This is a genomic window from Pseudomonas allokribbensis (assembly GCF_014863605.1).
GTDB lineage: Bacteria > Pseudomonadota > Gammaproteobacteria > Pseudomonadales > Pseudomonadaceae > Aquipseudomonas > Aquipseudomonas allokribbensis.
Window position 1 is genome coordinate 111371 of record NZ_CP062252.1, and the last position, 57671, is coordinate 169041.

At 60.4% G+C, this 57671-nt stretch carries 30 protein-coding genes, 2 tRNA genes and 4 rRNA genes (2 of these 36 running past the window's edge); 21 read left to right on the top strand and 15 right to left on the bottom strand.

Translation table 11 applies throughout. The features are described from left to right. The 4 genes from IF199_RS00550 to IF199_RS00565 all read right to left on the bottom strand — a co-directional run. Window positions 1-239 carry the start of an NAD(P)(+) transhydrogenase (Re/Si-specific) subunit beta gene (locus IF199_RS00550; protein WP_192559424.1) on the bottom strand. Its footprint begins 1195 nt before the window's first position, so only the first 239 of its 1434 coding nucleotides appear in the window; its start codon is at window positions 237-239; the stop codon falls past the left edge of the window. After that, window positions 239-559 carry an NAD(P) transhydrogenase subunit alpha part 2 gene (locus IF199_RS00555; RefSeq protein ID WP_003187417.1) on the bottom strand — a complete coding sequence of 107 codons (321 nt, stop codon included), beginning with the start codon at window positions 557-559 and terminating at the stop codon, window positions 239-241. The genes IF199_RS00550 and IF199_RS00555 overlap by 1 nt, the downstream gene beginning before the upstream one ends. Window positions 560-574: 15 nt before the next feature. Further along, window positions 575-1696 (bottom strand): Re/Si-specific NAD(P)(+) transhydrogenase subunit alpha, encoded by a 1122-nt coding sequence (locus tag IF199_RS00560; protein WP_192559425.1) that lies wholly within the window; start codon window positions 1694-1696, stop codon window positions 575-577. 434 nt (window positions 1697-2130) lie between these two features. Next, on the bottom strand, window positions 2131-3030 hold the full coding sequence (locus tag IF199_RS00565) for a LysR family transcriptional regulator (protein WP_192559426.1): 900 nt from the start codon (window positions 3028-3030) through the stop codon (window positions 2131-2133). Between the two features lie 158 nt (window positions 3031-3188). Here IF199_RS00565 and IF199_RS00570 point away from each other — a divergent pair, with 158 nt between their 5' ends. From IF199_RS00570 to rrf (IF199_RS00610), 9 genes are all read left to right on the top strand, one after another. Next, entirely contained in the window at window positions 3189-4370 is a 1182-nt protein-coding gene (locus IF199_RS00570; RefSeq protein ID WP_007953903.1) for an acyl-CoA dehydrogenase, read from the top strand. A gap of 13 nt (window positions 4371-4383) precedes the next feature. Next, window positions 4384-5604 carry a CaiB/BaiF CoA transferase family protein gene (locus IF199_RS00575; protein ID WP_192559427.1) on the top strand — a complete coding sequence of 407 codons (1221 nt, stop codon included), beginning with the start codon at window positions 4384-4386 and terminating at the stop codon, window positions 5602-5604. A 172-nt stretch (window positions 5605-5776) separates the two neighbouring features. Further along, on the top strand, window positions 5777-5956 hold the full coding sequence (locus IF199_RS00580) for a hypothetical protein (protein ID WP_192558591.1): 180 nt from the start codon (window positions 5777-5779) through the stop codon (window positions 5954-5956). Window positions 5957-6249: 293 nt separating this feature from the next. Beyond that, window positions 6250-7786 (top strand): 16S ribosomal RNA (locus tag IF199_RS00585). Between the two features lie 81 nt (window positions 7787-7867). Further along, window positions 7868-7944: transfer RNA gene (locus IF199_RS00590), tRNA-Ile, on the top strand. Between the two features lie 30 nt (window positions 7945-7974). Continuing rightward, window positions 7975-8050, top strand: a tRNA-Ala gene (locus IF199_RS00595). Window positions 8051-8295: 245 nt separating this feature from the next. After that, window positions 8296-11186: ribosomal RNA gene (locus tag IF199_RS00600) — 23S ribosomal RNA — on the top strand. Window positions 11187-11342: 156 nt separating this feature from the next. Then, a 5S ribosomal RNA gene (rrf, locus tag IF199_RS00605) occupies window positions 11343-11458 on the top strand. 105 nt (window positions 11459-11563) lie between these two features. Beyond that, window positions 11564-11679 (top strand): 5S ribosomal RNA (gene rrf / locus IF199_RS00610). Together the 16S, 23S and 5S rRNA genes with 2 tRNA genes alongside form the textbook arrangement of a ribosomal RNA operon. A gap of 73 nt (window positions 11680-11752) precedes the next feature. On the opposite strand, the gene IF199_RS00615 is transcribed toward rrf (IF199_RS00610), so the two are convergent. The 4 genes from IF199_RS00615 to IF199_RS00630 form a co-directional block, all read right to left on the bottom strand. Continuing rightward, window positions 11753-12931 carry a PepSY-associated TM helix domain-containing protein gene (locus tag IF199_RS00615; RefSeq protein ID WP_192559428.1) on the bottom strand — a complete coding sequence of 393 codons (1179 nt, stop codon included), beginning with the start codon at window positions 12929-12931 and terminating at the stop codon, window positions 11753-11755. A gap of 76 nt (window positions 12932-13007) precedes the next feature. Continuing rightward, window positions 13008-15509 (bottom strand): TonB-dependent siderophore receptor, encoded by a 2502-nt coding sequence (locus IF199_RS00620; protein WP_192559429.1) that lies wholly within the window; start codon window positions 15507-15509, stop codon window positions 13008-13010. Between the two features lie 86 nt (window positions 15510-15595). Then, window positions 15596-16609 carry a FecR domain-containing protein gene (locus IF199_RS00625; RefSeq protein WP_192559430.1) on the bottom strand — a complete coding sequence of 338 codons (1014 nt, stop codon included), beginning with the start codon at window positions 16607-16609 and terminating at the stop codon, window positions 15596-15598. After that, window positions 16609-17109 (bottom strand): sigma-70 family RNA polymerase sigma factor, encoded by a 501-nt coding sequence (locus IF199_RS00630; RefSeq protein ID WP_192559431.1) that lies wholly within the window; start codon window positions 17107-17109, stop codon window positions 16609-16611. Before IF199_RS00630 ends, IF199_RS00625 begins: the two co-directional genes overlap by 1 nt. A 311-nt stretch (window positions 17110-17420) precedes the next feature. Here IF199_RS00630 and IF199_RS00635 point away from each other — a divergent pair, with 311 nt between their 5' ends. Continuing rightward, on the top strand, window positions 17421-19301 hold the full coding sequence (locus IF199_RS00635) for a methyl-accepting chemotaxis protein (RefSeq protein ID WP_085712595.1): 1881 nt from the start codon (window positions 17421-17423) through the stop codon (window positions 19299-19301). A 59-nt stretch (window positions 19302-19360) separates the two neighbouring features. Here IF199_RS00635 and IF199_RS00640 read toward each other — a convergent pair whose 3' ends face one another. The 5 genes from IF199_RS00640 to IF199_RS00660 all read right to left on the bottom strand — a co-directional run bounded on the left by IF199_RS00640 (window position 19361) and on the right by IF199_RS00660 (window position 26419). Further along, window positions 19361-19828 (bottom strand): SRPBCC family protein, encoded by a 468-nt coding sequence (locus IF199_RS00640; protein ID WP_192559432.1) that lies wholly within the window; start codon window positions 19826-19828, stop codon window positions 19361-19363. 23 nt (window positions 19829-19851) lie between these two features. Continuing rightward, window positions 19852-23241: an amino acid adenylation domain-containing protein gene (locus IF199_RS00645; RefSeq protein WP_192559433.1), complete on the bottom strand. Its 3390-nt coding sequence runs from the start codon at window positions 23239-23241 to the stop codon at window positions 19852-19854. Between the two features lie 13 nt (window positions 23242-23254). Beyond that, entirely contained in the window at window positions 23255-24184 is a 930-nt protein-coding gene (locus IF199_RS00650; protein WP_192559434.1) for a diiron oxygenase, read from the bottom strand. After that, entirely contained in the window at window positions 24181-24954 is a 774-nt protein-coding gene (locus IF199_RS00655; RefSeq protein WP_096823044.1) for a DUF3050 domain-containing protein, read from the bottom strand. The genes IF199_RS00650 and IF199_RS00655 overlap by 4 nt, the downstream gene beginning before the upstream one ends. 754 nt (window positions 24955-25708) lie before the next feature. Then, window positions 25709-26419, bottom strand: a complete 711-nt coding sequence (locus tag IF199_RS00660; protein ID WP_096823043.1) for a GntR family transcriptional regulator — start codon at window positions 26417-26419, stop codon at window positions 25709-25711. A 196-nt stretch (window positions 26420-26615) separates the two neighbouring features. Between IF199_RS00660 and lapG the strand changes: the two genes are divergently transcribed. Next, window positions 26616-27308, top strand: coding sequence for a cysteine protease LapG (lapG, locus tag IF199_RS00665; protein WP_096823042.1), 693 nt, complete (start codon window positions 26616-26618; stop codon window positions 27306-27308). A gap of 14 nt (window positions 27309-27322) precedes the next feature. Continuing rightward, window positions 27323-29266: a cyclic di-GMP receptor LapD gene (lapD, locus tag IF199_RS00670; protein WP_192559435.1), complete on the top strand. Its 1944-nt coding sequence runs from the start codon at window positions 27323-27325 to the stop codon at window positions 29264-29266. Window positions 29267-29315: 49 nt separating this feature from the next. Here lapD and IF199_RS00675 read toward each other — a convergent pair whose 3' ends face one another. Further along, window positions 29316-29654 carry a tryptophan synthase subunit beta gene (locus IF199_RS00675; protein WP_096823040.1) on the bottom strand — a complete coding sequence of 113 codons (339 nt, stop codon included), beginning with the start codon at window positions 29652-29654 and terminating at the stop codon, window positions 29316-29318. A gap of 148 nt (window positions 29655-29802) precedes the next feature. Then, window positions 29803-46035, bottom strand: coding sequence for a LapA family giant adhesin (locus IF199_RS00680; protein ID WP_192559436.1), 16233 nt, complete (start codon window positions 46033-46035; stop codon window positions 29803-29805). A 358-nt stretch (window positions 46036-46393) separates the two neighbouring features. On the opposite strand from IF199_RS00680, the gene IF199_RS00685 reads away from it, so the two are divergent. The 9 genes from IF199_RS00685 to IF199_RS00725 all read left to right on the top strand — a co-directional run. Then, window positions 46394-47746 carry a TolC family outer membrane protein gene (locus IF199_RS00685; RefSeq protein WP_096823038.1) on the top strand — a complete coding sequence of 451 codons (1353 nt, stop codon included), beginning with the start codon at window positions 46394-46396 and terminating at the stop codon, window positions 47744-47746. 34 nt (window positions 47747-47780) lie between these two features. Next, the gene (locus IF199_RS00690) at window positions 47781-49937 is read left to right on the top strand and encodes a type I secretion system permease/ATPase (RefSeq protein WP_096823037.1); all 2157 of its coding nucleotides are present in this window, start codon (window positions 47781-47783) and stop codon (window positions 49935-49937) included. Beyond that, window positions 49927-51294: an HlyD family type I secretion periplasmic adaptor subunit gene (locus tag IF199_RS00695; protein WP_096823036.1), complete on the top strand. Its 1368-nt coding sequence runs from the start codon at window positions 49927-49929 to the stop codon at window positions 51292-51294. The genes IF199_RS00690 and IF199_RS00695 overlap by 11 nt, the downstream gene beginning before the upstream one ends. A gap of 287 nt (window positions 51295-51581) precedes the next feature. Beyond that, entirely contained in the window at window positions 51582-52478 is an 897-nt protein-coding gene (locus IF199_RS00700) for a TauD/TfdA dioxygenase family protein (RefSeq protein WP_192559437.1), read from the top strand. An 18-nt stretch (window positions 52479-52496) separates the two neighbouring features. After that, a complete protein-coding gene (locus IF199_RS00705; RefSeq protein WP_096823034.1) occupies window positions 52497-53522 on the top strand; it encodes an ABC transporter substrate-binding protein in 1026 nt (341 codons plus the stop codon). Between the two features lie 5 nt (window positions 53523-53527). After that, window positions 53528-54388, top strand: coding sequence for an ABC transporter ATP-binding protein (locus tag IF199_RS00710; RefSeq protein ID WP_085712610.1), 861 nt, complete (start codon window positions 53528-53530; stop codon window positions 54386-54388). A 20-nt stretch (window positions 54389-54408) separates the two neighbouring features. Then, window positions 54409-55275 (top strand): ABC transporter permease, encoded by an 867-nt coding sequence (locus IF199_RS00715; RefSeq protein ID WP_096823033.1) that lies wholly within the window; start codon window positions 54409-54411, stop codon window positions 55273-55275. Window positions 55276-55333: 58 nt separating this feature from the next. Then, window positions 55334-56251 carry a LysR family transcriptional regulator gene (locus IF199_RS00720; protein ID WP_192559438.1) on the top strand — a complete coding sequence of 306 codons (918 nt, stop codon included), beginning with the start codon at window positions 55334-55336 and terminating at the stop codon, window positions 56249-56251. A gap of 102 nt (window positions 56252-56353) precedes the next feature. Then, window positions 56354-57671, top strand: the 5' portion of a protein-coding gene (locus tag IF199_RS00725; protein WP_096823032.1) for an MFS transporter. Its footprint extends 218 nt past the window's final position; the window shows 1318 of its 1536 coding nt (coding positions 1-1318); its start codon is at window positions 56354-56356; its stop codon lies beyond the right edge, outside the window.

A 57671-nucleotide genomic window follows, 5' to 3' on the forward strand; every position in this document is an offset into this window, starting at 1 on the left:
ATCGAACCGGCGGTGCCGCCGATCAGCAGGCCGACGATCACATAGCCAATGCCAGCAGTCGCCAGCTCAGCGCCCAGCTTATAGATAAGGCCGACGGTAGTAAGGATCGCCAACGCCATGCCGAGCATGCCGAACAGGTTGCCGCGGCGCGACGTGGTCGGGTGCGACAGGCCTTTGAGGGCCTGGATGAAGCAGATCGACGCGATCAGGTAGAGCGTCGTGACGAGATTCATGCTCATTACTTCGGCGCCTCTTCTTTTACTTTCGGGGCTTTCTTCTTGAACATCTCAAGCATGCGGCGGGTGACCAGGAAGCCACCGAACACGTTGACCGCGGCCAGTGCCACGGCGAGGGTGCCCATGGTCTTGCCCAGCGGAGTGACGGTCAGGGCGGCGGCGAGCATGGCGCCGACGATCACGATCGCCGAAATGGCGTTGGTCACCGCCATCAGCGGCGTGTGCAGCGCGGGTGTAACGTTCCAGACCACGTGGTAACCGACATAAATCGCCAGCACGAAGATGATCAGGTTGTAGATACCGGGGGAGATAAGCTCTTCCATCGTCTGAATCCCTGCTTAGGCGTTTTTGCGGATGACTTGGCCGTCGCGGCACATCAGGCACGCGGCGACGATGTCGTCTTCGAGGTTCACTTCGAACTGGCCTTCTTTGGTGAAGACCAGCTTCAGGAAGTCCAGCAGGTTGCGTGCATACAGCGCCGAAGCGTCTGCGGCGACTTCACCGGCGAGGTTGGTCGGGCCGACGATGGTCACCCCGTTCTCGATCACGACCTGATCGGCCACGGTCAGCGGGCAGTTGCCACCCTGGGCTGCAGCGAGGTCGATGACCACCGAACCGGGTTTCATCTGCGCCACGGTGTCCGCGCTCAGCAGTGTCGGAGCCTTGCGACCCGGGATCAGAGCGGTGGTGATGACGATGTCCGCCTGCTTGGCGCGTTCGTGCACGGCCTGGGCCTGACGCTGCATCCAGCTCGCCGGCATCGGGCGGGCGTAACCGCCGACGCCGACCGCGCATTCGCGTTCTTCATCGGTCTCGTAAGGCACGTCGACGAATTTGGCGCCGAGGGATTCGATCTGTTCCTTCACGGCCGGACGTACGTCGGACGCTTCGATGACGGCACCCAGACGTTTCGCCGTGGCAATCGCCTGCAAACCGGCCACGCCCGCGCCAAGAATCAGCACGCGCGCCGCTTTCACGGTACCCGCAGCGGTCATCAGCATCGGCATGAAGCGCGGATAGTAGTGGGCGGCCAGCAGAACCGATTTATAGCCGGCAATGTTTGCCTGGGACGACAGCACGTCGAGGCTCTGGGCCCGGGAGGTACGTGGTGCTGCTTCCAGGGCGAACGCGGTGATCCCGCACTCGGCCATTTTGGCGATGGTTTCATTGCTGAACGGATTGAGCATGCCCACCAGCACCGTGCCGCGCTTGATCAGCGCCAGTTCGGTGTCGCTGGGGGCGACCACTTTGAGAATCAGCTCTGCACCAAACGCATCGCTGGCACTGCCAATGGTCGCGCCTGCCGCTTCATAGGCACTGTCGACAACGCTGGCCTTGATGCCGGCGCCGCTTTGTACAGTGACCTTATGACCCTGGCCGATCAGCTTTTTGATGGTTTCCGGGGTTGCAGCAACCCGTGTTTCACCCGTCTGGGTTTCGAGAGGAACACCAATGTGCACGTCAAATCTCCTGCGTGATCTTATTGAGTAAACCCATGCACTACGGATGGTGCGACTGGGGCGGCCGATCAGCACGATCCCGCCAAATCAGGGCGGGGCGCGGCATTTTGCAGGCGAAGTTTATGCCCTTCAAGGGATTATGACGGGTGACGGAAAATTAACTACAAGTCATCCCGTGACCGAATGTCGCAGATGGCTGGCTGAATCCCTTGCAGGCCGTGCCTTGCAAGGAGTGTGGATGAATTTGAAGAATTTTCTCATCGGTGACGTGAATAGGTCGTAATGAGTCGCGAATGAAGGCTCAAAGCCACGTCGCCAGCCGCTTGTGGGACGTCTGTACGACTTTCGGATACAGTCTGTCGATTTGCGACAAATAGTTATATCTGTAGGGCTTTGAATATCCTGACTACGGGGTTAGTAATCGCTGAAGGCCTTTATCCTTCTAGGTTGTAGCTATGTGCCTGATTCACCAGCCAATCGCGAAATGCCTTGAGTGACGCGGATTCGACCTTTCGCTCCGGAATCATCAGGTAATACGCCTTGATGCTGGAGAGTGCGTTCGGGTTGGCAATCACCAAGCGTTTCTCGGCCAGTTCACGTTGAATCAGGAACGGTGGGATCAGCGCGATACCCATGTCGTGCATGGCCGCTTGGGCCAGCATGGAGAATAGCTCGTAGCGTGGGCCTGTCATGTCGCGGGGAATGTTCAGGTGCTGCGAGTTGAACCACTGCCGCCAGGCGTAGGGGCGGGTGGTTTGCTGGAGCAGAGGCAGATCGGCGATCTCTTCAGGTGTAAGACTGTTCTTGTTACCGAGCAAGACAGGGCTGCACACCGGCATCGGATTTTCACCCATTAATCGGTGGGATTCAGTACCCGACCAATCGGCATCGCCGAAATAGATGGCGGCATCGAAATCGGTGTCGGCAAACAGGAACGGGCGGGTGCGGTTGGTCAGGTTGACCGTTACTTCGGGGTGCTTGAGCTGGAAGTCCTTCAGTCTTGGCAGCAGCCATTGCGTGCCGAAGGTGGGCACCACAGCGAGCTCGATCACATTGGTACCTTGCTGACCCATCACCGAGAGGGTGTCGCGCTCCACGGCGTCGAGTTGAGTGGCAACCCGGCGGCTGTAGGAAAGACCTGCTTCCGTCAGCTTCACCCCGCGACGGGAGCGTCGGAACAGTTCGACGCTGAGGAAGTCCTCGAGGCTGGCGATCTGTCGGCAAATGGCGCCCTGGGTGAGAGAAAGTTCTTCGGCGGCCTTGGTAAAGCTCTCGTGACGGGCGGCGGCTTCAAAGCTGATCAGGGCGGTGGTGCTGGGTATCTTGCGGCGCATGTACGTCAACCTCACTAATACATCGCTCAATCGGCATTTCGCGACGTTTCGGAGTGAGAAATTAGCACAACAGGATGCGAAATCCTCGTTTGCCGGGATGACGAAGCGGGCCTAGGATCAATGCCACGTTAATTCACCCGATTTGCGAGGACTCACTCATGGGCGGTAAAGCTAGCTTCAACTGGATCGATCCCCTGCTGCTGGATCAACAGCTGACTGAAGAAGAACGCATGATCCGCGACACTGCCGAGCAATTCGCCCAGCAGAGCCTCGCGCCGCGCGTGCTCGAAGCCTTCCGCCATGAGAAGACTGACCCGGCGATCTTCCGTGAGATGGGTGAGGTCGGCCTGTTGGGCGCGACCATCCCCGAGCAGTACGGTGGCAGCGGTCTCAACTATGTCAGCTACGGCCTGATTGCTCGTGAAGTCGAGCGCGTCGACTCCGGCTACCGTTCGATGATGAGCGTGCAGTCTTCGCTGGTCATGGTGCCGATCAACGAGTTCGGTACCGAAGCACAGAAGCAGAAGTACCTGCCGAAACTGGCTTCCGGCGAATGGATCGGCTGCTTCGGTCTGACCGAGCCGAACCACGGTTCCGATCCGGGCGCGATGATTACTCGTGCACGCAAAGTGGATGGTGGCTACAGCCTGACCGGCGCCAAGATGTGGATCACCAACAGCCCGATCGCTGATGTGTTCGTGGTCTGGGCCAAGGACGACGCTGGGGACATCCGCGGCTTCGTGCTGGAGAAGGGCTGGAAAGGCCTGAGCGCTCCGGCGATTCACGGCAAGGTCGGCCTGCGAGCCTCGATCACCGGCGAAATCGTCATGGATAACGTGTTCGTGCCGGAAGAGAACATCTTCCCGGACGTGCGTGGCCTGAAAGGTCCGTTCACCTGCCTCAACTCTGCACGTTATGGCATCTCCTGGGGCGCGCTGGGTGCGGCGGAGTTCTGCTGGCACACCGCTCGCCAGTACACCCTGGACCGTCAACAGTTCGGCCGCCCGTTGGCTGCGACTCAGTTGATCCAGAAGAAGCTCGCGGACATGCAAACCGAGATCACTCTGGCGCTGCAAGGCTGCCTGCGTCTGGGTCGCATGAAAGATGAAGGCACCGCTGCGGTTGAAATCACTTCGATCATGAAGCGCAACTCTTGCGGCAAGTCCCTGGATATCGCTCGTATGGCGCGTGACATGTTGGGCGGTAACGGGATCTCCGATGAGTTCGGGGTGGCCCGTCACTTGGTCAACCTGGAAGTGGTGAATACCTATGAAGGTACTCACGACGTTCATGCGCTGATCCTCGGTCGTGCACAGACCGGCCTGCAGGCGTTCTATTAATAGGAGAGCGACCATGGGCGCGCTGTCGCATCTGCGGGTACTGGATTTGTCGCGAGTGCTGGCCGGCCCATGGGCCGGGCAGATTCTTGCCGACCTTGGGGCGGAAGTGATCAAGGTCGAGCGCCCGGGCAATGGTGATGACACTCGTGCCTGGGGGCCGCCCTTTCTGAAAGACGCTTACGGCGAGAATACGTCGGAGGCGGCGTATTACCTGTCGGCCAACCGCAACAAACAATCGGTGACGATCGACTTCACGCGTCCCGAAGGTCAGAAACTTGTACGGGAGCTGGCAGCCAAGTCGGACATCCTGATCGAGAACTTCAAGGTCGGTGGGTTGGCGGCTTATGGTCTGGATTACGAGTCGCTGAAGGCGATCAATCCGGATCTGATCTATTGCTCGATCACTGGTTTTGGCCAGACCGGGCCGTATGCCAAGCGCGCGGGTTATGACTTCATGATTCAGGGGCTCGGCGGGCTGATGAGCCTCACCGGGCGACCTGAAGGTGATGAAGGTGCCGGGCCGGTGAAAGTGGGCGTGGCGCTCACGGATATCCTCACGGGGCTGTATTCGACCGTGGCGATCCTGGCGGCACTGGCTCACCGTGATCACGATGGCGGCGGCCAACACATCGATATGGCGTTGCTGGATGTGCAGGTGGCATGTCTGGCTAACCAGGCGATGAATTACCTGACGACGGGCAATGCACCGAAGCGGTTGGGGAATGCACATCCGAATATCGTGCCGTACCAGGATTTTCCTACGGCCGATGGCGACTTCATTCTTACCGTGGGCAATGACGGGCAGTTCCGCAAATTTGCCGAAGTGGCAGGGCAGCCGCAGTGGGCGGATGACCCGCGTTTCGCGACTAATAAGCTGCGGGTGGCGAACCGGGCGGTGCTGATTCCGCTGATCCGCCAGGCGACGGTCTTCAAGACGACCGCCGAGTGGGTGGCTCAACTGGAGCAGGCGGGTGTGCCGTGCGGGCCGATCAATGATCTGTCGCAGGTGTTTGAGGACCCGCAGGTGAAATCCCGTGGGCTGGCGATTGAGCTGCCACATGCTCTGGCGGGGATGGTGCCGCAGGTGGCCAGTCCGATTCGGTTGTCTCGGACTCCTGTTGAGTACCGTCGTGCGCCTCCTTTGCTGGGCGAACATACGCTGGAGGTTTTGCAGCGAGTGCTGGGCCTGGGGGCTGGGGCGGTGGCTGCGATGAAAGAGGATGGGGTGCTTTGATGGCTTCCTCTATATAGAAGGGGTGGTATCTCTTTCTTCTATATAGAGGGAATCGGGTGCTTTTTTGACCTGTCGGCAAGTTATTGAAAGAAAAGCGAAATTAAGGGTTGACGGCAGATTCTGGAGGCCTATAATTCGCCCCACTTCCGGCGCAGTCGAAACGGAAAACTCCTTGGAACTCAATGAGTTACGCAGTTTTCGACAGCGGCTTGCTTCAGATCATCGAAGCCTGGAAGGAGTTGAAAGAGTGGTGATGTTTGGCTCTTTTGACGTTTCGATCTTCTCGATCGAAAGCGGAGAAAAAGAGGTGTTGACAGCAGCGTGTAACGCTGTAGAATTCGCCTCCCGCTAACGAGAGATCGGAAGCGCAAGTGGTTGAAGTTGTTGAAGAATTCTTCAAAAACTTCTGAAAATAATCACTTGACAGCAAATGAGGCTGCTGTAGAATGCGCGCCTCGGTTGAGACGAAAGATCTTAACCAACCGCTCTTTAACAACTGAATCAAGCAATTCGTGTGGGTGCTTGTGGAGTCAGACTGATAGTCAGAAAGATTATCAGCATCACAAGTTACTCCGCGAGAAATCAAAGATGTAACCAACGATTGCTGAGCCAAGTTTAGGGTTTTCTCAAAACCCAAAGATGTTTGAACTGAAGAGTTTGATCATGGCTCAGATTGAACGCTGGCGGCAGGCCTAACACATGCAAGTCGAGCGGATGAAAGGAGCTTGCTCCCGGATTCAGCGGCGGACGGGTGAGTAATGCCTAGGAATCTGCCTGGTAGTGGGGGACAACGTTTCGAAAGGAACGCTAATACCGCATACGTCCTACGGGAGAAAGCAGGGGACCTTCGGGCCTTGCGCTATCAGATGAGCCTAGGTCGGATTAGCTAGTTGGTGAGGTAATGGCTCACCAAGGCGACGATCCGTAACTGGTCTGAGAGGATGATCAGTCACACTGGAACTGAGACACGGTCCAGACTCCTACGGGAGGCAGCAGTGGGGAATATTGGACAATGGGCGAAAGCCTGATCCAGCCATGCCGCGTGTGTGAAGAAGGTCTTCGGATTGTAAAGCACTTTAAGTTGGGAGGAAGGGTTGTAGATTAATACTCTGCAATTTTGACGTTACCGACAGAATAAGCACCGGCTAACTCTGTGCCAGCAGCCGCGGTAATACAGAGGGTGCAAGCGTTAATCGGAATTACTGGGCGTAAAGCGCGCGTAGGTGGTTCGTTAAGTTGGATGTGAAATCCCCGGGCTCAACCTGGGAACTGCATCCAAAACTGGCGAGCTAGAGTATGGTAGAGGGTGGTGGAATTTCCTGTGTAGCGGTGAAATGCGTAGATATAGGAAGGAACACCAGTGGCGAAGGCGACCACCTGGACTGATACTGACACTGAGGTGCGAAAGCGTGGGGAGCAAACAGGATTAGATACCCTGGTAGTCCACGCCGTAAACGATGTCAACTAGCCGTTGGGAGCCTTGAGCTCTTAGTGGCGCAGCTAACGCATTAAGTTGACCGCCTGGGGAGTACGGCCGCAAGGTTAAAACTCAAATGAATTGACGGGGGCCCGCACAAGCGGTGGAGCATGTGGTTTAATTCGAAGCAACGCGAAGAACCTTACCAGGCCTTGACATCCAATGAACTTTCCAGAGATGGATTGGTGCCTTCGGGAACATTGAGACAGGTGCTGCATGGCTGTCGTCAGCTCGTGTCGTGAGATGTTGGGTTAAGTCCCGTAACGAGCGCAACCCTTGTCCTTAGTTACCAGCACGTAATGGTGGGCACTCTAAGGAGACTGCCGGTGACAAACCGGAGGAAGGTGGGGATGACGTCAAGTCATCATGGCCCTTACGGCCTGGGCTACACACGTGCTACAATGGTCGGTACAAAGGGTTGCCAAGCCGCGAGGTGGAGCTAATCCCATAAAACCGATCGTAGTCCGGATCGCAGTCTGCAACTCGACTGCGTGAAGTCGGAATCGCTAGTAATCGCGAATCAGAATGTCGCGGTGAATACGTTCCCGGGCCTTGTACACACCGCCCGTCACACCATGGGAGTGGGTTGCACCAGAAGTAGCTAGTCTAACCTTCGGGAGGACGGTTACCACGGTGTGATTCATGACTGGGGTGAAGTCGTAACAAGGTAGCCGTAGGGGAACCTGCGGCTGGATCACCTCCTTAATCGACGACATCAGCTGCTCCATAAGTTCCCACACGAATTGCTTGATTCATTGAAGAAGACGAAAGAAGCAGCCCGAAATTGGGTCTGTAGCTCAGTTGGTTAGAGCGCACCCCTGATAAGGGTGAGGTCGGCAGTTCGAATCTGCCCAGACCCACCAATTTTGTGTGGGAAACGCCTGTAGAAATACGGGGCCATAGCTCAGCTGGGAGAGCGCCTGCCTTGCACGCAGGAGGTCAGCGGTTCGATCCCGCTTGGCTCCACCACTACTGCTTCTGAAGTAAGAGCTTAGAAATGAGCATTCCATCGAGTGGATGGTGAATGTTGATTTCTAGTCTTTGACTAGTTCGTTCTTTAAAAATTTGGGTATGTGATAGAAAGATAGACTGAACGTTACTTTCACTGGTAACGGATCAGGCTAAGGTAAAATTTGTGAGTTCTCTTAGTTGAGAAATTCGAATTTTCGGCGAATGTCGTCTTCACAGTATAACCAGATTGCTTGGGGTTATATGGTCAAGTGAAGAAGCGCATACGGTGGATGCCTTGGCAGTCAGAGGCGATGAAAGACGTGGTAGCCTGCGAAAAGCTTCGGGGAGTCGGCAAACAGACTTTGATCCGGAGATGTCTGAATGGGGGAACCCAGCCATCATAAGATGGTTATCTTGTACTGAATACATAGGTGCAAGAGGCGAACCAGGGGAACTGAAACATCTAAGTACCCTGAGGAAAAGAAATCAACCGAGATTCCCTTAGTAGTGGCGAGCGAACGGGGACTAGCCCTTAAGTGGCTTTGAGATTAGCGGAACGCTCTGGAAAGTGCGGCCATAGTGGGTGATAGCCCTGTACGCGAAAATCTCTTAGTCATGAAATCGAGTAGGACGGAGCACGAGAAACTTTGTCTGAATATGGGGGGACCATCCTCCAAGGCTAAATACTACTGACTGACCGATAGTGAACTAGTACCGTGAGGGAAAGGCGAAAAGAACCCCGGAGAGGGGAGTGAAATAGATCCTGAAACCGTATGCGTACAAGCAGTGGGAGCAGACTTTGTTCTGTGACTGCGTACCTTTTGTATAATGGGTCAGCGACTTATTTTCAGTGGCGAGCTTAACCGAATAGGGGAGGCGTAGCGAAAGCGAGTCTTAATAGGGCGTCTAGTCGCTGGGAATAGACCCGAAACCGGGCGATCTATCCATGGGCAGGTTGAAGGTTAGGTAACACTGACTGGAGGACCGAACCGACTACCGTTGAAAAGTTAGCGGATGACCTGTGGATCGGAGTGAAAGGCTAATCAAGCTCGGAGATAGCTGGTTCTCCTCGAAAGCTATTTAGGTAGCGCCTCATGTATCACTGTAGGGGGTAGAGCACTGTTTCGGCTAGGGGGTCATCCCGACTTACCAAACCGATGCAAACTCCGAATACCTACAAGTGCCGAGCATGGGAGACACACGGCGGGTGCTAACGTCCGTCGTGAAAAGGGAAACAACCCAGACCGTCAGCTAAGGTCCCAAAGTTATGGTTAAGTGGGAAACGATGTGGGAAGGCTTAGACAGCTAGGAGGTTGGCTTAGAAGCAGCCACCCTTTAAAGAAAGCGTAATAGCTCACTAGTCGAGTCGGCCTGCGCGGAAGATGTAACGGGGCTCAAACCATACACCGAAGCTACGGGTATCACGTAAGTGATGCGGTAGAGGAGCGTTCTGTAAGCCTGTGAAGGTGAGTTGAGAAGCTTGCTGGAGGTATCAGAAGTGCGAATGCTGACATGAGTAACGACAATGGGTGTGAAAAACACCCACGCCGAAAGACCAAGGTTTCCTGCGCAACGTTAATCGACGCAGGGTTAGTCGGTCCCTAAGGCGAGGCTGAAAAGCGTAGTCGATGGAAAACAGGTTAATATTCCTGTACTTCTGGTTATTGCGATGGAGGGACGGAGAAGGCTAGGCCAGCTTGGCGTTGGTTGTCCAAGTTTAAGGTGGTAGGCTGGAATCTTAGGTAAATCCGGGATTCTAAGGCCGAGAGCTGATGACGAGTTGCCATTAGGCGACGAAGTGGTTGATGCCATGCTTCCAAGAAAAGCTTCTAAGCTTCAGGTAACCAGGAACCGTACCCCAAACCGACACAGGTGGTTGGGTAGAGAATACCAAGGCGCTTGAGAGAACTCGGGTGAAGGAACTAGGCAAAATGGCACCGTAACTTCGGGAGAAGGTGCGCCGGTGAGGGTGAAGGACTTGCTCCGTAAGCCCATGCCGGTCGAAGATACCAGGCCGCTGCGACTGTTTATTAAAAACACAGCACTCTGCAAACACGAAAGTGGACGTATAGGGTGTGACGCCTGCCCGGTGCCGGAAGGTTAATTGATGGGGTTAGCTAACGCGAAGCTCTTGATCGAAGCCCCGGTAAACGGCGGCCGTAACTATAACGGTCCTAAGGTAGCGAAATTCCTTGTCGGGTAAGTTCCGACCTGCACGAATGGCGTAACGATGGCGGCGCTGTCTCCACCCGAGACTCAGTGAAATTGAAATCGCTGTGAAGATGCAGTGTATCCGCGGCTAGACGGAAAGACCCCGTGAACCTTTACTATAGCTTTGCACTGGACTTTGAATTTGCTTGTGTAGGATAGGTGGGAGGCTTTGAAGCGTGAACGCCAGTTTGCGTGGAGCCATCCTTGAAATACCACCCTGGCAACTTTGAGGTTCTAACTCAGGTCCGTTATCCGGATCGAGGACAGTGTATGGTGGGTAGTTTGACTGGGGCGGTCTCCTCCTAAAGAGTAACGGAGGAGTACGAAGGTGCGCTCAGACCGGTCGGAAATCGGTCGTAGAGTATAAAGGCAAAAGCGCGCTTGACTGCGAGACAGACACGTCGAGCAGGTACGAAAGTAGGTCTTAGTGATCCGGTGGTTCTGTATGGAAGGGCCATCGCTCAACGGATAAAAGGTACTCCGGGGATAACAGGCTGATACCGCCCAAGAGTTCATATCGACGGCGGTGTTTGGCACCTCGATGTCGGCTCATCACATCCTGGGGCTGAAGCCGGTCCCAAGGGTATGGCTGTTCGCCATTTAAAGTGGTACGCGAGCTGGGTTTAGAACGTCGTGAGACAGTTCGGTCCCTATCTGCCGTGGACGTTTGAGATTTGAGAGGGGCTGCTCCTAGTACGAGAGGACCGGAGTGGACGAACCTCTGGTGTTCCGGTTGTCACGCCAGTGGCATTGCCGGGTAGCTATGTTCGGAAAAGATAACCGCTGAAAGCATCTAAGCGGGAAACTTGCCTCAAGATGAGATCTCACTGGAACCTTGAGTTCCCTGAAGGGCCGTCGAAGACTACGACGTTGATAGGTTGGGTGTGTAAGCGCTGTGAGGCGTTGAGCTAACCAATACTAATTGCCCGTGAGGCTTGACCATATAACACCCAAGCAATTTGCGAACTCGAAAGAGGCCAGATTGCGGTGTGTGAAGACGAAGTGAACCGAAAGTTCGACGCTCACAAAGCACCGAAAACTATCCCATACCCAATTTGCTGAAGCGAGGCCAGCTGGCCACGACTCAGTACCCGAATTTCTTGACGACCATAGAGCGTTGGAACCACCTGATCCCATCCCGAACTCAGAAGTGAAACGATGCATCGCCGATGGTAGTGTGGGGTTTCCCCATGTGAGAGTAGGTCATCGTCAAGATTAAATTCCGAAACCCCAATTGCGAAAGCAGTTGGGGTTTTGTTTTAGTAGAAGTTCCCGTTTTTGCTGGCACGTTACCGTGGTAACGGGCTGGTCACAGAATTTCTTGACGACCATAGAGCGTTGGAACCACCTGATCCCATCCCGAACTCAGAAGTGAAACGATGCATCGCCGATGGTAGTGTGGGGTTTCCCCATGTGAGAGTAGGTCATCGTCAAGATTAAATTCCGAAACCCCTGTTTGCTAACGCAGACAGGGGTTTTGTCGTTTCAGAGCCTACAAAAGTCCGATCTTCAAACCGCTCTGCGTGCCTTGCTGCTTCGACGAGCCTGCCATTTGCGCCACCAGATGTAGACGCCAGTCCCCGACAACCCCGCAATCAGAACACCCAATACCGCGATCATCACTTGCCCGGTAAAGCCTATGATCCGTCCTCCATGTATCGGCAACTGCAACCGATAAAACCGCTCTCCCAACGTCCCTTCTCCTGCGATTTCCTGCCCCAGTAATCGCCCGTCCGTACCGTGGAAAAACAACCAGGATTTACCATGGGCCTCGGTGTCATGTTGTCCAAACCCCGCACCGTAGAAGTTGTACTCAAAGCTGTAATACAACTCACCGATTGCCGCAGTCAGTCCCAACCTTTTTCCCTCCTGCTGCGCCCTTTCGTAGGCCTGTTGATAACTCAGTCGAGTGAACCCCAGTTCGTCGGCAGGCATCCGCCCTCGGGCCTCATACACGCTCGGTTCAATCGGAGAGAGCAGCGACACCACTGGTTTGAAGACCTGACTCGGCAAGTTCATGGCCACGCTGCTGACGGCTATCGGCAGTAATAACAACCACAGCCACAGGCCCCCCGCGCGATGCAGATCGAAGTTGAGCCGATAGGCATGCCCGCCCTTGATCTTCCAGGCCGTCGACCACTTCTTCCAGAACGGTTTACCCCGCGGCAAAGTCAGCCAGAGAGCGATGAAGCAATCGATCACCCAGGCAATGGCCACCAATCCCATCAACAGCAAACCCCAGTTCCCGGGCAGCGTCAGGTTGTAGTGGAACTCGAGAATGAAAGGAATGAAGTTCTCACGCTGGAAACAGCACTCACCCCAGTAACGCTGGCCTTTTCGCTCGCCACTGACCGGGTCGAGGTAGAACACCTGATTACGCTCATCGAACGGTTTGCCCGTCGCCGGATCATTACGTGTAACCGCCGCCAGCAAGGCTGTGTGACCTGCCTCATTCGGATACTCCATGTACCAGACCTGCAGCCTCGGATGTACCGATTGCACCGCATCGACCAGCTCACCTGGCGGTAGACGCTGCCCCTCGGCCGACGCCGTGTAAAACCCAGGGTTCAGCCACTCATCCAGCTCATGGTTGAACGCCAGAATGCTCCCGGTGATTCCCGCCAGCAGCAGAAACACAGCCGTGGCCAACCCGATATACCGGTGCAGTAAAACCAGAAACGAACGCATGAAATTTTCCCCACGAATACGACAAAGCCAGTCCCTGAATCTCAGGGACTGGCTTTTTTATGCACAAGACAAAGGCTTAGAACTGGTAGCTGACCGTGGCGGCGACGTTGCGCTCCTCGCCCATGTAGCAGAAGTTCAGACTGGCGCAGGAGGCCACGTAGGATTCGTTGGTCAGGTTGTTCGCATTCAGGCGTACGTCCACACCCTTCAAGCCAACTTTGCCCAGGTCATAACCGATCGACGCGTCGAACAACGTGTAGGACGGCACCTTCATGGTGTTCTCTGCATCCGCCCAGCTGTAGCCGACGTAACGCACACCGCCGCCCACTCGCACGCCATCAAGCGCCGCACTGTCGAACTTGTAGTCCGCCCACAGCGATGCCATGTGACGCGGTGCCTGGGTTGGCGAGTTGCCTTTATTCTCGATCACGTTTGTCGGGGTGCTCAGGGTGCTGACCATCGACTTCGAGTACTCGATGTCAGTGAAGGTGTAGCTACCGAGCACTTTCAGGTTATCGGTCAACTGCATGTGCGCTTCCAGTTCCAGACCCTGAGAGCGGACAGCGCCTACAGCGCGATAGAAGTTTTCCTGCGGCAGTTTGGTCGCCAGGTTTTCCTGGTCGATGCGGAACAACGAGGCCGTGAACAGATTGTCGGTGCCAGGTGGCTGGTACTTCAGACCTGCTTCCCACTGCGTGCCATCCGTTGGTGCCAGCGGATTACCGGCACTGTCGGCATAGGAGTTGGGGTTGAACGACTCCGAGTAGCTGATGTACGGCGCCAGGCCGTTATCGAACAGGTACAGCGCCCCGACACGGCCCGTCAGTTTGGTGCGCTTGTCGCTGATCTCGGTGCCGACCGGACGGCTCGCCTCGGCAATCCGGTTTTCCTCGGACGTCTCTACCCAGTCCTGCCGCAGACCGAGGGAGAAGCGCCATTTGTCCATCTCAATCAGGTCTTGCAGGTAAACCCCGGTCTGCTCCAGGCGCCGCAGGTAACTGGTTTCACCGTACGGCGTAATAGCGGAATTGCCGTACACCGGGTTGAACGCATTGATCGGCGCCAGGCCACCGCTGGTCCAGTCGACCACGGTTTTGCGTCGCTGGTAATCCGTTCCCATCAGCACCGTGTGCTTGGTCGCACCGGTGAAGAATTCGGCCTGGAGCATGTTGTCGACGATGAACGCATGCAGTCGCTCGTCACCGCCGGTGTAGTAGCGATTCAGCTCGTTGCTGGTCGGCGACGTCCAGCCATAGGCATACACCTGATCCATGTTCACTTTGGAGTCGAGGTAGCGGAAGTTCTGCCGTGCGGTGAAGACGTCGTTGAAGCGATGTTCGAACTGATAGCCGAACGACTGCTGATCGCGGGAGTAACCATCGACTCCCGGTTCGCCTTCGAAGAAGTGCGGTGAGATCCGGTTGCCGTTGCGCTGATGAATCGTGCCGTCGGCCGGCACGCCACCGTGATAGCCGCCATCCGGGTCATGTTGCAGATACGCCTGCAGGGTCAGTGAAGTGTCTTCGTTGAAATCGATGCTGACCGTCGGCGCGAGGGCGAAGCGTTTTTCCTTGTTGTGGTCGAATTGCGTGTCGGACTGATCCGTCAAACCGATCAGACGATAGGCGATGCGCTTGTCGTCATCGACCGGGCCGCTGAAGTCAAAACCAACACCGCGCTGGCCCTGAGTGCCAACGGTGGCCTGAACCTGATGATAGGACTCGTACAACGGTTTCTTGCTGGTCAACGCCACCAGCCCGCCCGGTGAACTGCGGCCGTACAACACCGACGACGGGCCTTTGAGAATGTCCACGCGCTCGAGGAAATAAGGATCGACCTGCATGGTGCTGTAGGTGCCGCTGTCGCCCATGGACTTGAGGCCGTCGAGGTAGATGTTATCCACCGAGCCATCGTTGAAGCCGCGCATCGCCACGTAGTCGTAACGGTGCGTGGCGCCATAGGGGTTGGTCAGCACACCGGGGGTGTAGCGCATGGCCTGGGACACGGTTTGCGAGCCCTGATCGTCCATTTGCTCGCGGGTGACCACGGACACGCTTTGCGAGGTTTCCAGCAGCGCGGTACTGGTTTTGGTGGCGATCTGACTGTGCGTTGCGTTGTAGCCGTCCATGCTGCCCAGCGCGTTGCCGAGGGCAAAACCTTTGATGTCAGTGGTCGGCAGGGCCAGGGCTTCGGTTTCCGTGACGGAGCGCAACACATAGCTGCTGCCGTCCTGACTGACCGCCTCCAGCCCTGAGCCACCGAGCAGATGACTCAGTGCCTGATCGGTCGAATACTCGCCCTGTACGCCGGGTGATTGCCGGCCTTGAGTCTGTTGTGGGGTCATCGACAACGTGATGCCGGCCTGGCGCGCGAACTGATTCAGCGCCTCGCCCAGTGGCCCGGCGGCGATGTTGTAGCGATGGCTGCTGACCTCACTGCCGCTCGCCGCGACGCTCAGGTTCGGCAGCAGGCCGACGCCCAGTGCCGTGGAGAACAACGCGGCCCGAACGGCGTGGCGCAGAAGGCCCGATTCGGCAGTGAAATTCAGAGGGTTCTTACAGGTAACGCGCGCAGTCATTGTAGGTTTCCGTTGCAAGTCGCGAAGGCTGAATTGAAGTGCTTACTGACTAAGCCGGCCTTGCCGCGAAAACCCGCCAAAAAATTTCAGACTGCTCGTTCCAGCGTGACCCACCAGCGGGTGCGATAGCGCAATTGCACCGGCAGCGTCTGCGGCAAAATTGCCAGCAACTTGTCGGTGTCATCGAGCCGGAACACGCCGGACAAGCGCAGATCCGCCACCTGCGGGGCGCAATTCAGGAAGCCCTGACGGTAGCGGCCAACCTCATTGAGGAAGTCACCCAGGCGCATATTGCGCGTCACGATAAGCCCGTCGATCCAGGCGCCGGCATCCATGTCCAGCGGCGGAGCGGGACGCGCTTGATGGTGATCGATCAAGTAACTCTGACCGGCAAGCACCTCGGTGGAAGCGCCATCGCTCGTCCGCGGCGAATGAATCGCGACTCGGCCACTGGTGACGCTCAGGCGCGTGCAATCACCTTCCTGACGCAGGATGAAGCGCGCGTTGAACGGCTCATAACTGCCATGACGATTTTGCACTCGCAGCGGTCGATCAATCCCCGAACCTTCGTCGGCGCCGCCGCAGGTCACGATGATCTCGCCCCGGGTCAGTTTGATCAGCCGCTGTTGCGCGGTGTAATCGAGGTCCACGGCGCTGGCCGTGTTCAGTTCGATCCGCGTACCGTCGGGCAACTGGAATCCGCGGCGCTCGCCGGTGGCGGTAGCGTAATCGGCGCTCCACTGCTGCCAGGCTGACATGTCTTTGGCCAGCCACGCGGCGGAGCCCATCAACAACGCACCGGACAGCAGCTTCAATGCCTGACGGCGACCCAGGCTCTGCGCACTGTTTTCCAGTGTGTTGAATGCCACTTGCGCACCCGGAACGGCGCGCAGATTTTGGGTCAGCTCACTTTGCAACGACTGCACCCGCTGCCAGGCCAGTTCGTGATCGTGGTGCTCGGCGCGCCATTGTTCACATTGGTGGTTCAGGCGCGGATTGCCGTGGTTATTGCGCAGGCGCAGCAGCCAGTGGATCGCCTGTTTGACCACTTGTTGCGGTGGCTCGGCGCGGCGAGCGAGTGACACGTTATCCACCGGCATCAGCTTTCGTACCGCAGCACGTAGCAGTGATACAGCGCATCGGCGACGTAGCGCTCCACCGAGCGCAAGGACAGGCCCATCTGCTCGGCGATCTGCTTGTGGGTCAATCCTTCGCACTGCGCCAGGAGAAACGCCTGACGTACTTTTGGCTTCAGTCCTTCAAGCATGCGGGCAATGCTTTCCAGCAGCTCGATCACCAGTGCGCGGGATTCGGCGCTGGGTGTTTCGGCTTCCGGCAGGTGGGCGATGGTTTCCAGATACGCGCGTTCGATTTCTTCGCGCCGCCAATGGTCGATCACCAACCCACGAGCGATGGTGCGCAGAAACGCGCGGGGCGCCTTGAGTTCGAGACGTTCGGTGCGTTGCAGCAGGCGAACGAACGTGTCCTGGGCCAGATCCGCCGCATCGGCCGCATTGCCCAGCCGCGCGCGCAACCAGCCGTTGAGCCAGCCGTGATGACGACTGTAAAGCGCCTGTACTGCAAACTCAGGTGAGGACATGAACGCGACAGCCCGAACGCCACAAATGATAATTAGTCGCATTGTCATCAAGGGTTACAGAATTTGCAACCGGCGCTGCAAAACAGTCATCAAAAAATGACAGGCGAACGCTCTGGCACGCCGTTCGGCGGGAATCTGGCAGAAATGCCGTCCATTTCCTACAAAGCGCTAAGTTTTCTCCGAAGCGTGCCGACAGACTGGTGAGACATGCGTGCACCAAAGTAGAGCGGCCATCAGAACGCTGCCTGCGCTGTACATGGAATGTTGCATCCGGAACGCATCCCCACTTTTGGCATAAGAAGTCCCATGAAATGAATCTCAAGTTCAGCCATAAAATCCTGTTGGCCGCCTCGGGCGTCGTGGTCCTGGCGTTCGCGCTGTTCACTCTGTACAACGACTATCTGCAGCGAAACACCATTCGCCAGAACCTCCAGTCCTCCGTCCAGCAGGCCGGCGACCTGACCGCCAGCAGTGTGCAGAACTGGATGAGCGGGCGGATTCTGGTGCTGGAAAACCTCGCGCAGAACGTCGCCCATCAAGGCAAGAATGCCGACTTCCCTGGGCTGGTCGATCAACCGGCCTTCACCTCGAACTTCCAGTTCACCTACGTCGGCCAGGCCAACGGTGTGTTCACCCAACGCCCTGACGCGAAGATGCCGGACGGCTACGACCCGCGTCAGCGCCCTTGGTACAAGCAGGCCGTGGCCGCTGACCAGACCATGCTGACCCCGCCATACATGGCCGCCGTCGGCGGTCTGGTGGTGACCATCGCCATGCCGGTGAAAAAGAACGGCGAGCTGCTCGGTGTGGTGGGCGGTGACCTGAGCCTGGAAACCCTGGTGAAGATCATCAACTCGGTGGACTTCGGTGGCCTGGGCCACGCGTTCCTGGTCAGCGGTGACGGTCAGGTGATCGTCAGCCCGGACAAAGACCAGGTGATGAAGAACCTCAAGGACATCTACCCGAACGCCGATGTGCGTATCCAGAAGGGCAACCAGAACGTGGTGCTCAACGGTCAGGAGCGCATCCTGTCGTTCACCCCGGTCACCGGTCTGCCGAATGCCGAGTGGTACATCGGTCTGTCGATCGACCGCGACAAGGCCTACGCCGCACTCAGCCAGTTCCGTACTTCGGCACTGATCGCGATGTTCGTCGCAGTGGGTGCGATTGCGGTCTTCCTGAGCCTGTTGATCACCGTGCTGATGCGTCCGCTGATCACCATGGGCCGTGCGATGCAGGACATCGCCCAGGGCGAAGGCGATCTGACCCGTCGTCTGGTAGTGGAAAGCAAAGACGAGTTCGGCGAGCTGGGCAGTTCGTTCAACCAGTTCGTGGAGCGGATTCACGCGTCCATTTCCGAAGTGTCTTCCGCGACTCGTCACGTACACGACCTGTCGCAACGCGTGATGGCATCGTCCAACGCCTCGATCATCGGTTCCGACGAGCAAAGCGCGCGCACCAACAGCGTGGCTGCCGCGATCAATCAGTTGGGCGCCGCCACCCAGGAAATCGCCCGCAACGCTGCCGATGCTTCGCAACACGCCAGCGGCGCGAGCGAGCAGGCCGATGATGGTCGTCAGGTGGTCGAGCAGACGATTCAGGCGATGACCGAGCTGTCGCAGAAGATCAGCCTGTCGTGCACCCAGATCGAAACCCTGAATGCGAGCACCGACAACATCGGCCACATTCTCGATGTGATCAAAGGCATCTCCCAGCAGACCAACCTGCTGGCGCTCAACGCAGCCATCGAAGCGGCCCGTGCCGGTGAAGCCGGACGCGGTTTCGCGGTGGTGGCGGACGAGGTGCGCAACCTCGCTCACCGCACCCAGGAATCGGCGGAAGAGATCCACAAGATGATCACCTCGCTGCAGGTCGGCTCCCGTGAAGCGGTGACCACCATGAACGCCAGTCAGGCGTCCAGCGAAGAGAGCGTTGAAGTGGCGAACCAGGCCGGTCTGCGTCTGGTCAGCGTGACCCAGCGCATCGGCGAAATCGACGGCATGAACCAGTCGGTGGCAGCGGCTACCGAAGAGCAGACTGCGGTGGTGGAAACCCTCAACGTCGACGTCAACCAGATCAACCTGCTGAACCAGCAGAGCGTGGCCAACCTCAATGAAACGTTGAAGGATTGCGATGCGTTGTCGCAGCAGGCCAACCGTTTGAAACAACTGGTCGACAGCTTCAAGATCTGATCGCTTGCGGTCAAAAAAAAGCCCGCTGCGGAGTGATCCGCAGCGGGCTTTTTCATGCCTTATACAAACAGCTTCAGCACATTGCCCATCGCATCATCGGCAAACCCCTGGACGAAATCCTTGAACCCCGGCAGCGCCTCGGGCCCACCGTTGGCCGGCTCGGCAATGATCGTCCAGGTCGCCCGCGACTTGCCCGCGCTCAGCGACTCCACATTCATCGCCGCCCACAGATTGGCCACGCCCAGGGTGTTGTAGATCGTGGTCCAGGTCATGCTCAGCGCCTGGTCATCCCGGGAGTTGAGTTGCTCGACCACCACGTTGCCGTCCTTGAAGAACTTCTTGCGCAGCGAAGACACGCCTTCACCGGTCATCTCGATGTGCGACAGCGCCGGAATGAAACGGTCGAAGCCGTCGAATTTGCCGACCACCGCCCACACTTGCTTGGCGTCCACCGGCACTTCCACCGAAGACACGACGTGGCAGCCGTGAGGGTTTTTGATCAGGGTGTCGGGTTGAAGATTGCTCATGGTGTTGCTCCTTGGTGGGTGATTCAGATGAAGTTGATTTCTTTCAGGTAATCGCAGCCACGACGCAGCAGCGCCGGGGATTTCTCCGGGTAGTGCGCGCCCATCTGCTGCACGCCGGCCTGGGCGTTGGCATGGCCGATCAGGGAGATGTCGCCGATGTCTTCCTCGAAGCCATTGAGGTAGAAACCGAGCACGCCGAACAGCGCGTTGTCGGCATCGACCCGGCCCAGTTGCTGCTGCCAGTCGGCGACGCTGACCAGCGAAAACTCGCTGCCGGTTTCGCGGAATGACGCGACGTAGGCATCCCAGCTCAGAGGCTCTGGGTTATGCAGGTTGAACACCGCCCGTTCGGGCGAGTAACGGCTGGCGTGGAAGGCGATGAAACGGGCGAGAAAGTCCACCGGCATCAGGTCGAAATTCAACGCGAAGGCCGGCACCTGCCCGAGCTGGATCGAGCCCTTGAGCATCAGCATCAAACGGTTCTTGTGCGGCTGGCACACGCCACTGAGGCTGTTGAAACTGATGTTGCCGGGCCGATACAGATTGACCCGCACCCCGCGTTCCCGCGCCCGTTCGAGGATGCGTTCACCGACCCATTTCGACAGGTTGTAGCCGTTGCGGATGTAGATCGGCGGCGTCGGTGCGGCGGGCAATTCCAGCACCCTGCCTGCGTCGTCGACAGTGCTGGAGGCCGACAGCGTCGAGACGAAATTGAAGACCTTCTTGCTGCGCCCTTCGCACAGCCGAAGCAGTTCGAAAATCGGCTCGACGTTGTCCGCCGCCAGCGACTCGTAGTCGAGGACGTGATTGACGTTGGCGGCGTTGTGTACCAGCGCGCCGAACTCCCGATCCAGTCGCTCGAAATCGCTATCGGCCAGGCCCAATTGCGGCCGGGTGATGTCGGCCGAATAGACCCGTACCCGGCTCAGGTCCAGATGTTCCAGCCGGTTCTCTCGCAACGAATGGGCAAAGCGCTGCGCCGCCGTTTGCCCGCCGCCGTCGCGCACCAGGCACGCCACCTCGCTGGCGCCCCAACCCAACAACGCCTCGACGATGTGCACGCCGACAAAACTGTTGGCGCCGGTGACGATCACCTTGTGCACATCGCCCATGCGGCTGATCGGCAACGGTTCGATTTCCAGCGGTCGCTCGGCATCGGCCATCGCCTGGGCACTGAGCACCGCGCTGTCATCGGTGCCGCGCACCAGTGTGGCGAGCTTGGCGATGGTCGGCAGTTCGATGAAGCGGTTGATGGAGATGCTGCGGCCGAATTCCTCCCGCAGACGCAGGAGCATGCGCGACAACAGAATCGAGTGACCGCCGAGATTGAAGAAGCTTTCGTCGGTGGAAATGTCGCTGGTCGGCAGCTCCAGCAACTCGCCCCAGATCTCCAGCAGCAGCGCTTCGTCGGAGTTGGCCGGCAGACATTTGGGGCCGCTGTCCTGCACGCTGACCGGCAGCTCCAGCAAGGCCTTGCGATCGACTTTACCGTTGGCGGCAAATGGCATGTTCGGTAGTTCCGTCCACGCTACCGGTTGCATGTAGTCGGGCAAAAACTGCTGGGCGTGTGCCTTCAGCGCATCACGGGCGGCGTCTGATTGCGGCTGGGCGAGGAACGCCAGAATCCGTCGCTGACTGTCGATCACCACGGCGATCTGCCGATACAACTGACTCTCGCGCAGGCACCGTTCGATCTCTTCCGGCTCGACCCGGAAACCCCGGATCTTCACCTGATTGTCGCGGCGTCCGCACAGCTCGATGCCATCCTCGCCCCACTTGGCCATGTCGCCGCTGCGGTAGGCGCGCAGACGCTGGCCGTCCGGCAATTCCAGGTTCAGATAGCGCTCCGCCGTCTGCTGTGGATTGTTCAGGTAACCCAGGCATACACCCGGGCCGACGATGAACAGTTCGCCTACCGTTTGCTCGGCCACCGGTTGTAGATCGTCATCGAGAATCAGCACCTGGCTGTTGGCAATCGGCCCGCCGAGGGTGCGATTGCTGTCGCCCGGTTGCAGTTGCCGCGCGGTGATCAACACCGTGGCTTCGGTGGGGCCGTAGAGGTTGTGCAGCTTGCCCTGGCGCGTCAGCTGTTCAATCACGAACGGCTCGCAGACATCGCCGCCGGTCATGATTTGCCCGACGCTTTGCAGTTGCTCCAGCGGCAGGATGCTCAACAGCGCTGGCGGCAGGAACGCATGGGTCAGCTGCCGGCGGCGAATCAGCGCCACCAGTTGCAGCGGATCGCGGCGCTGGTTGCCGTCGGGCACCACAAGTTCCGCGCCTTCAAGCAAGGTCGGGAAGATGTCGATCAATGAAGAGTCAAAACTCAGCGACGAGAACTGCAACACCCGACTCTCGGCGTGCAACTGCACGTAATCGGCGTACCACGCGGTGAAGTGCGCAAGGTTCGCCTGGCTGAGCAGCACACCCTTCGGATGCCCGGTGGTGCCAGAGGTGTAGAGCGCCATGCACGGCGCATCGAGCTCAGGCCGACGACGCATCAACGGCAACGACAGATCGGCGTCAGTGCTGTCGATGCGGCTGACATCCAGCCCCGGCATCGAAGCGCTCAGCGGATGTTCGCCGTCGTGCAGCAGCAACACCGCCCCGGCGTTTTCCAGAATGTACTGCTGGCGCTGAAGCGGATGGCTCGGCTCCAGCGGCAGGTACACCGCGCCGCTGCCGAGAACCGCCAGGATCGAAGCGAACAGCGCATCGCATTTCGGCAGGCAAATCCCCACCACCCACGGTTGCGGTTGTGTCTCCAGCATTGCCAGCAACCGTTGCTGGATCGCCCGGCTGTGATCATGCAACTGGCGATAGCTGATCGACTGCTCGGCGAGGTGCAGCGCCGGGCGCTCCGCATGCTCGATCAGACTCTGTTGCAGCCGCTCGATCACCGGAGTCTGTGCCTGTTGCAGCAACGGCGGGTTGGCCGTGGCGTTGAAGCGATGCACATAGGCCAGGCTGTCGAGAAACAGCAGGTTTTCCACCTGCTCGAAGTCCGGCGCACGGGCGGTTGCCGCGTGCTGGAAGTAATCGGCATCGCGGGAGAAACGGCTGACCAGCAGCGCCACTTCATCCACTACTAGCGCCAGTGTTCGCTGGCGCAGGGCCTGGCCGTTGCCGGAGGGCTCGTCGGCAATCGGCACGCGGCTCAGCAGTGTCGAGTTGCAGACGCAAAGGAGATCGAGCACCGGCAGTCCGCCGACGCCCGTTGCACCGATACCCAGACGCAAGGTCAGGTGCGGTGTCGCGCCGTGATCCTGTGGCGCAAGGCTGCCGTCATCAATCACCAGGTCCATCGACGGAGCCGCTTGCGTCAGCAATGAATGACCGTGTTGTTCGAGCTCCTGCGCCAGGTCGGTCAAGGCCTGGCTGCGGCCCATCAGCAAAATGTCGAGACGTCTCATGTCAGCCTCCTTGTCAAACCAGGTAGTCGCGCAGGGCGTGCTGTACGCACGGTGTATCGAGCAGTGAACTGTTGTGGAAAAACCGCACGATGTTGCCCACCAGCGGGTGGTGGCGATTGATCGGGAAGGCCAGCCCGGCCATCTCGTCTTTCAGTGCGCGGCGGGTTGCGTCGTTGACCGGCAAGGCATCGACCAGGCGCAGGTCGAATGACTTCTGTATGTCGTTGGTCAGGTAGTGGCCGATGAACACCGGCAGGATCTGCGCGATGCATTCGCGATCCGCGTCGCTCGCGGTGTGCCAGTAGATGCGCACCATCCGCGCCCAGAAACTCGAATGGCGACCCTCGTCGAGCAAGTGGTCGGCCATCAGCCCCTTGATCGACGGCTTGACCGTGTCGTCCCGGGCGAACGCCGCGACATCGCCGGTCACGGTGTTCTCGGCGATGGCGACGCAGATCAGCTCCACGGCGCTGCGCAGGTGCTCCGGGGCCAATTCGACGGCGGCCGGAATCGCCCGGCTCAGTTCGATTTCATTCGGCAACTCGATGGGCTCGATGCCGGTCATGGCCACGGTCTGCTGCATGAAATCCATCGCCACCAGCGCGTGGTAATCCTCGTCAACGACAACGGTCATGGCGTCGTAGCGACAGGCGAACGGGAAGGCCACGGCGAAGCGGTTCTTGGCGATGCTGCGGGCGGTCTTGTCGACGATCTCAGTCTCGAAAATCACCACGTCGTTGATGAATTTGTACAGCGTCTGCACCAGCGCAAAGTCCCGTTGCTCGGGGCATTCGCGCAGGAAGGTTTCACTGAGCACCAACGGCTGGCGACTGAGCGGGTAGATCAGCCGCGCGTCGTCCTCCAGCACGCGGCGCGGCCGGGTGCGGATGGTGGCGCGGCTTTCCCAGGCGTCGGCGAAGGATTGGTAGTCGGCGGCGTTCATTCAGCCACCTCCGCCAACGGCTCGCGCATGCTCAGGCGCAGGCCGTCCCACAGGGCGATGCGGCTTTCCACGGCGGCGACGGCGCTGGCGTAGACCTCGGCTTCACGCTGCGGATCGCCATCGACCAGTCGCTCCAACAGTTGCTCCGCTGCCGGGCCGTGGTCTTCGGAGTCGACTTCGATGTGTCGTTCCAGGTAGTAACGGAAGGTCGGCGCCTGTTCGACACCGATGCCCCAGGCATCGAGCATGCGCTGGAACATGGTCGGGATCACGCTCTCGCGGCCATGCAGGAAGGCGGCGGCGACGCTGTGCCCTGGCGCATGCAGCGCGGTGTGCAAGGTGTCGCGGACGAACTGCGCGGCGGCCGGGTCGACGTCGACACTTTGCAACGCAACGTCATAGCTCACGCCTTCCTGTTGCAGCGCGACGAAACGCTCCACCGCCGAGGTGCTCGCACCGACTTCGCGCATCGCATCCAGGTACAACTCGAAGTGACTGTAATGCCCGTGTGACAGCCGATCGTCCGACTCTTCGCCGAGCACGATTTCATTGATCAGTCGCGCGGCGTGCGGATCGCGCGGCGGCAGCCACGGCAGGCGGGTGCACGTCAGTTCCTGTTGCAGGCGTTTGGTCAGCGACATGAAGTCCCACACGGCAAATACGTGGGACTCCATGAAGCGTCGCAACACCGACAGCGAATCGATTTCGGAGAAGATCGGGTGAACGCTGAGTTCGGCTTTCTTTTGGGCGAGTTGTTCTTTAGTTGGCATGATGCGAGCCTCTGGCTTATAGGGATATAGGGACTTCTCAATCAATGGCTAACAACGTTGGATATAGTTTTCAGGCGAGCGATAGCCTCATTCGTTTCGATGAAAGTTAAAGTTTCATTGAAAGCCCAGGTACAACGGCATACCGCTGAAGGCGGCTGTGAACTGGGCAGTATTGCTGGGTCTCGCCGGTTTGTCGGTTCGCTACAAAACCCGGCGTAGAAAAACTAATACATCGCAAAACAACTTAACAAGTATATTTTCAATTAATTTAAGTTGGCCGTTTTTCAAGTATGAGCGAGGCTGATAAAACTTTTAAGTTGAGTTTTATTTGGGCGTAGTTGCTCCTTTCGGCGTTTAAAGGCCAAAATTGAATAACAAGAGTGAATGCCTCACTCGAAGCAACTTTCTAATGAAGTAATTGAAATGATCTGAGGGGATGAAGTTGGCCTGATACGGCGGCGAATCTTCCTTTTCCCGTGACAAGGCTCCTTCCGTAGGTTCCTGGTGCGGAGACTGCTGCCGGGGCGGCGCGTCCCCGTTCTATAGTGGGTTGGCGATTCAAGGGTGCGCGTAAATCGGCGCCGCGGCTATCGTCGAAAATGACTTCCTTGCGGTGCAAATTCCGGGCTGTTCGAAGCAGGGGGGAGGTTAGAGCGCAGGCGCCGAAGTGCCACGGCAATTGAGCGTGACCGGCGTGGGGATTTGTAAGCGGGTTATTCGCCGGGGGAGCGGGGGCTCACCCGGGAGGGGACTTTCAGAGTGCCGCCTGGCGGCTTTTGGAGGCGGAGCTGGCCAGATAGCGAGTGATCACCTCGACACCCCGATTGAGGTGCTGCTCCAGAAGCATCACCGCCTGTTGGGTGTCGCGTTCTTTAACGGCCTGCAGCAACGCCCGGTGATCGTCCTGGGACAGTTTGCCCAGGCCCATGGCCTCGAGGTTGAAACGCAGGAAGCGTTCCTCTTCATTCAAGCCATCCTCGACCAGCCGCAGCAGTCGGCCGTTCGGGGATTTGCAGTAAAGCGCCATGTGGAACAGACGGTTGAGCCGGCCGATCTCGGTGTAGTCGTGCTCGGTTTCCAGCTCTTCGATGTAGCCGGCGGCGCGATCGTGATCGGCAGGGGTCAGCAGCGGGATCGACTGGCGCAGCGCTTCGGATTCCAGCAGGATGCGCAGCTCATAGGTTTCGGTCGCGTCACCCTGAATCAGCGGCGCCACGACGGCCCCTTTGTGCGCAACCACGCTCAGCAGGCCCTGGGCTTCCAGCTGACGCAAGGCTTCGCGCACCGGCATGCGGCTGACGCCGAACAGATCCGCCAGGTCTTGCTGGCGCACGGCGGTGCCGCACGGCAGGCGACCATCGAGGATCGCCGAGCGCAGGGTTTCTTCGATGACCGAACGCGCCAGGTGCGCGGGAATCGGGCCTTCGACTTTGATGCTGTGGAGTGGCTTGGGCTTCTGGGTCACAACTGCACACCCTGTTGACGGCTGAATTTGGATCCAAAGGACACTAGTGATTGCTCTACAGGTTGTCAAACCGTGTAGAAGAACCCTGTCATATCTGAAGTTTAGCGCGCCAGCGATGATCTCAGGGTGCCATTGTTTTTTGCTGGACTAACCTTCACCATCAAACGCCTTTCTTCCCTGCCCTGGATGCCTTGCATTGGCGGTACGTTTCGCGATCCCTCGGATTGTGCGCTGGCTTGCCTGCGCGCTGCTGCTGGCCGGCGCCATGCTGGGCGGTCTGCATGCCGATTGGGATTTTTCTGCGATCAGTCGCAAGGCTACGGCGTTGTACGGCCCTCTGGGCGCCGGACAGCAACGGATTGATGCCTGGCAGAATCTGCTGGCCACGCAGAAGCAGGTCAGCGAAATGGAAAAGCTCAAAGTAGTGAACCTGTTTTTCAACAAACAGATGCGCTACGTCGAAGATATCGACCTGTGGGGTGAAGTCGATTATTGGGAAACCCCCATCGAAGCCTTGTGGAAAGGTGCCGGCGATTGCGAAGACTATGCGATCGCCAAGTATTTCAGCCTGCGCCATCTGGGGGTGGCCAGTGACAAGTTACGCATCACCTACGTCAAGGCCTTGCGCCAGAACCGCGCGCACATGGTCCTGACTTACTATTCCAGCCCTGACGCCATGCCACTGGTGCTCGACAGCCTGATCGACCCGATCAAGCCGGCGTCCGAGCGAACCGATTTGCTGCCGGTCTACTCTTTCAATGCCGAAGGTCTGTACCTGCCGGGAGCGAAGGGCAACAAGAAGGTCGGCGACACCAAACGTCTGTCACGCTGGCAGGATGTGTTGAAGAAAATGCAGGCCGAAGGATTCCCGGTCGAGACGACTAACTAGGAGCACGCGCTCAGATGTCCTTGTTCAAACAGCTGTTGATCGCTATCTGTCTGTTCCTGGTGGTCGCCTTCACCGGCAGCTTCATGGTCAGTCTGGAAAGCTCGCGCACCCAGTACGTCAATCAGTTGCGCTCCCACGCCCAGGACGCCGCCACGGCGCTGGCGCTGTCGCTGACGCCGAATATCGACGACCCGGCGATGGTCGAGCTGCTGGTCAGTTCGATCTTCGACAGCGGTTACTACTCGAGCATCCGCGTGGTCGATCTGAAGACCGATCAGACCATCGTCGAGCGCAACGGCATTCCGGCGGTCACCAACGTGCCGGACTGGTTCGTCAAACTGATCGGTCTGGAGCCGGCCGGTGGCGATGCGCTGGTCAGCCGTGGCTGGGAGCAGGCGGCGCGGGTCGAGGTGGTCAGCCACCCGATGTTCGCCCTGGCCAAACTCTGGCAGAGCGCCCTGGGCAGCCTTGGCTGGCTGCTGGTCTGCGGCGCGGTGAGTGCGGTGCTCGGTGCGCTGTTGCTGCGTCGACAACTGAGGCCGCTGGATTACATGGTCAAGCAATCCCACGCCATCGCCCGTCGCGAGTTCCTCAGCCTGCCGGACCTGCCGCGCACGCCTGAACTGCGTCGCGTAGTGCTGGCCATGAACCAGATGGTCGAGAAGCTCAAGGCGCTGTTCCAGGAGCAGGCCGAACGCAGTGAAAAACTGCGTACCGAGTCCTATCAGGACAACCTCACCGGGCTCGCCAACCGACGCTATTTCGAGATGCAACTGAACGCCCGGGTGAGCAACCCGGAGCAGGCCAGCTCCGGTTATCTGCTGCTGTTGCGGGTCAAGGATCTGGCCGGGCTGAACCAGCGCCTCGGCGGTCAACGCACCGATGAATTGCTCAAGGCAGTCGGCGAGCAGCTTTCCCGCGAGTGCGCCAAATACCCGGAAACCCAGAATCTCGTCACACGTATTCGCGGCGGTGAATTCGCCGTGCTGGCGCCGGGCCTGACGCGGGAAGAAGCGCTGCAACTGGCGCAAAGCCTCGACAGTGCGCTGAGCAGCCTGCATGCGACAGGCGCCACCGACGTGGCGGCCGTGGCCTCCATCGGCCTCGCACCGTTCGCCCACGGCGATTCGCCGCAAGCGGTGCTCAGCCTCGGCGATCAGGCACTGGCCCAGGCCGAAGGTCAGGGCGAGCAGAACTGGGCGTGTCTCGATCAGAGCCTGGTGGCGGACGTCGGTGACGATCACCACGCCTGGCATCGCCTGCTCGATCAGGCCCTGAGCCAGCGGCGTTTCGAGCTGTTCTTCCAACCGGTGGTGGCTGCGCAGGACACGCAACTGGTGCTGCATTACAAGGTGCTGTCACGCTTGCTCGACGAGCAGGGCCAGACCATTCCCGCCGGACGCTTCCTGCCGTGGCTGGAGCGCTTTGGCTGGACCGCACGGCTGGACCGACTGATGCTCGAGCGGGTGCTGGAGCAAATGGCCGGCCATGAAGAATCCCTGGCGCTGAACCTGTCGTCGGCGACCCTGGCTGATCCACAGGCGCTGAACAAAGTCTTCGAGATTCTGCGCTCGCACTCCAATCTGGGGCCGCGTCTGACCCTGGAAATCGGCGAGGAGCAATTGCCGGAACAAGCGGTGCTGGAACAGTTGACCCGCCGCCTGCGCGAACTCGGTTTCTCCCTGAGCCTGCAACGCTTCGGCGGGCGCTTCAGCATGATCGGCAACCTGGCGCGGCTGGGGCTGGCGTACTTGAAGATCGATGGCAGCTACATTCGGGCGATCGATCAGGAAAGTGACAAACGTCTGTTCATCGAGGCGATCCAGCGTGCGGCGCACAGCATCGATCTGCCGTTGATTGCCGAGCGGGTCGAGACGGAAGGGGAATTGTCGGTGATTCGCGAGATGGGCTTGTACGGGGTTCAGGGACAGCTCTTCGGTGAGCCAAAACCCTGGTGATGAACTGTCCGTTCCCACGCATAGCGTGGGCACGGACAGTACAAAAAGATCAGATCAACCCGGTCTCTTCATCATCGATCAACTGACTCAACCCGCCCAGTGCTTCCCGGGCCTGGGTACGGTCCATCAACTTGGCCTGGGCCGCCGGCGGCAGGTCGGTGACGCGGATCACGCCTTTGCTGGTCAGCACCTGAATCAGGTCGTCGAGTACCCGGATCATTTCCAGGTCGCTCTGCTTGAGCTGCTTGAGGCTGTTTTCCACCGCGGCGTTGGCAAACCAGGCCTGGATTTCATGGTGGTCGGCCGGCAGCGTTTCCGTGGCCTCGGCCCAGGCGGCAGCTTCCACGCGAACCAACTGACCCTGCGCATCGCGTTGCACGTAAAACATTGAGCATCCCTCAGAAATGAACCCGCGTCATGCTGTCAGCAGCATAGCCAACTGCGCGCGAGTATGCGGTGCGCCGACGAAATCGTCACCGGGGTGATGGGCGCAAACGTGACGGCCGCCCCATTGGGGCGGCCGTTTTGTTCACGCATCAGCTGTTGTTGTGGTCGACCTTGATGGTCGGATCGCTGCCGGCAATCAGGTTGTGAATGTTGGCAGTGGACCAGTTGTTGCCTTCCAGTTTGATCGTCACGTCCGGTGTGGCGGCTGCGGCATCACCCGAGTTGAACTTGCCGCCAGAGCTGACTTGCAGCGACGACACGCCGTCGACCGTGGTGATCTTCAGGAAGTTGTCGATGGTGCTGCCGGTCTCGCCCTGCAACAGATCACGCAGGTCGATGCGGTCGCCTTCGCTGGCCTTGAAGTCCTTGATCACGTCGTTGCCGGTGTCGCCTGCCTTCCAGACGAAGGTGTCGGCACCGGAACCACCGATCAGGATGTCGTTGCCCGGGCCACCGATCAGCGTGTCGTTGCCGGTACCGCCGAGCAGGATGTCATTGCCCTTGCCGCCGTCGAGCAGGTCGTTGCCGCCCGAGCCGAACAGGATGTCATTGCCCGCGCCGCCCAGCAGCGTGTCGTTGCCGTCATGGGCACCGGACACATCGAACGCCTGATAGTGCTCGGTGATGTACTGGTGCACGTTGCTGGTGGTGACTTTGCTGACATCGACGCCGGTCTGCTGCGCGACGAACGCCTGCATCGCCTGGTAACCCTCGCCGGCAATGCCGTTGAAGCTCACCAGATCGCCGAACAGGATGTCGTTGCCGTCGCCGCCGCTGACGGTGTCGTTGCCTGGCATCGTCGCCTCGGTGTGGCCGATGATCGAGTTCGCCAGATCCTTGGGATCGATGTTGGTCTGCGGGTTGTGATCGCTGTCGTAAGGTTTCAGATCGTTGAGGCTGACGCCGCTGTTGATACCGATGGCCTCGACGTTCGACAGCCCGCTGAGCAGCGCGAAGCCGCTGTTGGCGTTGTCGGTGGTGGCCGACGTGGTGCTGTTGCCGCTACCCGCCAGGCTCGACAGCTCATAGGTGCCGTCGCCCTGGGCGTGGATGGTGCCCAGGCTGTTCCAGCTCCAGTTGCCGTTCTTCAGCGTTTGCAATACCACGGCGCCGGCAGTGTTGATGCTCAGGTAGTGGGTGCTGTCGATGTAGGTGCTGAAGCTGTCGCCCAGTTTGTAGTTGCTGGTCTTCACCACGTCGTCGAGCTTCACGTTGCCGTACAGCGTCGGGTTGGTCTGCTCGCCGCTCTGGTAGTAGGTCGGCTGGCCGTCGGTGATGAAGTACGTGAGGTTCTTCGCCCCGGTGTTGGCCAGCGCTTCAGTGCTCTGGAAGAAGTTGGCCGTGGCTTTGAACACGTCTTCATAGTTGGTGCCGCCGCCGGAGGTCATCGAGTCCAGCACGGCTTTGAGCAAGGTCAGCGCATTCGGGTCGTTGAGGTTCACCGACACCGACTTGTTGACCTGGGTATCGAAGTCCACCAGGAAGATGTTCACCGTGCCCGAGTTGTTGCCCATGCTCTGCTTGAGGGTGTTGAACACCGACGTCAGCGAGTCCTTGGCGGCGTTGATCGACGAGGCGCTCATGCTGCCGGAGCTGTCGACCATGAACGCGATGTTGTAGTTGGTGCCCGGCACCACGGTCAGGCCGCCGATGTCGGCGACCATGATGTCGTTGCCGTCGGTACCGGTGAAGGTGTCGTCACCCGAGGTGGCGACCACCGCGTTGTAGACCGCCGGCACCACGGTGACCGGAATGGTCGCGGTGGTGCTGGCCGAGCCGCCCACGGCCTCGGTGGAGGTCGAGGTCACGGTCAGGTTGAACTGGCCGTTGTAGTAGGTCGGCGGAGTCACGGTCAGGGTGCCGAGGTTCCAGCCGGTGACGTTGGCGTCGCCGCTGGTGGCGGTCACGGTGAAGCTGTGGCCTGCGCCGTCGCTGAGGACCGATCCGACCGGTGCGCCGCTGATCTTGATGCTCAGGGTTTCCGAGCCGTCGGTGTCGGTCAGCGCGGTGCTGATCGACGACAGTTTCACGGTGGTGCCTTCGGCGCCGGTGTTGAGTTTGTAGCCGTCGTAATAGCCTTCGCCGTTGCTGCCGTGCAGGTCGGACACTGTCACGCCTGCGTTCACCAGATCCGTCACGCCGGTGTAGATCGGCACGCCGGCACTGCTCAGATCGATCGGCGTGCTGCCGTTGACCGACAGGTTGACGTCGTAGCTGCCCGGACCGCTCTGGTTGTGGTGGTAGATGTCCAGGGTGTAGTAGCCGCTGGTGGTCGGGGTGAACGAACCGTTGAGGTTGCCGCCCGCGCCCCACGTGGTGGACGCCACGCTCTTGCCGCCGATGGTCACCAGCAGGCTGTCATCGCCAGTACCGGTGAAGGTGTAGGTCTTGCCGGCTTCCAGATAGATCAGGCCCGAAGTCTTCGATGCGGTGCCGGCGGTCACGCTGCCGTCGGATTGCACGTTGGTCACGGTGCCGCTGGAGTTCGGTGTGCCGGCGCCGTCGATCACGTTTTTCAGCGTGGTCGAATTCGCGCCGCTGCCGTCGGTGCCCAGGCCCGACAGGCCGGTCCAGACTTCCTTGATCAACCCGGTGGACTTCACGCTGTTATCGGCAACCGACAGGGTCGGTGCATCCGCCACTGGCGTGATGTCGATCTTGATGGTGCCGGTGTTGCCCAGCAATTGGCCGTCGGTTGGCTGGAACTTGATCTGTGCGTAGTCAGCCTGGTTGTTGCCCAGGCCGGTGCCGCCGTAACCGTTCACGCCCGACTCGTTGGCATCCGGCATGAAGCGCAGCTTGCCGGCGTCGATGTCGGCCTTGCTGAAGGTCTGGTTGGTGGCGACGTCTTTCCAGGTCGAACCGTCCAGATACTGCAGTTTGCCTTCGCCCGGCAGCTGGGTGATTTTCACGCCCAGGCTCGAGGCCGGGCTGTCCACGTCGCTGACGCCGAAGGTCGACCAGCCGAGAATCAGCGGGGTGTCTTCGGTACCGGTGACATTGACCGGAGCGGCGACCGGCGCGTCGTTGACCGCCACCACATTGACCGTGGTGGTGGCGACGTTGGAGTAGTTGCCGCCATCGGTGACGGTCACGGTGATGATCCGTGGCACGGTGCTCGGGTCTTCACTGCTGTTGGTGAAGCTGATGTTCTTGATCTGCTGCATGTAGTCGGCCAGCGTCGCATTGCCCGACAGGGTCAGCGTGATCGTGCCGTTGGTGCTGTTGGCATTGATGGTGATGCCGTTGACGCTGTTGCCCAGATTCAGCGCATCGCCGTCCTGACGGTTGGTCAGCACGATGGTGGCGCCGGTCAGCATGGTGCTGTCCGGGTCGGTGATCTTGATATCGGTGTCGGCAATCGACACACCCGCGCCCGGGGTGTTCTCGGTGAAGGTCACCTTGTAGTCGGCCCCGGTGGCGCCGCTGGAGTTGTTGGCGTCGAGGTCGATGACCGGTGGCGCATCGTTGTCGATGATCGAGGTGCTGACGCTGCCGTTGGTGCTGCTGACGGCGAGGTTCTCGAAGTTGCCGCCGGTGGCCGAGTCGATCTTGACCACGAAGTTTTCGGTGCCTTCGGTGATCTTGTCGTCGATGGTCGCAACGTTGAAGGTCGCGGTGCTTGCACCGGCCGGGATCTTCACGGTGTACACGCCGGTGAAGTCCGAACCGTCGGCGGCGGTGCCGCTGTAGACGATTTTCAGGGTCACTTCGGTTTGCGCCGGGTGGGTCAGGCTGACGGTGTAGCTGGCGGTCTGGCCTTCGGTCACCGAGGTGCTGCCGGTGATGCTGACGGTAGTGGTGTCGATGGTGTCGGTGACGCTGGTCACCGCTGGTGTGTTGCTGGTCACCAGGTTCTCGAAGTTGCCACCGGTGGCGTTGGTGATCGAGGCCTGCACGTTGCCGGCGTCCTTGTAGACGTCATCGGCTGGCGCAGGAACGGTCACGGTGCCGGTGGTCTTGCCGGCGTCGATGGTGATCACGGCGCCGTTCGACAGGGTCACGGTCACTGGCGAGCCAGCGGCGTTGGTCAGTGTTGCGGTGTAAGTGATCGAGCCACCCTCGGCCACGGTGCCGGTCGCGGTGAGCGACAGGTTGGTGGTGTCGATGGTATCGGTGACCGTAGTCGAAACCGGCGTCTTGTCGGCCACGAGGTTTTCGTAGTTGCCGCCAGAAACGTTGGTGATCGAGTTGGTCAGCGGTGCATGCCCGGTCAACGCGTCGTTAGGCGCGGTGGTGGTCACGGTGCCGGTGGTCTTGCCGATGTCGATCGTGATCGACTGACCGTTGGACAGGGTCACGGTCACTGGCGAACCGGTTACAGGCGCACCCACGGTCGCGGTGTAGACAACGTTGCCACCCTCGGCCGCTGTTGTGGTCGCAGTCAGCTTCACGGTGGTGGTGTCGATGGTGTCGGTGACGCTGGTCACCGCTGGCGTGGTGCTGGTGACCAGGTTCTCGAAGTTGCCACCGCTGGCGTTGGTGATCGTGGCCTGCACGTTGCCGGCATCTTTGTAGACGTCATCGGCTGGCGCAGGAACGGTCACGGTGCCGGTGGTCTTGCCGGCGTCGATGGTGATCACGGCGCCGTTCGACAGGGTCACGGTCACTGGCGAGCCAGCGGCGTTGGTCAGCGTTGCGGTGTAAGTAATCGAGCCACCTTCGGCCACGGTGCCGGTCGCGCTGAGCGACAGGTTGGTGGTGTCGATGGTGTCGGTGACCGTAGTCGAAACCGGCGTTTTGTCGGCCACGAGGTTTTCGTAGTTGCCGCCAGAAACGTTGGTGATCGCGTTGGTCAGCGGTGCATGACCGGTCAGCGCATCGTTAGGCGCGGTGGTGGTCACGGTGCCAGTGGTTTTACCGATGTCGATCGTGATGGTCTGGCCGTTGGACAGGGTCACGGTCACTGGCGAACCCGTTACAGGTGCACCGACAGTCGCGGTGTAGACAACGTTGCCACCCTCGGCCGCTGCTGCGGTCGCGGTCAGCTTCACGGTGGTGGTGTCGATGGTGTCGGTGACGCTGGTCACCGCTGGTGTGTTGCTGGTCACCAGGTTTTCGAAGTTGCCGCCCGTGGCGTTGGTGATCGTGGCCTGGACAGTGCCGGCGTCTTTGTAGACGTCATCTGCCGGGGCTGGAACGGTCACGGTGCCGGTGGTTTTACCCGCCTCGATGGTGATCACGGCGCCATTGCTCAACGTTACGGTCACCGGAGTGCCGGCAGCGTTGGTCAGGGTCGCGGTGTAGATGATCGAACCACCTTCGGCAACCGAATTGGTAGCACTCAGGGACAGGTTGGTGGTGTCGACAGTGTCGGTCACGGTGGTGCTGACCGGTGTCTTGTCGGCCACCAGATTTTCGTAGTTGCCACCGGTTACGCCGGTGATCGCATTGGTCAGCGGTGCATGACCATTCAACACGTCGTTAGGCGCAGTGGTGGTGACAGTGCCGGTGGTCTTGCCGACTTCGATGGTGATCGACTGACCGTTCGACAGGGTCACAGTCACTGGCGAACCCGTCACCGGGGCGCCCACGGTCGCGGTGTAGGTGACAGTGCCACCTTCGGCTGCCGTCGTGGTCGCGGTCAGCTTCACGGTCGTGGTGTCGATGGTGTCAGTGACGCTGGTCACCGCTGGCGTGGTGCTGGTCACCAGATTTTCGAAGCTGCCACCGCTGGCGTTGGTGATCGTGGCCTGCACGTTGCCGGCGTCTTTGTAGACGTCATCGGCTGGCGCAGGAACGGTCACGGTACCCGTGGTTTTGCCGGCTTCGATAGTGATCACCGCGCCGTTGCTCAGGGTCACGGTCACTGGCGAGCCCGCGGCGTTGGTCAGGGTCGCGGTGTAGGTGATCGAGCCGCCCTCGGCCACGGTGCCGGTCGCGCTGAGCGACAGGTTGGTGGTGTCGATGGTGTCGGTGACGGTGGTCGATACCGGGGTTTTATCGGCGACCAGGTTCTCGTAGTTGCCACCGGTCACGTTGGTGATCGCGTTGGTCAGCGGCGCGTGGCCGGTCAACACATCGTTCGGTGCGGTGGTGGTCACGGTGCCGGTGGTCTTGCCGACTTCGATGGTGATGCTCTGGCCATTCGACAGGGTCACCGTGACGGGTGAACCGGTCACAGGGGCGCCGACAGTCGCGGTGTAAGTGACGGTGCCGCCTTCAGCCACGCTGGTGGTGGCGGTCAGTTTCACGTTCGTGGTGTCGATGGTGTCAGTGACGCTGGTCACCGCTGGCGTGGTGCTGGTCACCAGGTTTTCGAAGTTGCCGCCGGTGGCGTTGCTGATCGTGGCCTGGACAGTGCCGGCATCTTTGTAGACGTCGTCGGCCGGTGCAGGAACGGTCACGGTACCGGTGGTTTTGCCGGCTTCGATGGTGATCACGGCGCCGTTGCTCAAGGTCACGGTCACCGGAGTGCCCGCAGCGTTGGTCAATGTGGCGGTGTAGATAATCGAACCGCCCTCGGCGACCGAATTGGTGGCGCTCAAGGACAGATTGGTGGTGTCGACGGTGTCGGTCACAGTGGTGTTGACCGGTGTCTTGTCGGCCACCAGATTTTCGTAGTTGCCACCGGTCACGTTGGTGATCGCGTTGGTCAGCGGTGCGTGGCCGTTGAGCGCATCGTTTGGTGCGGTGGTGGTGACGGTGCCGGTGGTCTTGCCGACTTCGATGGTGATCGACTGACCGTTGGCCAGGTTCACAGTAACCGGCGAGCCAGTCACAGGCGCACCCACAGTCGCGGTGTAAGTGACTGTGCCGCCTTCAGCCGCCGACTCGGTCGCGGTGAGTTTCACCGTGGTGGTGTCGATGGTGTCGGTGACCTGGGTCACGGCCGGAACGGTGCTTGGCACCAGGTTCTCGAAGTTGCCGCCCGTGGCGTTGGTGATCGTGGCCTGGACAGTGCCGGCGTCTTTGTAGACGTCATCTGCCGGGGCTGGAACGGTCACGGTGCCGGTGGTTTTACCGGCTTCGATGGTAATCACGGCGCCGTTCGACAAGGTCACGGTGACTGGCGAGCCAGCAGCGTTGGTCAGGGTCGCGGTGTAGATGATCGAACCACCCTCGGCGACCGAATTGGTGGCGCTGAGGGTCAGGTTGGTGGTGTCGACGGTGTCGGTGACCGTGGTCGAAACCGGGGTCTTGTCGGCTACGAGGTTTTCGTAGTTGCCGCCCGTCACGCCGGTGATCGCGTTGGTCAACGGCGCGTGACCGGTCAACGCATCGTTCGGTGCGGTGGTGGTGACGGTGCCGGTGGTCTTGCCGACTTCGATGGTGATCGACTGACCGTTCGACAGAGTTACGGTCACTGGCGAACCGGTCACCGGGGCACCCACGGTTGCGGTGTAAGTAACGGTTCCGCCTTCAGCCGCCGACTCGGTCGCAGTGAGTTTCACCGTGGTGGTGTCGATGGTGTCGGTGACTTGGGTCACGGCCGGAACGGTGCTTGGCACCAGGTTCTCGAAGTTGCCGCCTGTGGCCGTCGAAATGGTCGCTTCGACTTTGCCGGCGTCCTTGTAAACGTCATCGGCTGGCGCTGCAACGGTCACGGTGCCGGTGGTTTTACCGGCTTCGATCGTGATGACAGCGCCGTTGCTCAAGGTCACGGTCACTGGTGTGCCGGCAGGATTGGTCAGGGTCGCGGTGTAGACAATCGAGCCGCCTTCGGCCACGGAGCCAGTGGCGCTCAGGGTCAGGTTGGTGGTGTCGACGGTGTCAGTCACGGTGGTGCTGACCGGCGTTTTGTCGGCCACGAGATTTTCGTAGTTGCCACCCGTCACGCCGGTGATCGCGTTGCTCAGCGGCGCGTGGCCATTGAGCGCATCGTTCGGCGCGGTGGTGGTCACTGTGCCGGTGGTTTTGCCGACTTCGATGGTGATCGACTGACCGTTCGACAGAGTTACGGTCACTGGCGAACCGGTCACCGGGGCACCCACGGTTGCGGTGTAAGTAACGGTTCCGCCTTCAGCCGCCGACTCGGTCGCAGTGAGTTTCACCGTGGTGGTGTCGATGGTGTCGGTGACTTGGGTCACGGCTGGAACGGTGCTCGGAACGAGGTTCTCGAAGTTGCCACCGGTTGCATCCTTGATGGTGACTTCGACTTTGCCGGCGTCTTTGTAGACGTCATCGGCTGGAGCGGCAACAGTCACGGTGCCCGTAGTCTTGCCGGCCTCGATGGTGATGACGGCGCCGTTCGACAGGGTCACGGTCAGCGGCGTGCCGGCCGGGTTGGTCAAGGTGGCGGTGTAAACGATCGAGCCACCCTCGGCCACGGTGCCGGTCGCGGTCAGCGACAGGTTGGTGGTGTCGACGGTGTCAGTCACGGTGGTGTTGACCGGGGTTTTGTCAGCTACGAGGTTTTCGTAGTTGCCGCCCGTTACGTCGGTGATCGCATTGGTCAGCGGTGCATGACCGTTCAACGCATCGTTCGGTGCGGTGGTGGTCACGGTACCGGTGGTTTTGCCGACTTCGATGGTGATCGACTGACCGTTCGACAGGGTCACGGTCACTGGCGAGCCAGTCACAGGCGCGCCAACAGTCGCGGTGTAAGTGACAGTGCCGCCTTCAGCCGCCGACTCGGTCGCGGTGAGTTTCACCGTGGTGGTGTCGATGGTGTCGGTGACCTGGGTTACGGCCGGAACGGTGCTCGGCACCAGGTTCTCGAAGTTGCCGCCCGTGGCCGTCGAAATGGTTGCTTCGACTTTACCCGCATCTTTGTAGACGTCATCGGCCGGAGCCGGAACGCTGACGGTGCCGGTGGTTTTACCGGCTTCGATGGTGATGACAGCGCCGTTCGACAGGGTCACGGTCACCGGAGTGCCGGCTGGGTTGGTCAGGGTCGCGGTGTAGACGATCGAACCACCCTCGGCCACGGAGCCAGTGGCGCTCAGGGTCAGGTTGGTAGTGTCGACGGTGTCAGTCACGGTGGTGCTGACCGGGGTCTTGTCAGCTACGAGGTTCTCGTAATTGCCGCCCGTCACGCCAGTGATCGCGTTGGTCAGCGGCGCGTGACCGTTGAGTGCATCGTTCGGCGCGGTGGTGGTGACGGTGCCGGTGGTCTTGCCGACTTCGATGGTGATCGACTGACCGTTCGACAGGGTCACGGTCACCGGCGAGCCAGTCACAGGCGCACCCACAGTCGCGGTGTAAGTGACAGTGCCGCCTTCAGCCGCCGACTCGGTCGCGGTGAGTTTCACCGTGGTGGTGTCGATGGTGTCGGTGACGTTGGTCACGGCTGGAACGGTGCTTGGCACCAGGTTCTCGAAACCGCCACCGGTGGCGGTCGAAATGGTTGCCTCGACTTTGCCGGCATCCTTGTACACATCGTCCGCAGGAGCCGGAACGGTCACGGTGCCAGTGGTCTTGCCGGCTTCGATGGTGATCACCGCGCCGTTCGACAGGGTCACGGTCACCGGCGTACCAGCCGGGTTGGTCAGGGTGGCGGTGTAGACAATCGAGCCACCCTCGGCGACCGAATCGGTGGCCGTCAGGTTCAGGTTGGTCGTGTCGACGGTGTCCGACACCGAGGTGTTTGCCGGTTTGCTGTCGACCGCCAGGTTTTCGTAGTTGCCACCGGTGGCCTTGTCGATGGTCACGCTCAGCGAACTGCCGCCAGCCAGCGGGCTGTTCGGCGCGACGAAGTTCACGGTGCCGGTGGTCTCGCCGACGGCGATGGTGATGGTCTGGCCGTTGGACAGGGTCACGACGACCGGCGAGCCGGTCACTGGCGCCGTCACGGTCGCGGTGTAGACCACGGTTTCGCCTTCGGCGACATTGGCGGTAGCGGTCAGCGACACGGTGGACGTGTCGATGGTGTCATTGACGGTGGTGACCGCCGGGGTGGTGCTGGTGACCAGGTTTTCGAAGTCGCCACCGGTCGCGCCCTTGATGGTCGTTTCGACGGTGCCGGCGTCCTTGTAGACGTCGTCCTTCGGTGCATCGACGGTCACGGTGCCGGTGGTTTTGCCGGCCTCGATGGTGATCACGGCGCCGTTGCTCAACGTCACGGTCACCGGGGTGCCGGCGGCGTTGGTCAGGGTCGCGGTGTAGGTGATCTGGCCACCTTCGTTGACTGCCGGCGTCGCGCTCAGGGTCAGGTTGGTGGTGTCGACAGTGTCGGTCACGGTGGTGCTGACCGGTGTCTTGTCGGCTACGAGGTTCTCGTAGTTGCCGCCGCTCACGCCAGTGATCGAGTTGGTCAGCGGTTCGTGACCGTTGAGTGCGTCGTTCGGTGCGGTGGTGGTCACGGTGCCGGTGGTTTTGCCGACTTCGATGGTGATCGACTGACCGTTGGCCAGGGTCACGGTGACCGGCGAGCCAGTCACAGGTGCGCCAACCGTTGCGGTGTAGGTGACGGTGCCGCCTTCAGCTGCCGACTCGGTCGCGGTCAGTTTGACGGTCGAGGTGTCGATGGTATCGGTCACTTCGGTGACGGCCGGAACGGTGCTTGGCACCAGGTTCTCGAAGTTGCCGCCGGTGGCGGTCGAAATGGTTGCTTCGACTTTGCCTGCATCTTTGTAGACGTCATCGGCCGGTGCCGGAACGCTGACGGTGCCGGTAGTTTTGCCGGCCTCGATGGTGATCACGGCGCCGTTCGACAGGGTCACGGTCACCGGGGTGCCGGCCGGATTGGTCAGGGTCGCGGTGTAAATGATCGAACCACCCTCGGCCACCGAGCCAGTGGCGCTCAGGGTCAGGTTGGTGGTGTCGACGGTGTCGGTCACGGTGGTGCTGACCGGGGTTTTGTCAGCCACGAGGTTTTCGTAGTTGCCACCGGAAACGTCGGTGATCGCGTTTGTCAGCGGTGCATGGCCGTTCAGCGCGTCGTTAGGTGCTGTGGTGGTGACGGTGCCGGTGGTTTTGCCGACTTCGATGGTGATCGACTGTCCGTTGGACAGGGTCACAGTCACAGGCGAACCGGTGACAGGCGCGCCGACGGTGGCGGTGTAAGTGACGGTGCCGCCTTCAGCTGCCGATTCAGTCGCGGTCAGTTTGACCGTGGTGGTGTCGATGGTGTCGGTGACTTCGGTGACGGCCGGAACAGTGCTCGGAACCAGGTTCTCGAAGTTGCCGCCGGTTGCATCCTTGATGGTCACTTCGACTTTACCGGCGTCTTTGTAGACGTCATCGGCCGGTGCCGGAACGCTGACGGTGCCGGTGGTTTTACCGGCCTCGATGGTGATGACGGAGCCGTTGCTCAACGTCACGGTCACCGGGGTGCCGGCCGGGTTGGTCAGGGTCGCGGTGTAGACGATCGAACCGCCTTCAGCTACAGAATCGGTGGCGCTCAGCGTCAGATTGGTAGTGTCGACGGTGTCGGTAACCGTGGTCGAAACAGGGGTTTTGTCAGCAACCAGATTCTCGTAATTGCCGCCGCTCACGCCAGTGATCGAGTTGCTCAGTGGCTCGTGACCGTTCAACGCGTCGTTCGGCGCGGTGGCGGTCACGGTGCCAGTGGTCTTGCCGACTTCGATGGTGATCGACTGACCATTAGCCAGCGTCACGGTGACCGGAGAACCGGTCACGGGTGCGCCCACAGTCGCGGTGTAAGTGACGGTGCCACCTTCAGCTGCCGACTCGGTCGCGGTCAGTTTGACCGTGGTGGTGTCGATGGTGTCAGTGACTTCAGTGACGGCCGGAACGGTGCTTGGCACCAGGTTCTCGAAGTTGCCGCCGGACGCATCCTTGATGGTGACTTCGACCTTGCCGGCGTCTTTGTAGACGTCATCGGCAGGGGCCGGAACGGTCACGGTGCCGGTGGTTTTGCCCGCTTCGATGGTAATGACGGAGCCGTTGCTCAACGTCACGGTCACCGGAGTGCCTGCGGGGTTGGTCAGGGTCGCGGTGTAGACGATCGAACCGCCTTCGGCCACCGAGCCAGTCGCGGTCAGCGACAGATTAGTGGTGTCGACAGTGTCGGTGACCGTAGTCGAAACCGGGGTTTTGTCAGCCACGAGGTTTTCGTAGTTGCCACCGGAAACGCCAGTGATCGAGTTGCTCAGTGGTTCATGGCCGTTCAACGCATCGTTCGGCGCGGTGGTGGTGACGGTACCGGTGGTTTTGCCGACTTCGATGGTGATGGTCTGGCCGTTGGCCAGGGTCACGACAACCGGCGAACCCGTCACTGGGGCACCAACGGTGGCCGTGTAGGTGACGGTGCCACCTTCGGCTACGGACGTATCGGCGCTCAACTTCACGGTCGAGGTGTCGATGGTATCGGTGACTTCGGTTACGGCCGGAACAGTGCTTGGCACCAGGTTTTCGAAGTTGCCGCCGGAAGCGTCCTTGATGGTCACTTCAACTTTGCCGGCGTCCTTGTAGACGTCATCGGCCGGAGCCGGAACGGTCACGGTGCCCGTGGTCTTGCCAGCTTCGATGGTGATGACGGAGCCATTGCTCAACGTCACGGTTACCGGGGTGCCGGCCGGATTGGTCAGGGTCGCGGTGTAAACAATCGAACCGCCCTCGGCCACGGAGCCAGTCGCGGTCAGCGACAGATTGGTGGTGTCGACGGTATCGGTCACGGTGGTGCTGACCGGCGTCTTGTCGGCCACGAGGTTTTCGTAGTTGCCGCCGCTCACGCCAGTGATCGAGTTGCTCAGTGGCTCATGACCGTTCAACGCATCGTTCGGCGCGGTGGTGGTCACGGTGCCGGTGGTTTTGCCGACTTCGATGGTGATCGACTGACCATTGGCCAGGGTCACGGTGACTGGTGAACCGGTCACTGGCGCGCCCACTGTGGCGGTGTAGGTGACGGTGCCGCCTTCAGCAGCGGATTCGGTTGCGGTCAGCTTCACCGTGGTGGTGTCGATGGTATCGGTGACGTCGGTGACGGCTGGAACGGTGCTTGGCACCAGGTTCTCGAAGTTGCCGCCGGACGCATCCTTGATGGTCACTTCGACTTTGCCGGCGTCTTTGTAGACGTCATCAGCAGGTGCTGGAACGGTCACGGTGCCAGTGGTTTTACCCGCTTCGATAGTGATGACGGAGCCGTTGCTCAACGTCACGGTCACTGGCGTGCCGGCCGGGTTGGTCAGGGTCGCGGTGTAAACAATCGAACCGCCCTCGGCCACGGTTCCAGTCGCGGTCAGCGTCAGGTTGGTGGTGTCGACAGTATCGGTCACGGTGGTGCTGACCGGAGTCTTGTCGGCCACGAGGTTTTCGTAGTTGCCGCCAGTCACGCCAGTGATCGAGTTGCTCAGTGGCTCATGACCGTTCAATGCATCGTTCGGTGCCGTGGTGATCACGGTGCCAGTGGTCTTGCCGACTTCGATGGTGATGGTCTGGCCATTGGCCAAAGTGACCGTCACTGGCGAGCCGGTCACAGGCGCGCCCACGGTCGCGGTGTAGGTGACAGTGCCACCTTCAGCAGCGGTTTCGGAAGCGGTCAGCTTCACGGTCGTCGTGTCGATGGTGTCAGTGACTTCAGTGACGGCCGGAACGGTGCTTGGCACCAGGTTCTCGAAGTTGCCGCCGGAAGTGTCCTTGATGGTCACTTCGACTTTGCCGGCATCTTTGTAGACGTCATCGGCAGGGGCTGGAACCGTCACGGTGCCGGTGGTTTTACCCGCTTCAATGGTGATCACCGAGCCATTGCTCAGGGTCACGGTCACCGGCGTACCGGCCGGGTTGGTCAATGTAGCGGTGTAAACGATCGAACCACCTTCGGCCACGGAGCCAGTGGCGCTCAAGGTCAGGTTGGTAGTGTCGACGGTATCGGTCACGGTGGTGCTGACCGGCGTTTTGTCGGCCACGAGGTTTTCGTAGTTGCCACCGGAAACGCCGGTGATCGAGTTGCTCAGCGGCGCCTGGCCGGTCAGCACATCGTTTGGCGCCGTGGTGGTCACGGTACCGGTAGTCTTGCCGACTTCGATGGTGATCGACTGACCGTTGGCCAAAGTGACAGTCACTGGCGAGCCGGTGACCGGTGCACTCACCGTGGCGGTGTAGGTGACAGTGCCGCCTTCCGCGACCGACGTATCAGCCGTCAGTTTGACGGTCGAAGTGTCGATGGTATCGGTGACTTCGGTGACGGCCGGAACAGTGCTTGGCACCAGATTCTCGAAGTTGCCACCGGAAGCGTCCTTGATGGTCACTTCGACTTTGCCGGCATCTTTGTAGACGTCATCGGCTGGCGCAGGAACCGTTACGGTGCCAGTTGTTTTACCGGCCTCGATGGTGATGACGGAGCCGTTGCTCAACGTCACGGTCACCGGGGTGCCGGCCGGGTTGGTCAGGGTTGCGGTGTAGACGATCGAACCGCCCTCAGCCACAGAGCCGGTAGCGCTCAGGGTCAGGTTGGTGGTGTCGACGGTATCGGTCACGGTGGTGCTGACCGGGGTCTTGTCGGCTACGAGGTTCTCGTAGTTGCCGCCCGTTACGCCAGTGATCGAGTTGCTCAGTGGCTCATGACCGTTCAACGCATCGTTCGGCGCGGTGGTGGTCACGGTACCGGTGGTTTTGCCGACTTCGATGGTGATGGTCTGGCCGTTGGCCAAAGTGACGGTGACCGGCGAACCGGTCACTGGCGCGCCCACCGTAGCGGTATAAGTGACAGTACCGCCTTCAGCCGCCGACTCGGTCGCGGTCAGTTTGACCGTAGTGGTATCGATGGTGTCGGTGACTTCGGTGACGGCCGGAACGGTGCTCGGCACCAGGTTCTCGAAATTGCCGCCAGTGGTACCGGTAATGCTGACTTCAACTTTGCCCGCATCCTTGTAAACGTCATCGGCAGGCGCCGGAACGGTCACAGTGCCAGTGGTTTTGCCCGCTTCGATGGTGATGACGGAGCCGTTGCTCAACGTCACGGTCACCGGGGTGCCGGCCGGATTGGTCAGGGTCGCGGTGTAGACGATCGAACCGCCTTCAGCCACGGAACCGGTAGCGCTCAGCGACAGGTTGGTGGTGTCGATAGAGTCGGTGACCGTGGTGGTCGCCGGCGTTGTGTTCGGTACCAGGTTTTCGAAGTTGCCGCCGGTAGCGCCGGTAATCGTGGTGCTGACGGTGCCACCGTTGTTGTAGACGTCATTCGGTGCGGTCGGCACGTTGACGCTGCCGCTGGTCTTGCCGGCTTCGATGGTGATGGTCGAGCCGTTCGACAGGGTGACGGTCACCGGCGTCTGTGCCGGGTTGGTCAAGGTCGCGGTGTAGGTGATCTGGCCGCCTTCGACCACGGTGCCGGTGGCTGTCAGGGTCAAACCGGTGGTGTCGATCGAGTCCACAATCGTGGTGACGGCCGGCGTCGGGTTCGGCACCAGGTTTTCGAAGTTGCCGCCGGTTGCGCCCGTAATCGTGGTAGTGACGGTGCTGCCGTTGTTATAGACGTCATTCGGCGCGGTCGGCACGTTGACGGTGCCGGTGGTCTGGCCGGCGCCGATGGTGATGGTCGAGCCGTTGGACAGGGTGACGGTGACCGGTGTCTGCGCCGGGTTGGTCAGTGTCGCGGTATAGGTGATCTGGCCACCTTCGGTGACGCTGTTGCCCGCCGTCAGGGTGACGGTGGTGGTGTCGATGGTATCGGTGACCTGGGTCACGGCCGGGGTGGTCGGCACGGTGACGGTAATGCCGTTGCCACCGGTGGTGCCGGTGACGGTCACGTTGATCTGGGTCGGGTCGTTGTAGACCGTATCGTTCGGTGCCAGTGGCACGTTGACGGTGCCGGTGGTGGAGCCTGCCGGAATCACGATCACCGAGCCGTTGGACAGGGTGATGGTCAGGTCGGTCAGCGGCGCCTGGGTCAGGGTCGCGGTGTACACCAGCACGCCGCCGGCTTCGGTGATGGTCGGCGTGGCGCTGAGGCTCAGGGTCGAGTCGCGCAGGGCGTTGGTGGTGGTGTCGGTGGTCTGGCCACCGGTGATGTTCTGGGCGGCCTGGCCACCGGAGTTGATGCCTGCGGTCGGGAAGCCGATGGTCGGGTCGACACGGCCCGCGGTCGCATCGAGCATCACGAAACTGTGGCCGCCACCGGCAGCACCGCCCGTGCCTGCGGCGCTCGGGCCGGCAGCGGTGGCTTCAAGGGCGGTGGTCGGGTCAGCGCCGGCGGCGATGGCTTGTTGCAGTTCTGCAACGGACGGCGCGGCTTGCGCAGTGGCCTCGGCCAGATCGGTGCTGGAGTCCGGAGTGCTGGCGCTCCACTGCGTGTCGCGGCCCAGGTCCAGGGTGCGGCCATCGGCCAGTTCCAGGGACACCGCGCCGGAAACGCCGGTATCGACCTGATCACCGACGAACAAGCGGTCGCCTTCAACGAGTACGCGACGGACGCCCTCTGGGGACACCACGAAAACCTGACCGACAATGCTTTTGACGATGGCAACAACACTGCTCATTGAAGACTCTCCGGGTGTCACGTTCAGTTGACTTCCATAGACCTGATGGCTTTCTGCGCCGATTCAGTCTGGACGTACTTTTAAAAAAATGTGAATCAAGTTTGACGCTGATCTTCGTCAATATTTTGGCTAGATTCTTTCGCTATTAAGTTTATGCCAAACTATTGACCTTCTGGGAGCCATCCTAAACAATCGCCCCAGTAATGTCACATTGATATTTATGCGGCGACCTGCCTTCAGCGTGTGATCCAGTTCCGGTTTTAAACTTTCCGACATACGGTCATTCCGGTTGCCATCTTCCGACGCAGCTCGCCATTTTGCTGTGATTCAAGACAAGAAGTTCTGGGAAATCTTTACCATGCGTTCGCACCTGCTCAAGGCTCTACCCTTCGCTCTCGCCGCCTCTTTTGCACAAGCACAATCCTTACCGGAAGCCATGCAACAGGCACTGGATGTCCATCCGGAAATCCAGGCAGGGGTCAACAGTCGATTGGCTGCGGATTATCAGTTAAAGGCTGCCAAAGGTGGATACCTGCCCAAGGTCGATCTGCTCGGCGGTTATGGCCGTGAAGGCACCGACAGCGTCACCACCCGTGCCAACGGTGGCGGCAATCACTGGGAAACCCTGAATCGCGGCGAGTCGAGTGTGCGCCTGTCGCAAATGGTTTTTGACGGTTTTGCGACGTCCAGCGAAGTCGGGCGTCAACAAGCCACCGTCAACTCCCGCGCCTACTCCTTGCTGGGCACCTCCGAACGCACCGCGCTGACCGTGGCCCAGGTTTACCTGGACGTGTTGACCCGTCGCGAGTTCGTGCGCCTGGCCGAGGAAAACCTCAAGAGCCACCAGCGTATCTACGACCAGATCCAGTTGCGCACCCAGCGCGGCGTCGGCAGCGGTGCCGACCTCGACCAGGCCGAAGCGCGGATGGCCCAGGCCCGCAACAATCTGCTGACCGAGCAGACCAACCTCGCCGACTCGGAAACCAACTTCCTCAGCGCCGTCGGCCAGATGCCCGATCAACTGGAGCGTCCGGCGCCGTTCATGGCGATGATGCCGGCCAACCTTAATGAAGCGCGCCAGCAGATGCTGGAAAACAGCCCGATCCTGCGCTCGGCCGAATCCGACATCGCTGCTGCCGAGAAGCAGTACGAAACCGCCAAGTCGACCTTCTACCCACGTTTCGACGCCGAACTGGGCCGCACCGCCGACAACGACCTCGACGGTCAGAACGGTCACAACAATGAATGGCAGGCGATGCTGCGCATGCGCTTCAACCTGTACTCCGGTGGCAGCAACAAGGCTGACCTGGAATCCAAGTCCTACCTGTCGAACCAGGCGCTGGACATTCGCAACAACGCCCTGCGTCAGTTGAACGAAGAACTGGGCCTGGCCTGGAACGCCTTGAACAACGCCAACGCCCAGGTGCCGATCGCTCAGCAGTACGTTGATCACAGCACCTCGGTGCGTACCGCTTACCAGCGTCAGTTCAGCCTCGGCGAACGAACCCTGCTGGATTTGCTCGACAGTGAAAACGAACTGTTCACCGCTTCGCGCCGTCTGGCCGAGATCAAAAACATTCAGTTATTTACTCAGTACCGAATCAAGGCGACCATGGGCGAGTTGCTCAAGAGCCAGGGAGTGGTCGCACCGATGGCATCCGTTGTGCAGAACGACGTGAAGCCCAAGGTTCAACTGCCCGGGATGAATTGAGTTGTCCCTTTTCAACTGTTAAAGAGTGTCGAGCGTGGAATCAGAAGTCAGTCGAGTTCATCTCAGTCATGATCCACGCGCGTTGCACGACGATCCGTTACTGGATGGTCTGCTCGCCCTTTGCATGCTGCACCAGAAACCCGCCAGCGCGGCGATGCTGACCACCGGTCTGCCGCTGCCCAAGCAACGCCTGAGTGTCGAGCTGCTGCCCCGTGCGGCGGCGCGCGCCGGGCTGCAGGGACGGGTGCTGCAACGCAAGCTGGAAGAGATTCCGGCCATCGCCATGCCGGCGCTGTTGCTGCTCAAGGATGGTCGCAGCGCTGTCCTGCTCGGCTGGCAGGGTGAGAACGAAGCCCGGGTGCTGCTCAGCGAAACCGACGGCGGCGAATCCCTGGTCAACCGTGAGCTGCTGGCCGACGACTACCTCGGCAAAGTGTTCTTCGCCCAACCCCAGCACAAATTCGACGTCAACCATGGCACGCTGATCCCGCGTGCACGCTCGTGGTTCCGCGACACCCTCAAGCGTTCGCGCTGGCTGTACGTCGACGCCATCGCCGCCAGTTTCCTGATCAACATCATCGCCATGGCCGCGCCGCTGTTCGTGATGAACGTCTACGACCGCGTAGTGCCGAACCAGGCCGAAGCGACCCTGTGGGTCCTCGCGCTGGGCATCACCGGCGCCTACATCTTCGATCTGATCCTCAAGAGCCTGCGCAGCCTGTGCCTGGATCTGGCCGGCAAGAAAACCGACCTGATCATCTCCGCCACGCTGTTCGAACGCATTGTCGGCATGGCCATGAAATACCGGCCGGCGCGGGTCGGCAGCTTTGCCCAGAACATCCATGAGTTCCAGAGCCTGCGCGACTTCCTCGCCTCGCTGACCCTGACCAGCCTGATCGACCTGCCGTTCACCCTCCTGATCTTCATCGTCATCGCGATTCTCGGCGGGCATCTGGTGTGGATTCCGGTGCTGGCCTTCCCGATTGCGCTGCTGATCGGCTACGCACTGCAAAAACCGCTGGTGGCAACCATGGAGCGCACCATGGCGCTGGGGGCCGAGCGTCAGTCGAGCCTGATCGAAACCCTCGCCGGCCTCGACGCGGTGAAGGTCAACAACGCCGAAAGCGAACGCCAGTACCAATGGGAACAAACCATTGGCACTCTCAGCCGCCTCGAACTGCGGGTGAAAATGCTCTCCGGCCTGGCGATGAACATCACCCTGCTGATCCAGCAACTGGCCGGGGTGATCATGATCGTTTTCGGCGTGTACCAGATCATCGCCGGCAACCTGAGCATGGGCGGTCTGATTGCCTGCTACATGCTCAGTGGCCGCGCACTGAGCCCGCTGGCGTCGCTGTCCGGTCTGCTGACCCGTTATCAGCAGGCGCGGGTGACCATGACCTCGGTCGACCAGATGATGGAGCTGCCGCAGGAACGCAATTTCGAAGAACGCCCGCTGAGCCGCAAGGTGCTGCAAGGTGCGATCGAATGCCGTCAGCTCAACTTCACCTACCCGGATCAACAGAACCCGGCGCTGAAAAACATCAACCTGGTGATCCGTCCCGGCGAGAAGATCGGCATCATCGGCCGCAGCGGCTCGGGCAAGAGCTCGCTGGCCAAACTGCTGGTCGGCCTGTATCAGCCGGACGACGGCGCGTTGCTGGTGGACGGTGTCGACATCCGTCAGATCGACGTCAGCGAGTTGCGCTACAACATCGGCTACGTGCCGCAGGACATCCAGCTGCTGGCCGGCACCCTGCGTGACAACCTGATTTCCGGCGCCCGTTACGTCGAGGACGAGCTGGTGCTGCAAGCCGCCGAACTGGCCGGCGTGCATGAATTCGCCCGCCTGCACCCGCAGGGTTATGAACTGCAAGTCGGCGAGCGCGGGCAGAACCTGTCCGGCGGCCAGCGGCAGAACGTCGCCCTGGCCCGGGCGCTGTTGCTCAATCCGCCGATCCTGCTGCTCGACGAACCGACCAGCGCCATGGACAACACCGGCGAAGAGCGCCTCAAGCAACGCCTGGCTGCAGTCGTTGAAAACAAGACCGTGGTGCTGGTGACGCACCGGGCGTCGCTGCTGTCGCTGGTGGATCGTCTGCTGGTGATCGACCGCGGGCAGATTCTCGCCGATGGCCCGAAAGCCGCCGTGATGGAAGCGTTGAAGAAGGGGCAGATCAGTGTTGCTTAAGTCGGGTTTCAAGGATTCGATCCGTCGCTACTTCAAAGGCTCTGCATCGCTGCAGGGCCAGCCGCTGCCGGAGGTCAACAAGGCCTTGATCGAGGACGCGCCGCGTGTGGTGCGGCTGACGATCTGGGCGATCATCGGTTTCTTCGTGTTCCTGATGCTGTGGGCCAACTTCGCCGTCATCGACGAAGTGACCAAGGGCGACGGCAAGGCGATTCCCTCGTCGAAGATCCAGAAAATCCAGAACCTTGAGGGCGGTATCGTCTCCGAGCTGTTCGTCAAGGAAGGCCAGATTGTCGAAGCCGGCGCCCCGCTGGTTCGCCTGGACGACACGCGATTCGCTTCCAACGTCGGCGAAACCGAAGCCGATCGCCTGTCGATGCTGCTGCGGGTCGAGCGCCTGAGCGCCGAAGTCGATGACCGTCCGCTGAATTTCCCGGAGGACGTGCTCAAAGCCGTACCGGGTCAGGCCAAGAGCGAAGAATCGCTGTACGTCAGCCGTCGTCAGCAATTGCACGATGAAGTCGGCGGCTTGCAGGAGCAGTTGATCCAGCGTCAGCAAGAGTTGCGCGAGTTCACCTCGAAGCAGGCGCAGTACCGCCAGCAACTCGGCCTGCAACGCCAGGAAATCAACATGTCCGAGCCGCTCGTGGCCCAGGGCGCGGTGTCGCCGGTGGAAGTGCTGCGACTCAAGCGTGCAGAAGTGGAAACCCGTGGTCAGCTCGACGCCACCACACTGGCGATCCCGCGTGCCGAATCGGCGATCAAGGAAGTACAGCGCAAGATCGACGAAACTCGCGGCAAATTCCGCAGCGAAGCCCTGACTCAGCTCAACGAAGCCCGCACCGACCTGAACAAGGCCCAGGCCACCGGCAAGGCGCTGGAAGACCGGGTCAGCCGGACGCTCGTCACCTCGCCGGTGCGCGGCATCGTCAACAAGATGCTGGTCAACACCATCGGCGGCGTGATCCAGCCGGGCAGCGATTTGCTGGAAATCGTGCCGCTGGACGACACCTTGCTGGTCGAAGCGAAGATCCGTCCGCAGGACATCGCGTTCCTGCATCCGGGCCAGGAAGCCACGGTGAAATTCACCGCGTATGACTACACCATCTACGGTGGTCTGAAGGCCAAGCTCGAGCAAATCGGTGCCGACACCATCACCGACGAAGACAAGAAAACCACCTACTACATCATCAAGCTGCGCACCGATCGCAGCCATCTCGGCACTGACGAGAAGCCGTTGCTGATCATCCCGGGGATGGTGGCGTCGGTGGATATCATCACCGGCAAGAAGACCGTGCTGAGCTACCTGCTCAAACCGATCATCCGGGCGCGGGCCGAGGCGTTGCACGAGCGATAAGCCTTCACGGACGCCTTCGCGGGACTCGCGATGGCGTCCGTCGCAACAACACATCCCGTCCAGAAGTGACACAAATGGTCACTCACCATCCAGTCCATTCCAAAGCAATCGCCATATCGTTATTCGCTAACGGTATTTAAATTCCGCTTCTTATAGCTATAAAGTCGACCTCCTGCGTACCTGCCGACCAATCGGCGCGCCGCACGACACGAACCCACACGCAATCCAGCGTGAGTTTCTGATCGACGCGCGCGCCCTTGAGCGTGCCGTGCGTGGGAGATTGATTGATGTCCGCAGCTACTGCTACCCCAAGCGCCGCGACTGTCGCGCCGCAAACCTTCGAAATCCGCCCGTTCAGCGGTGCCGTCGGCGCCGAAATCATCGGCCTCGACCTGACCCGTCCGGTCAACGATGAAGACTTCGCCCGCATCCACCGCGCGCACCTTGATCACCATGTGGTGGTGTTCCGCGACCAGCGCATCACCCCGCAACAACAGATCGACTTCAGCCGCCGCTTCGGCGTGTTGCAGATCCATGTGCTCAAGCAGTTCCTGCTGGCCAATCACCCGGAAATCCTCATCGTTTCCAACATCGTCGAGAACGGCCAGAACATCGGCCTCGGCGATGCCGGCAAGTTCTGGCACTCGGACCTTTCCTATAAAGAGCTGCCGAGCCTCGGCTCGATGCTGCACGCCCAGGAGCTGCCGTCCGAAGGCGGCGACACGCTGTTTGCCGACATGCACAAAGCCTGGGACAGCCTGCCCGACGCGCTACGCAAAGCCGTCGAAGGCCGTTCGGCTGCGCATTCCTACACCGCGCGTTACAGCGAAACCAAATTCGAAGGCAACTGGCGCCCGACCCTGACCCCGGAGCAATTGGCCCAGGTCGCCGAGGTCGTGCACCCGGTGGTCCGCACCCACCCGGAAAACGGCCGCAAGGCGTTGTTCGTCAGCGAAGGCTTCACCACCCGCATCGTCGGCCTGCCGGAGGGCGAGAGCAAACAACTGCTCGACGAGCTCTACGCCCACAGCGTGCTGCCGCAGAACATCTATCGCCATCAATGGCAGCCCCACGACCTGGTGTTCTGGGACAACCGTTCGCTGATCCACCTTGCCGCCGGTTGCCCTGCGCACCTGCGCCGCAAGCTGTATCGCACCACCATCCAGGGCGACGCGCCTTTCTGATTTGCCGGAGATCCGATCATGTCAAAACGTCTTCCATTCGCGCCGCTGGCGGCTGCCATCGGCCTCGGTTTCAGCCTGATCGCCGGCAGCCTGGTGGCGCCGACCGTGGCCCACGCCGAAGGTGAAATCCGCATCGCCGAACAGTTCGGCATTGTCTATTTATTGCTCAACGTGGTGCGCGATCAGGGACTGATCGAGAAGTACGGCAAGCAGGAAGGGCTCGACATCAAGGTCGACTGGACTCAGTTGTCGGGTGGCGCGGCGGTCAATGATGCGCTGCTTTCCGGCTCCATCGACATTGCCGGCGCTGGCGTCGGGCCGTTGCTGACCATCTGGGATCGCACCCATGGCAAGCAGAACGTCAAGGCCGTGGCCTCGCTGGGCAACTTCCCGTATTACCTCGTCAGCAACAATCCAAAGGTCAAGACCATCGCCGACTTCACCGAGAAGGATCGCATCGCGGTGCCGGCGGTGGGCGTCTCGGTGCAGTCGCGCTTCCTGCAATACGCGGCCGCCAAACAGTGGGGCGACAAGGAATTCAATCGCCTCGACAAGTACACCATCGCCGTCCCGCACCCGGACGCCACCGCTGCGTTGATCGCCGGCGGCACCGAGCTGACCGGGCATTTCTCTAATCCGCCATTCCAGGATCAGGCGCTGCAGAACCCGAACGTGCACGTGGTGCTCAACTCCTATGACGTGCTCGGGCCGAACTCGCCGACCGTGCTGTTTGCCACCGAGAAATTCCGCAACGACAACCCGAAGACCTACAAGGCGTTCGTTGAAGCCCTGACTGAAGCCGCGCAATTTGCGCAGAACGATAAAGGTGCGGCGGCGGACACTTACATCCGCGTGACCAAGGCCAAGATCGACCGTGCCGAGCTGCTGAAAATCATCGACAACCCGCAGTTCGAATTCAGCGTCACACCGAAAAACACCTACCCGCTCGCCGAGTTCCTCTACCGCGTCGGCGCGATCAAGAACAAACCTGAATCGTGGAAGGACTACTTCTTCCAGGACGCCAAACCGCTGCAAGGGAGCTGATCGACATGAACGCCCCCTTGCAAGGCCACGCGGCCAGCAACCCGATCGCCACAGCGCAGGCGCTGTTGGCGGTCGACCAGGTCAGCCTCGAATACCGCACGCCGCAACGCGTCGTGCGTGCTACCCACCAAGTCAGTTTCGAAGTCGATCAACAGGACCGCTTCGTGTTGCTCGGCCCGTCCGGTTGCGGCAAATCAACCTTGCTCAAAGCCGTCGCCGGGTTCATTGCGCCGTGCGAGGGCGAGATCCGTCTGCAAGGTCAGCGCGTCGACGCGCCGGGGCCGGACCGGATCGTGGTGTTTCAGGAGTTCGATCAACTGCCACCGTGGAAAACCGTCAAACAGAACGTGATGTTTCCGCTGCTGGCCTCGCGCACCTTGAAGAAAAAGGAAGCCGAGGAGCGCGCCCTGCATTATCTGGAAAAAGTCGGTCTGGCGGCGTTCGCCGATGCCTATCCGCACACCTTGTCCGGCGGCATGAAGGCGCGGGTGGCGATTGCCCGGGCGCTGGCGATGCAGCCGAAAATCCTGCTGATGGACGAGCCATTCGCTGCGCTGGATGCCCTGACCCGGCGCAAGATGCAGGAGGAATTGCTGCTGCTCTGGGAGGAGGTGCGTTTCACCTTGCTGTTCGTCACTCACTCGATTGAAGAAGCGCTGGTGGTCGGCAATCGCATCCTGCTGCTGTCGCCGCATCCGGGGCGGGTGAGGGCGGAAGTGCACAGTCATCAATACGATCTGCAAAGCCTCGGCGGTGTGGCGTTCCAGGAATCGGCGCGGCGCATTCATCGGCTGCTGTTCGATGAAGGGCAGTCGCCGGAAACCGAGCGCGAGCACGATTTCAACGACATTCGCATCGCTTATTGAGCCACCCGGAGGATCGCCCGATGAGCCATTCATCATCCGTACGTCAAGAATTCGAAATTGATTTGCAGCCGCTGACCAGCGTGCCGGTGGAGCGCGAATTACCGCTGGGCCAGCGCCTGTGGCAGCAGGGCTGGCTGCGCAAAAGCGTGATCCTGATTCTGCTCGCGGTGCTCTGGGAAGTGGTGGCTCGGGTGCAGAACAATGATCTGTTGCTGCCGAGCTTTTTGCAGACCAGTCATGCGCTGTACGACGGCCTGCTCAGCGGTGAACTGCTGGGCAAGGTGTGGATCTCGCTGGTGGTGCTGCTCAAGGGTTACTTGATTGGTATCGTCCTGGCCTTCGCCCTGACCACGCTGGCGGTCTCGACCCAGTTTGGCCGGGATTTGCTGAGCACCCTGACCTCGATGTTCAATCCGTTGCCGGCCATTGCGCTGTTGCCGCTGGCGTTGCTGTGGTTCGGCCTGGGCCAGAACAGCCTGATTTTCGTGCTGGTGCATTCGGTGTTGTGGGCGCTGGCGCTGAATACTTACGCCGGGTTTCTCGGCGTCTCGGAAACCCTGCGCATGGCGGGGCGCAACTACGGTTTGAAGGGCATGCGCTTTGTGCTGTTCATCCTGATTCCGGCGGCGCTGCCGTCGATCCTTGCCGGGCTGAAAATCGGCTGGGCCTTCGCCTGGCGCACCCTGATCGCCGCCGAACTGGTGTTCGGTGCCACCAGCGGCAAGGGTGGTCTGGGCTGGTACATCTTCCAGAACCGCAACGAGCTGTATACCGACAAGGTGTTTGCCGGTCTGGCCGTGGTGATCCTCATCGGTCTGCTGGTGGAGAACCTGGTGTTCGACACGCTGGAGCGGGTGACGGTGAAACGCTGGGGAATGCAGCGCTGATTGTTTGATCTGCTAGCATTGCGTCCGAATCAATTCTGATCGGTCACGAGTGCTCAGCATGCAACTCCCGGACATGAACCTGTTGGTCGCCCTCGACGCCTTGCTCGACGAGGGCAGCGTGGTCGGCGCCGCGCGGCGGATGAACCTCAGCCCGGCGGCCATGAGCCGTACGCTGACGCGAATCCGCGAAGCCATTGGTGATCCGATTCTGGTGCGTGCCGGCCGGGGTCTGGTGCCGACGCCCAAGGCGCTGGAACTGCGCGAACAGGTGCGCGATGTGGTCGAGCAGGCGGCGCTGCTGTTTCGCTCGGCGGATGCGGTGGAACTAGGCACCCTGCGCCGGCGTTTCAGCATTCGCGCCAACGATTTTTTCGTCGGCGTGTACGGCGGCAAGCTGTTCGACACCCTCGATCAACTGGCGCCGCACTGTGAATTGCGCTTCGTTCCCGAGGGTGACGGCGACGATGAAGCCTTGCGCGAAGGGCGGATCGATCTGAGTGTCAGCAACACGCGTCCGGTGACGCCGGAAGTCAAAATACAGAACCTGTTTTCCACCCACTTCGTCGGTCTGGTGCGTGAAGATCACCCGCTGCTGGATGGCGAGATCACCGCAGAGCGCTACGCCGGTTTTTCCCACATCAGCATGTCCCGCCGGGGCATCGCCCGTGGGCCTATCGACACTGCGCTGAATGCTCTGGGCCTGGAGCGGCGAGTGGCGGTGATCGCACCGAGTTTCCATGCGGCGATGTTCGCCCTGCCGGACTCCGACCTGATCCTGCCGGTGCCCAAGGAAGCGCTGCTCAGCGTGCGGCGACTGGGATTGAAGCTGCGCTCGTTCGACCTGCCGATCCCGTTGCCGACGCTGATGCTGACCCAGGCCTGGCACCCGCGTTTCGACAAGGATCCGGCCCACCGCTGGCTACGGGAAACTCTCAAGACCTGCTGCGACGAAACCTGGATGGCGGCGCAGCCCTGACGATTGCGTCTGACGCACTTATAAGCTGCCAACAAGTCAATTTTCGTCAGCTCTAAGCCTTACTAAGATGCTCCGGTATTTTTCCCTCCGGAGTTTGCCTGCATGACATCCCTGACGGTTACGGCGCCGATTGCCGCTGCCGCTCCGATGGCCGCCGCGCCCCCGGTGTTCGGGGCCCGGATCATCATTGGCCTGGTCGGCGTACTGCTGGCGGTGCTGGTGTCGGGCCTCAACGAGATGGTGACCAAGGTCGCCCTGGCCGACATTCGCGGCGCCCTGAGCATCGGCTACGACGAAGGCACCTGGCTGGTCGCCAGCTATACCGCGACTTCGGTGGCGGCCATGGCGTTCGCGCCGTGGTGCTCGGTGACCTTTTCCCTGCGTCGCTTCACCCTGTGCGCCATCGGCGTGTTCACCCTGCTCGGGGTGCTCTGTCCGTTCGCCCCGAACTACGAAAGCCTGCTGCTGATGCGCATCCTGCAAGGCCTGGCCGGCGGCGCGTTGCCGCCGATGCTGATGACGGTGGCCCTGCGGTTTCTGCCGGCCAATATCAAACTGTACGGCCTTGCCGGTTACGCCCTCACCGCCACGTTTGGCCCGGGTCTCGGTACGCCGCTGGCCGGGTTGTGGACCGAGTACGCCGGTTGGCAGTGGACGTTCTGGCAAATCATCGTGCCGTGCCTGATCGCCATGGCCGCTGTTGCGTATGGCCTGCCGCAGGATCCGCTGCGTCTGGAGCGCTTCAAGTCGTTCAACTGGAAAGGCCTGTTGCTGGGGTTTCCGGCGATCTGCATGTTGGTGATCGGTCTGTTGCAGGGCAATCGTCTGGACTGGTTCGAGTCGAACCTGATCTGCGGTTTGCTCGGCGCCGGTTCACTGTTGCTGGTGGCGTTCCTGATCAATGAATGGTCGCAGCCGATTCCGTTTTTCAAGTTGCAGATGCTCGGCATCCGCAATCTGTCGTTCGCCCTGATGACGCTGGCCGGGGTGCTGGTGGTTTTGCTGGCGGTGGTGCTGATTCCATCGAGTTATCTGGCTCAGGTGCAGGGTTACCGGCCGGTGCAGACCGCGCCGATCATGTTGCTCGCGGCGTTGCCGCAACTGATCGCGCTGCCGCTGGTGGCGGCGTTGTGCAACCTGCGTTGGGTTGATTGTCGCTGGGTGCTCGGCATCGGCTTGAGCATGTTGACGCTGTCGTGCCTGGGCGGCTCGCAGCTGACCTCGGAATGGATTCGCGACGATTTCTACGTCCTGCAATGGCTGCAGATTTTCGGCCAGCCGATGGCGGTGCTGCCGTTGCTGATGCTGTCGACCGGCAGCATCCAGCCACAGGACGGGCCATTCGCGTCGGCGTGGTTCAACACCGTTAAAGGCCTGGCGGCGGTGGTCGCCACCGGGGCCATCGAGGCGCTGACCACGG

What these genes read in the sequence shown, in the direction of transcription:
- IF199_RS00615 (WP_192559428.1), bottom strand. Translation starts at nt 12,931, where the DNA reads ATGCGTTCGTTTCTGGTTTTACTGCACCGGTATATCGGGTTGGCCACG.
- IF199_RS00700 (WP_192559437.1), top strand. Translation starts at nt 51,582, where the DNA reads ATGTCCGCAGCTACTGCTACCCCAAGCGCCGCGACTGTCGCGCCGCAA.
- IF199_RS00680 (WP_192559436.1), bottom strand. Translation starts at nt 46,035, where the DNA reads ATGAGCAGTGTTGTTGCCATCGTCAAAAGCATTGTCGGTCAGGTTTTC.
- IF199_RS00630 (WP_192559431.1), bottom strand. Translation starts at nt 17,109, where the DNA reads ATGTCCTCACCTGAGTTTGCAGTACAGGCGCTTTACAGTCGTCATCAC.
- IF199_RS00715 (WP_096823033.1), top strand. Translation starts at nt 54,409, where the DNA reads ATGAGCCATTCATCATCCGTACGTCAAGAATTCGAAATTGATTTGCAG.
- IF199_RS00635 (WP_085712595.1), top strand. Translation starts at nt 17,421, where the DNA reads ATGAATCTCAAGTTCAGCCATAAAATCCTGTTGGCCGCCTCGGGCGTC.
- IF199_RS00625 (WP_192559430.1), bottom strand. Translation starts at nt 16,609, where the DNA reads ATGCCGGTGGATAACGTGTCACTCGCTCGCCGCGCCGAGCCACCGCAA.
- IF199_RS00555 (WP_003187417.1), bottom strand. Translation starts at nt 559, where the DNA reads ATGGAAGAGCTTATCTCCCCCGGTATCTACAACCTGATCATCTTCGTG.
- IF199_RS00565 (WP_192559426.1), bottom strand. Translation starts at nt 3,030, where the DNA reads ATGCGCCGCAAGATACCCAGCACCACCGCCCTGATCAGCTTTGAAGCC.
- IF199_RS00705 (WP_096823034.1), top strand. Translation starts at nt 52,497, where the DNA reads ATGTCAAAACGTCTTCCATTCGCGCCGCTGGCGGCTGCCATCGGCCTC.
- IF199_RS00685 (WP_096823038.1), top strand. Translation starts at nt 46,394, where the DNA reads ATGCGTTCGCACCTGCTCAAGGCTCTACCCTTCGCTCTCGCCGCCTCT.
- IF199_RS00650 (WP_192559434.1), bottom strand. Translation starts at nt 24,184, where the DNA reads ATGAACGCCGCCGACTACCAATCCTTCGCCGACGCCTGGGAAAGCCGC.
- IF199_RS00720 (WP_192559438.1), top strand. Translation starts at nt 55,334, where the DNA reads ATGCAACTCCCGGACATGAACCTGTTGGTCGCCCTCGACGCCTTGCTC.
- IF199_RS00655 (WP_096823044.1), bottom strand. Translation starts at nt 24,954, where the DNA reads ATGCCAACTAAAGAACAACTCGCCCAAAAGAAAGCCGAACTCAGCGTT.
- IF199_RS00640 (WP_192559432.1), bottom strand. Translation starts at nt 19,828, where the DNA reads ATGAGCAATCTTCAACCCGACACCCTGATCAAAAACCCTCACGGCTGC.
- IF199_RS00620 (WP_192559429.1), bottom strand. Translation starts at nt 15,509, where the DNA reads ATGACTGCGCGCGTTACCTGTAAGAACCCTCTGAATTTCACTGCCGAA.
- IF199_RS00575 (WP_192559427.1), top strand. Translation starts at nt 4,384, where the DNA reads ATGGGCGCGCTGTCGCATCTGCGGGTACTGGATTTGTCGCGAGTGCTG.
- IF199_RS00570 (WP_007953903.1), top strand. Translation starts at nt 3,189, where the DNA reads ATGGGCGGTAAAGCTAGCTTCAACTGGATCGATCCCCTGCTGCTGGAT.
- lapD (WP_192559435.1), top strand. Translation starts at nt 27,323, where the DNA reads ATGTCCTTGTTCAAACAGCTGTTGATCGCTATCTGTCTGTTCCTGGTG.
- IF199_RS00675 (WP_096823040.1), bottom strand. Translation starts at nt 29,654, where the DNA reads ATGTTTTACGTGCAACGCGATGCGCAGGGTCAGTTGGTTCGCGTGGAA.
- IF199_RS00645 (WP_192559433.1), bottom strand. Translation starts at nt 23,241, where the DNA reads ATGAGACGTCTCGACATTTTGCTGATGGGCCGCAGCCAGGCCTTGACC.
- IF199_RS00710 (WP_085712610.1), top strand. Translation starts at nt 53,528, where the DNA reads ATGAACGCCCCCTTGCAAGGCCACGCGGCCAGCAACCCGATCGCCACA.